This window comes from Mesorhizobium sp. CA16, from assembly GCF_020165175.1.
In the GTDB taxonomy this organism is placed as follows: domain Bacteria; phylum Pseudomonadota; class Alphaproteobacteria; order Rhizobiales; family Rhizobiaceae; genus Mesorhizobium.
The window spans coordinates 1-56289 of the sequence record NZ_JAIUHP010000022.1 but is presented as its reverse complement, the minus strand read 5'-3'; the positions used below and the strand labels follow the sequence as shown (position 1 = coordinate 56289).

56 protein-coding genes (1 of these 56 only partly in view) are annotated in these 56289 nt (G+C 63.2%); 31 read left to right on the top strand and 25 right to left on the bottom strand.

Features of this window, described 5'->3' with window-relative positions; genetic code table 11:
• On the bottom strand, positions 1 to 2 hold a 2-nt sliver of the coding sequence (locus LB525_RS25105; RefSeq protein ID WP_224529617.1) for a DUF1236 domain-containing protein. 298 nt of this gene lie to the left of the window's left edge; a 2-nt sliver of its 300-nt coding sequence is all that appears in the window; the start codon is cut by the window's left edge — 2 of its three bases fall inside, at positions 1 to 2; its stop codon lies off the left edge, out of view.
• A gap of 250 nt (positions 3 to 252) precedes the next feature.
• On the opposite strand from LB525_RS25105, the gene LB525_RS25100 reads away from it, so the two are divergent.
• The gene (locus LB525_RS25100) at positions 253 to 1149 is read left to right on the top strand and encodes a DUF1236 domain-containing protein (protein WP_224548523.1); all 897 of its coding nucleotides are present in this window, start codon (positions 253 to 255) and stop codon (positions 1147 to 1149) included.
• Positions 1150 to 1434: 285 nt separating this feature from the next.
• Positions 1435 to 1782: an exopolysaccharide production repressor protein gene (locus LB525_RS25095; RefSeq protein ID WP_224548521.1), complete on the top strand. Its 348-nt coding sequence runs from the start codon at positions 1435 to 1437 to the stop codon at positions 1780 to 1782.
• A gap of 296 nt (positions 1783 to 2078) precedes the next feature.
• Here the strand turns inward: LB525_RS25095 and LB525_RS25090 are convergent, their stop codons facing one another.
• Entirely contained in the window at positions 2079 to 2486 is a 408-nt protein-coding gene (locus LB525_RS25090; RefSeq protein WP_140845421.1) for a hypothetical protein, read from the bottom strand.
• A 348-nt stretch (positions 2487 to 2834) separates the two neighbouring features.
• Positions 2835 to 3329 (bottom strand): cytochrome b, encoded by a 495-nt coding sequence (locus tag LB525_RS25085; RefSeq protein ID WP_224548519.1) that lies wholly within the window; start codon positions 3327 to 3329, stop codon positions 2835 to 2837.
• A 242-nt stretch (positions 3330 to 3571) separates the two neighbouring features.
• Here LB525_RS25085 and LB525_RS25080 point away from each other — a divergent pair, with 242 nt between their 5' ends.
• Positions 3572 to 4114 (top strand): J domain-containing protein, encoded by a 543-nt coding sequence (locus tag LB525_RS25080; protein WP_224529647.1) that lies wholly within the window; start codon positions 3572 to 3574, stop codon positions 4112 to 4114.
• Positions 4115 to 4749: 635 nt separating this feature from the next.
• Here the strand turns inward: LB525_RS25080 and LB525_RS25075 are convergent.
• From LB525_RS25075 to LB525_RS25050, 6 genes are all read right to left on the bottom strand, one after another.
• Entirely contained in the window at positions 4750 to 5592 is an 843-nt protein-coding gene (locus tag LB525_RS25075; protein WP_224548517.1) for a hypothetical protein, read from the bottom strand.
• 323 nt (positions 5593 to 5915) lie between these two features.
• Positions 5916 to 6167, bottom strand: coding sequence for a hypothetical protein (locus tag LB525_RS25070; protein WP_224548515.1), 252 nt, complete (start codon positions 6165 to 6167; stop codon positions 5916 to 5918).
• A gap of 119 nt (positions 6168 to 6286) precedes the next feature.
• On the bottom strand, positions 6287 to 6586 hold the full coding sequence (locus LB525_RS25065) for a hypothetical protein (protein ID WP_224548513.1): 300 nt from the start codon (positions 6584 to 6586) through the stop codon (positions 6287 to 6289).
• 101 nt (positions 6587 to 6687) lie between these two features.
• Positions 6688 to 7104, bottom strand: a complete 417-nt coding sequence (locus LB525_RS25060; RefSeq protein ID WP_224529651.1) for a TadE/TadG family type IV pilus assembly protein — start codon at positions 7102 to 7104, stop codon at positions 6688 to 6690.
• Positions 7094 to 7543, bottom strand: coding sequence for a TadE/TadG family type IV pilus assembly protein (locus LB525_RS25055; protein WP_224548500.1), 450 nt, complete (start codon positions 7541 to 7543; stop codon positions 7094 to 7096). Before LB525_RS25055 ends, LB525_RS25060 begins: the two co-directional genes overlap by 11 nt.
• Positions 7540 to 8790 carry a pilus assembly protein TadG-related protein gene (locus LB525_RS25050; RefSeq protein ID WP_224548498.1) on the bottom strand — a complete coding sequence of 417 codons (1251 nt, stop codon included), beginning with the start codon at positions 8788 to 8790 and terminating at the stop codon, positions 7540 to 7542. Before LB525_RS25050 ends, LB525_RS25055 begins: the two co-directional genes overlap by 4 nt.
• Positions 8791 to 9070: 280 nt before the next feature.
• Between LB525_RS25050 and LB525_RS25045 the strand changes: the two genes are divergently transcribed.
• Positions 9071 to 10288: a TadE/TadG family type IV pilus assembly protein gene (locus LB525_RS25045; protein ID WP_224548495.1), complete on the top strand. Its 1218-nt coding sequence runs from the start codon at positions 9071 to 9073 to the stop codon at positions 10286 to 10288.
• Between the two features lie 28 nt (positions 10289 to 10316).
• Here the strand turns inward: LB525_RS25045 and LB525_RS25040 are convergent, their stop codons facing one another.
• Positions 10317 to 10547, bottom strand: a complete 231-nt coding sequence (locus LB525_RS25040; protein WP_140845461.1) for a hypothetical protein — start codon at positions 10545 to 10547, stop codon at positions 10317 to 10319.
• Between the two features lie 72 nt (positions 10548 to 10619).
• Complete coding sequence (locus tag LB525_RS25035) at positions 10620 to 10853, bottom strand: polymerase (RefSeq protein WP_095768474.1); 234 nt, start codon at positions 10851 to 10853, stop codon at positions 10620 to 10622.
• Between the two features lie 395 nt (positions 10854 to 11248).
• Between LB525_RS25035 and LB525_RS25030 the strand changes: the two genes are divergently transcribed.
• From LB525_RS25030 to LB525_RS25015, 4 genes are all read left to right on the top strand, one after another.
• Positions 11249 to 11629 (top strand): cupin domain-containing protein, encoded by a 381-nt coding sequence (locus tag LB525_RS25030; protein WP_140845412.1) that lies wholly within the window; start codon positions 11249 to 11251, stop codon positions 11627 to 11629.
• A 270-nt stretch (positions 11630 to 11899) separates the two neighbouring features.
• Positions 11900 to 13159: a DNA polymerase IV gene (dinB, locus tag LB525_RS25025; RefSeq protein ID WP_224548492.1), complete on the top strand. Its 1260-nt coding sequence runs from the start codon at positions 11900 to 11902 to the stop codon at positions 13157 to 13159.
• 224 nt (positions 13160 to 13383) lie between these two features.
• The gene (locus LB525_RS25020) at positions 13384 to 14622 is read left to right on the top strand and encodes a patatin-like phospholipase family protein (RefSeq protein ID WP_224548482.1); all 1239 of its coding nucleotides are present in this window, start codon (positions 13384 to 13386) and stop codon (positions 14620 to 14622) included.
• A gap of 162 nt (positions 14623 to 14784) precedes the next feature.
• On the top strand, positions 14785 to 15489 hold the full coding sequence (locus LB525_RS25015; RefSeq protein ID WP_224548480.1) for an SDR family oxidoreductase: 705 nt from the start codon (positions 14785 to 14787) through the stop codon (positions 15487 to 15489).
• Between the two features lie 38 nt (positions 15490 to 15527).
• Here LB525_RS25015 and LB525_RS25010 read toward each other — a convergent pair whose 3' ends face one another.
• Entirely contained in the window at positions 15528 to 15758 is a 231-nt protein-coding gene (locus LB525_RS25010) for a hypothetical protein (RefSeq protein ID WP_095768274.1), read from the bottom strand.
• 157 nt (positions 15759 to 15915) lie between these two features.
• The gene (locus tag LB525_RS25005) at positions 15916 to 16359 is read right to left on the bottom strand and encodes an SRPBCC family protein (RefSeq protein ID WP_095768273.1); all 444 of its coding nucleotides are present in this window, start codon (positions 16357 to 16359) and stop codon (positions 15916 to 15918) included.
• A gap of 574 nt (positions 16360 to 16933) precedes the next feature.
• Between LB525_RS25005 and LB525_RS25000 the strand changes: the two genes are divergently transcribed.
• The 3 genes from LB525_RS25000 to LB525_RS24990 are packed head-to-tail and all read left to right on the top strand — an operon-like array spanning position 16934 to position 21429.
• The gene (locus LB525_RS25000) at positions 16934 to 18358 is read left to right on the top strand and encodes a family 16 glycosylhydrolase (RefSeq protein WP_095768272.1); all 1425 of its coding nucleotides are present in this window, start codon (positions 16934 to 16936) and stop codon (positions 18356 to 18358) included.
• A 12-nt stretch (positions 18359 to 18370) separates the two neighbouring features.
• Positions 18371 to 20116: a type I secretion system permease/ATPase gene (locus LB525_RS24995; RefSeq protein ID WP_224548478.1), complete on the top strand. Its 1746-nt coding sequence runs from the start codon at positions 18371 to 18373 to the stop codon at positions 20114 to 20116.
• Positions 20113 to 21429, top strand: coding sequence for an HlyD family type I secretion periplasmic adaptor subunit (locus LB525_RS24990; RefSeq protein ID WP_224548476.1), 1317 nt, complete (start codon positions 20113 to 20115; stop codon positions 21427 to 21429). Before LB525_RS24995 ends, LB525_RS24990 begins: the two co-directional genes overlap by 4 nt.
• A gap of 122 nt (positions 21430 to 21551) precedes the next feature.
• On the opposite strand, the gene LB525_RS24985 is transcribed toward LB525_RS24990, so the two are convergent.
• Genes LB525_RS24985 through LB525_RS24970 form a run of 4 tightly spaced genes read right to left on the bottom strand, consistent with a single transcriptional unit; the run spans position 21552 to position 26609 of the window.
• Positions 21552 to 23330, bottom strand: a complete 1779-nt coding sequence (locus LB525_RS24985; RefSeq protein ID WP_224548474.1) for an ABC transporter ATP-binding protein — start codon at positions 23328 to 23330, stop codon at positions 21552 to 21554.
• Positions 23327 to 24346, bottom strand: coding sequence for a glycosyltransferase family 2 protein (locus tag LB525_RS24980; RefSeq protein ID WP_224548471.1), 1020 nt, complete (start codon positions 24344 to 24346; stop codon positions 23327 to 23329). Before LB525_RS24980 ends, LB525_RS24985 begins: the two co-directional genes overlap by 4 nt.
• The gene (locus LB525_RS24975) at positions 24343 to 25452 is read right to left on the bottom strand and encodes a glycosyltransferase family 2 protein (RefSeq protein ID WP_224548469.1); all 1110 of its coding nucleotides are present in this window, start codon (positions 25450 to 25452) and stop codon (positions 24343 to 24345) included. Before LB525_RS24975 ends, LB525_RS24980 begins: the two co-directional genes overlap by 4 nt.
• Before the next feature lie 2 nt (positions 25453 to 25454).
• Positions 25455 to 26609, bottom strand: coding sequence for an acyltransferase family protein (locus LB525_RS24970; RefSeq protein ID WP_224548559.1), 1155 nt, complete (start codon positions 26607 to 26609; stop codon positions 25455 to 25457).
• A 457-nt stretch (positions 26610 to 27066) separates the two neighbouring features.
• On the opposite strand from LB525_RS24970, the gene LB525_RS24965 reads away from it, so the two are divergent.
• The 9 genes from LB525_RS24965 (at position 27067) to LB525_RS24925 (ending at position 35328) form a co-directional block, all read left to right on the top strand.
• Positions 27067 to 27945, top strand: a complete 879-nt coding sequence (locus LB525_RS24965; RefSeq protein WP_224548466.1) for an ABC transporter permease — start codon at positions 27067 to 27069, stop codon at positions 27943 to 27945.
• Positions 27942 to 28784, top strand: a complete 843-nt coding sequence (locus LB525_RS24960; RefSeq protein ID WP_224548464.1) for an ABC transporter permease — start codon at positions 27942 to 27944, stop codon at positions 28782 to 28784. Before LB525_RS24965 ends, LB525_RS24960 begins: the two co-directional genes overlap by 4 nt.
• Positions 28781 to 29923: an ABC transporter substrate-binding protein gene (locus LB525_RS24955; protein WP_224548453.1), complete on the top strand. Its 1143-nt coding sequence runs from the start codon at positions 28781 to 28783 to the stop codon at positions 29921 to 29923. The genes LB525_RS24960 and LB525_RS24955 overlap by 4 nt, the downstream gene beginning before the upstream one ends.
• On the top strand, positions 29916 to 31073 hold the full coding sequence (locus tag LB525_RS24950) for an ABC transporter ATP-binding protein (protein ID WP_224548450.1): 1158 nt from the start codon (positions 29916 to 29918) through the stop codon (positions 31071 to 31073). Before LB525_RS24955 ends, LB525_RS24950 begins: the two co-directional genes overlap by 8 nt.
• Before the next feature lie 168 nt (positions 31074 to 31241).
• Positions 31242 to 31487: a DUF1127 domain-containing protein gene (locus tag LB525_RS24945; protein ID WP_224548448.1), complete on the top strand. Its 246-nt coding sequence runs from the start codon at positions 31242 to 31244 to the stop codon at positions 31485 to 31487.
• Positions 31488 to 31724: 237 nt separating this feature from the next.
• Positions 31725 to 32303: an OsmC family protein gene (locus LB525_RS24940; RefSeq protein WP_224529713.1), complete on the top strand. Its 579-nt coding sequence runs from the start codon at positions 31725 to 31727 to the stop codon at positions 32301 to 32303.
• A gap of 57 nt (positions 32304 to 32360) precedes the next feature.
• Complete coding sequence (locus tag LB525_RS24935) at positions 32361 to 33587, top strand: flavin-containing monooxygenase (RefSeq protein ID WP_224548437.1); 1227 nt, start codon at positions 32361 to 32363, stop codon at positions 33585 to 33587.
• A gap of 11 nt (positions 33588 to 33598) precedes the next feature.
• Positions 33599 to 34876: an NAD(P)/FAD-dependent oxidoreductase gene (locus LB525_RS24930; RefSeq protein ID WP_224548435.1), complete on the top strand. Its 1278-nt coding sequence runs from the start codon at positions 33599 to 33601 to the stop codon at positions 34874 to 34876.
• Entirely contained in the window at positions 34873 to 35328 is a 456-nt protein-coding gene (locus LB525_RS24925) for a MaoC family dehydratase (protein WP_224548433.1), read from the top strand. The genes LB525_RS24930 and LB525_RS24925 overlap by 4 nt, the downstream gene beginning before the upstream one ends.
• Positions 35329 to 35347: 19 nt before the next feature.
• Here LB525_RS24925 and LB525_RS24920 read toward each other — a convergent pair whose 3' ends face one another.
• The 5 genes from LB525_RS24920 to LB525_RS24900 all read right to left on the bottom strand — a co-directional run bounded on the left by LB525_RS24920 (position 35348) and on the right by LB525_RS24900 (position 41142).
• Positions 35348 to 36892 carry an alpha/beta fold hydrolase gene (locus LB525_RS24920; RefSeq protein ID WP_224548431.1) on the bottom strand — a complete coding sequence of 515 codons (1545 nt, stop codon included), beginning with the start codon at positions 36890 to 36892 and terminating at the stop codon, positions 35348 to 35350.
• Positions 36893 to 37076: 184 nt separating this feature from the next.
• Positions 37077 to 38033, bottom strand: a complete 957-nt coding sequence (locus tag LB525_RS24915) for a DMT family transporter (protein WP_224548411.1) — start codon at positions 38031 to 38033, stop codon at positions 37077 to 37079.
• A gap of 104 nt (positions 38034 to 38137) precedes the next feature.
• Entirely contained in the window at positions 38138 to 38419 is a 282-nt protein-coding gene (locus tag LB525_RS24910; RefSeq protein WP_224548409.1) for a hypothetical protein, read from the bottom strand.
• 213 nt (positions 38420 to 38632) lie between these two features.
• The gene (locus LB525_RS24905; protein WP_224548407.1) at positions 38633 to 39805 is read right to left on the bottom strand and encodes an NAD(P)/FAD-dependent oxidoreductase; all 1173 of its coding nucleotides are present in this window, start codon (positions 39803 to 39805) and stop codon (positions 38633 to 38635) included.
• Between the two features lie 17 nt (positions 39806 to 39822).
• Positions 39823 to 41142: an aspartate aminotransferase family protein gene (locus LB525_RS24900; RefSeq protein WP_224548405.1), complete on the bottom strand. Its 1320-nt coding sequence runs from the start codon at positions 41140 to 41142 to the stop codon at positions 39823 to 39825.
• Positions 41143 to 41690: 548 nt separating this feature from the next.
• Between LB525_RS24900 and LB525_RS24895 the strand changes: the two genes are divergently transcribed.
• Both LB525_RS24895 and LB525_RS24890 read left to right on the top strand, forming a co-directional pair.
• Complete coding sequence (locus LB525_RS24895; RefSeq protein WP_224548403.1) at positions 41691 to 42572, top strand: hypothetical protein; 882 nt, start codon at positions 41691 to 41693, stop codon at positions 42570 to 42572.
• Positions 42573 to 42629: 57 nt separating this feature from the next.
• The gene (locus tag LB525_RS24890; protein WP_224548401.1) at positions 42630 to 43400 is read left to right on the top strand and encodes a hypothetical protein; all 771 of its coding nucleotides are present in this window, start codon (positions 42630 to 42632) and stop codon (positions 43398 to 43400) included.
• 32 nt (positions 43401 to 43432) lie between these two features.
• On the opposite strand, the gene LB525_RS24885 is transcribed toward LB525_RS24890, so the two are convergent.
• The gene (locus tag LB525_RS24885; protein ID WP_224548399.1) at positions 43433 to 44413 is read right to left on the bottom strand and encodes a GlxA family transcriptional regulator; all 981 of its coding nucleotides are present in this window, start codon (positions 44411 to 44413) and stop codon (positions 43433 to 43435) included.
• A gap of 303 nt (positions 44414 to 44716) precedes the next feature.
• Between LB525_RS24885 and LB525_RS24880 the strand changes: the two genes are divergently transcribed.
• From LB525_RS24880 to LB525_RS24855, 6 genes are all read left to right on the top strand, one after another.
• Positions 44717 to 45577 (top strand): FAD binding domain-containing protein, encoded by an 861-nt coding sequence (locus LB525_RS24880; RefSeq protein WP_224548397.1) that lies wholly within the window; start codon positions 44717 to 44719, stop codon positions 45575 to 45577.
• Positions 45577 to 46053, top strand: a complete 477-nt coding sequence (locus LB525_RS24875) for a (2Fe-2S)-binding protein (protein ID WP_095768250.1) — start codon at positions 45577 to 45579, stop codon at positions 46051 to 46053. The genes LB525_RS24880 and LB525_RS24875 overlap by 1 nt, the downstream gene beginning before the upstream one ends.
• A 2-nt stretch (positions 46054 to 46055) precedes the next feature.
• Positions 46056 to 48320, top strand: coding sequence for a xanthine dehydrogenase family protein molybdopterin-binding subunit (locus LB525_RS24870; RefSeq protein WP_224548395.1), 2265 nt, complete (start codon positions 46056 to 46058; stop codon positions 48318 to 48320).
• A 173-nt stretch (positions 48321 to 48493) separates the two neighbouring features.
• Complete coding sequence (locus LB525_RS24865) at positions 48494 to 48739, top strand: MoaD/ThiS family protein (RefSeq protein ID WP_140726707.1); 246 nt, start codon at positions 48494 to 48496, stop codon at positions 48737 to 48739.
• Positions 48740 to 49731: 992 nt separating this feature from the next.
• Positions 49732 to 49908 carry a hypothetical protein gene (locus tag LB525_RS24860; protein WP_224548393.1) on the top strand — a complete coding sequence of 59 codons (177 nt, stop codon included), beginning with the start codon at positions 49732 to 49734 and terminating at the stop codon, positions 49906 to 49908.
• A gap of 283 nt (positions 49909 to 50191) precedes the next feature.
• Positions 50192 to 50380 carry a hypothetical protein gene (locus LB525_RS24855; RefSeq protein ID WP_095768245.1) on the top strand — a complete coding sequence of 63 codons (189 nt, stop codon included), beginning with the start codon at positions 50192 to 50194 and terminating at the stop codon, positions 50378 to 50380.
• Positions 50381 to 50652: 272 nt separating this feature from the next.
• Here the strand turns inward: LB525_RS24855 and LB525_RS24850 are convergent, their stop codons facing one another.
• Positions 50653 to 51057, bottom strand: coding sequence for a very short patch repair endonuclease (locus LB525_RS24850; RefSeq protein WP_224548557.1), 405 nt, complete (start codon positions 51055 to 51057; stop codon positions 50653 to 50655).
• A 68-nt stretch (positions 51058 to 51125) separates the two neighbouring features.
• Between LB525_RS24850 and LB525_RS24845 the strand changes: the two genes are divergently transcribed.
• The 3 genes from LB525_RS24845 to LB525_RS24835 are packed head-to-tail and all read left to right on the top strand — an operon-like array spanning position 51126 to position 55383.
• Positions 51126 to 52169 (top strand): DNA cytosine methyltransferase, encoded by a 1044-nt coding sequence (locus LB525_RS24845; RefSeq protein ID WP_224548391.1) that lies wholly within the window; start codon positions 51126 to 51128, stop codon positions 52167 to 52169.
• A gap of 38 nt (positions 52170 to 52207) precedes the next feature.
• Entirely contained in the window at positions 52208 to 54202 is a 1995-nt protein-coding gene (locus LB525_RS24840) for an ATP-binding protein (RefSeq protein WP_224548389.1), read from the top strand.
• Entirely contained in the window at positions 54199 to 55383 is a 1185-nt protein-coding gene (locus tag LB525_RS24835; RefSeq protein WP_224548378.1) for a PP_RS20740 family protein, read from the top strand. Before LB525_RS24840 ends, LB525_RS24835 begins: the two co-directional genes overlap by 4 nt.
• Before the next feature lie 193 nt (positions 55384 to 55576).
• On the opposite strand, the gene LB525_RS24830 is transcribed toward LB525_RS24835, so the two are convergent.
• Positions 55577 to 55999 (bottom strand): DOPA 4,5-dioxygenase family protein, encoded by a 423-nt coding sequence (locus LB525_RS24830; RefSeq protein ID WP_224548375.1) that lies wholly within the window; start codon positions 55997 to 55999, stop codon positions 55577 to 55579.
• Positions 56000 to 56289: the final 290 nt, after the last annotated feature.

The following is a 56289-nucleotide window of genomic DNA, read 5'->3' as shown; positions in this document are numbered from 1 at the left end:
ATTGGTCGTCTCTCCTATGTGGATCTGAATCGAATCGCCTGAATGCTGCGCCTGCGATTTTCCACAGCGGGTCGGCATTGCCGTAACGCCGTTCGCCTACCCTTGTTCCTGCAAAACTGGACCGGCGCCTGCAAAAACAACTGCCGCCGTGTTCCGCGACCATCGCCTCCGACCGTGGCAACAATTTCGGAACAATGCGTTTCGGGCTGGGTTACCCATCCGAAGGGACCGACTTTCCGAGGAGACAATCCAATGAAACATCTGCTGATCACAAGCATGATCGCGCTCGGCGTCGGTTGCGGCGCCGCGATGGCGCAGACCGAGTCCGCGCAGCCGAGCGGCGGCGACAACAATTGCACGGCCGGGACGGCCGATTGCCAAAAGGGCGGCAAAGCGGGCGGCCAGGCCCAGGGTGAGATGAAGTCGCAAACCCAGCAGAACGCCCAGGGCAAGGCCGGCGCAAACACCGAAGAGCAGGCTCAAGGCAAGACCAAGATGAAGACCGAAGAGCAGGCTCAGGGTCAGTCAGGCGCCAACACTGACCAGAACGCCCAGGACAACACACAGCTGAAGAAGAAGAAGCAGCAGGCGCAGGGCAAGACTGGCACCAGCACCGAGCAGAACGCCCAGGGCACCACCAAGATGCAGACTGGGCAGAACGCCCAAGGCAAGACCGGTACCACCACCCAGCAGAATGCCCAGGACAAGACGAAGACCCAGACCGATCAGCAGGCTCAGGGTAAGACTGGTACCACCACCGAGCAGAACGCTCAGGGCACCACCAAGATGCAGACTGAGCAGAACGCTCAGGGCAAGACCGGCACGACCACCCAGCAGAACGCCCAGGGCAACACCAACGTCGAGACCGACCAGAACAAGACGGCGTCGATCAATAACGTGACAGTGGAACAGAGGACGCAGATCACGCAGGTCATTCATGAGAGCCATGTCGAACCGGTTCGCGACGTCAGCTTCGACATCTCCGTCGGCGTCGAGGTGCCGCGCCACAAGGTGCGTCTGCACCGTCTGCCGGCCCGGATCGTCAAGATCGTTCCGGCTTATGAAAACTATGAGTATTTCGTCTTGGCCGATGGACGCATCGTCATCGTCGACCCGGACACCTACAAGATCGTAGTGATCCTGAGCTGATCCGGTCAGCATAGCGGATAAGGGCCCGCCCAGGCGGCGGGCCTTTCTGCGTGGAGAGGCATCTTAAACCCGGCAGGCAGTCGCCCGCATGCGCTGCGGTCCATTAGGCATGACTTGAATGTCGCCGGCTCGGGAACGATCCGGCGCAATTGCCAGTTGTCACAGCGGAAGTCCTGCGTCCGTGGTCCCTGTCGGGGCCGGACGAAAGGGCAATGGGGCCGCCGGCAAACCGTTCAAGCTTGCGGTCCACCCGGAAAAGGTGCATGGGTCAAAATGGGTAGAGATATGGGCGAGATCGCTGATGGCCGAATATGGTCGCGGCGCTCGGTTGGGCAAATGTATTTTCCGCAGTTTCTTGTGGGAATGGTTGGCACGCTTCTAGTGATCCTCGGCTGGACCTTCATGTCCACGGGATCTGTCTGGATGGCGATCGGTTGGACATTCCTGGCGGCCGTGGCTCTGCAGGCCGGCTATTTCGTGGCCGTGCTCTGGCTCGTGCACAGTGAGATCCGCGTAACCGACGAAGGCAAAGCGGACGTAAGCGCGGCACCCGCCAAGATGCCCGGACCGTTCGAGCGCGATGGCATCATCCACGCCCTCATCTTGCGGCTGTTCCCGAAACTGCTTCCCTGATCGCTTTGCGTCAGTTCCGGCCGCGGACCGATCATCTATTGCTTGTCGACAGGCATCCACGCCGCGATAGCCCGGCACGTTGCCTCTTCAATTCGAACGCAAAGGCCATGCTACACCTCGGCGCCAGGGCCCGAGGCGCCATCCGTTGCATCGGAGCCGATAGACCGCCACTAGCTTTGCATCGGCGATGGGCTGCCATCAACAAAATCGATGCGGCGCAACCAAACGCCGGCTGCAGCTCTCCTTGATCGGAGGCTGTAGCCGGCGCGCCTGAAATCCCTGCTCGGTTCGCTCAGCTAGCGCGCGGTGGCCGGTGAGGCCGAGCGCACCGTTTCCGTCGACGAGAAGACGACGAAGCCGAAGACCAGCACCGCGGCGGCCACGATCAGCGAGCCGATTGCCACGACCGGCTCGATCTCCGGGTGGCCTCCCGCCAGCATCCAGTAGAGCGCCGGCAGCATGATCACGATGCCGACCGTATAGAGGCCGTAATGGATCATGGCGATGCGGCGCTCGGCCTTGGCCGGGTTGAGCGCATAGTAGCCGCCGAAAATGGCGCTGGTGACCCAGCCAAGAAGGTTGATGTGAGCATGCGCCGGAAAGGCACCGTGATCGCCCGAAATCGCCATCTGTAGTCCGGCGGCGACGCCCAGGACGAGAAAGACGATGGCCGTCTTGAAGAAGAGTTCCGATACCCGTGGCATTTGTTGTCCTCCCAATGCCTCTGTAAACCCGACTCTGCGCAGTCTACATCGTGCGAGCGATATTAGCCATGACGCACCTAAGTCGGTGCGGCCTTCGGGCGAAAGCCGCGAGGTTTGGCGGCGGTTTTGCAAAAAAATGGCTCGCCTCTTTCGAAGCGAGCCGAAGAGGGAGCCGGGCTTGAGGTCGGCTCCATCCAGGTTGCCACCTGAATTCCAAGCAGAGCTAGCGTAACAAAGCCCGGAATTTATTCCACCGCAACGGGGCAAAGGTTTTTCCGACACGCGGCCGCTAGCCTTTGCCGATCGGCCATCGCACAGAAGACGCCGCCGGCCCGCATATCTCCCCAATCAGCCGGCGGGCGAAAGCATGCGCTTCAGCGTCCCGTCCCTCAGCCAGAACTGATGGTAGAGCGCCGCCACGACGTGGACAGCGATCATCACGATGAATGCCGGCTTGGCAAGCGAATGAATGTCACCCCAAGGGTCGCCCAGATAGAACGCCAGAAGCCCGATTGCCGGCGTCGCCAGCAACAGCACATAGAACAGGCCGTGCGATACATGCGCGGCGACCCGCATCCATCTCGATCCATGACCGGCGGGGGCCGGCGCGCCGGATACCAGCCTGAGGACCAGTCGAACAAGCACAAGCGCAAGAACGGACAGGCCGACCCAGTAATGAGCTGAGCCCAGCGCCTGGTCGGTGGCCGATACCGGCTGGCCGCCTTCGGCGGCGTCCACGACGACCGTCATGCTCTCACCGAAGAAGAGCTGAAATAAAACCAGCGCTGCAATCAGCCAATGCAGCGCGATCTGAAAAATTGAATATCCACGTCTGGTTTCCATCGCGACCGTTCCTGAATACAAGGCGTCCCCCGCCTTAACGTTGTTGAATAGTCGCGAGGACGATGGCCGAATTTGGCTCGAAAGCTCCCGCAATTGTGGCCACAATCTTACATTTTCGTATGGCGAACATTCGCGCCAGCCTTGGTGGTTCGAGACTGGGACCGGCACCTTGCAAGCGCGCAGCATTTGGGCAATGCTTGGGCCTGGGGGAATGGTTTCCGTAATTTCGGAAGCGCGATTACATGTTCATCGACTACTACGAAGTTCTGGAAATAAGCCCGAACGCCAATTCCGAGACCATCGAGCGGATCTTCCGCTACTTTGCCATGCGCTATCACCCCGACAATCGGGAAACCGGCAATGAATCGCGCTTCAGCGAGATCGTTGAAGCCAACAATACACTCCGCGACCCCGTCAAGCGGGCTCAATACGATATCCTTTACCGCGAGCATCTGGGTCTTCGTCATGAACTCACCGAGGGAGCGCGCGACGGCGGCGGCATGGAGCGGGATTCCGTCATCCAGGCCAATCTGCTGTCGCTTCTCTATGTGAGGCGCCGGCGGGACGTCAACAATCCGGGCATCGGCGACGACGAACTCGAGCGCCTGTCCGGTTGCCCCCGCGAGCACCTGGAGTTCCACCTGTGGTACCTCAAGTCGAAGGGCTTCATCGGCAGGACGGAGAACGGCACGTTCGCGATTACCGTGGAAGGCATAGATCACGCCGGGGTCAAGCAGGGCCGGAATCGCCCTGACGCCACCCGCCTGCTCGATCACGCCGAATGAGCCCGGTTTGCGTCGCCCTGATCGTCAAAGGTCCGCCTGCTGGCCTGAACCAGCGGCGGGCACAACGAAGGAACAGCTACATCCCGCAGGAATCGACCGTCCTCTCCCCACCTCCCGTATCTGGGCGGTTCACTGGGGCCGCGGAGCATGCCATGCGCCTTGGAGGGCAGAACAGCATCGGTGACTTAGGCGCTGTGCGCCATCGAATACAAGGCGACTGAGGTCTGGCGCACTGCCGCAATTGGCACGGCTTGCGACGGCAAAGGCAGTCGCGAATGAAGGCACCGCTGGAGCTTGCTCTTGTGTGATGCAGTCCGTTCCTGGCCGGTGCGAGATCAAAGGGATTGCCTACCCGCCGTGCCGGCGATAAACATGTCGTAGCACGATATATTATCCCGCGGCGCGCAGTAGAGCGTCCGCAAGCCGGCGTCTCGGTTTCGACCGCCCGCCACCCGGAAAACAGGTGGCGACCTGGTGCGGGATCAGCACCCGGCAATAGGGCTCCCGCTTTGGCTCGTCTCGACTGAGGCGAGCCATTTTTCTGCCGGAGACGGCGCGCCCGTCGCCCTGTCAACAAAAAACCGCCGGGCGAGGCCCGGCGGCTTTCGCTCGCCCTCCGGTCGGTTCGTCCGGCCTTATGGGGTTGTTGTGGTTGTCGCCGTGGCCGCGGCTTGCGCGTCGATCTTGCCCGCCAAAGTATCCTTGGCCCAGGCGGTGACGTCGGCGTCGACTGGCTTGTTGGCCATGTCGGCAAGGGCAGCGTCCAGCGACGCATCGGTGGGAGGCGGCGCGTTGTCAACCGCGGCCTGCGCATCGGCGATCGCCTGGGCATCAGTGGTGCTGATCGCGGCGTTCTGGGCGTCAATCTGTCCCTGAACGTCGGCGATCTGCGCATCGAGAGCCGCCTGCTGTTCGGGCGTGAAGCCGGTTGTGTCGGTCGCGTTGAGGTCGGCGAGTTGCTGAGTGAGGTCGGCCAGCTTGCTCTGGTCGGCGGCCAGTTGGGCGTTTGCCGCGTCGAGGTTGGCCTGGGCGTTCTTGGCTGCCGCGGCCTGCGTCACGTAAGCCTGGACGCCGGCGAACTTCTTGCTCTTGGAATTCATATAAGCGTTGATGTTGCGCTGCAGCGAGTTCAGCCGGCCGAGCTTGGCGTGAATGTTCTTGTCCTTGGGCGTGGCAGACGTGGTCGTATCGTCAGTCGTCGCGTCATCGGTCGAGTTGTCATCCGACGCGCTGGCATCGGCGCTCTTGTTGTGGCCCGGAGCCGAGGCCGAGTTGCCGTGCGAGGCGCCGCTCTTGCCGCTGCCCCCGCCATTTCCATGACCGCCACCGTTACCGTTGCCGCCGCCGTTTCCGTTGCCGCCGCCATGGCTGCCGCCATTGCCGTGGCCGCCGCCGTTACCGCCGGCGCCGGCAAGCGCGGGGGCGGTCGCAAGCGCGAGAATGGCCAGGGATGCCAGAAGTGTCTTTCGCAATGTCATTGTGCTTCTCCGCAGATGAATCGTCACTATGGCCCAACCGCTAGGCAGCCTCTTATGAGAATTTCCTAATGGCGTCGGATAAACTTTAAGCAACTGCGGTCGCGAAATGAGAGCATAGCCGCGGCCTCTCCGCAATTTTCCCAAAACACCAGGTTAACCCGTTGAAATTTAACGTAAATACAAAGGGCTTAGCATCTGTGGGCCGTTTGGAACAAAGAAGGCCCTTGTCTCGCCAGACCATGGTCCCAAGAGGCAATTGCCGCCGCGACAATCCCCTGCAATCGGATCAACTGCGCCTTTGGAACCCTGCCGAAAGGTCGGGGTTAAACAAGCGAAGGGACGTTGCCTAAAAGGACAGTCACCATGAAACGAATTCTTCTCGTTGCCGCCTTTGTTGCTTTGTCCGGTGGTCTGGCGACGGCGCAGTCGGGCACGACATCGGGCAGCTCATCGACATCGTCATCCACCACAACGACGATGCCCAGCAGCCAGGGCACAGACACGACCACGACGAACTCGACCAATTCGAATTCAGCGAAGGACTGCGCGCCTGGGCAACAGACCGGCAGTGCCAAGCAGGCGGCCCCTGGCCAACAGGATACGAGCGCCAAATCCAACGCTCCCGGCCAGATGAAAACCACAACGGAAGGCTGCTAGCCACCAGGCACAAGCGGGCCTGGCTTTTTGCCGGCCATCAAGCGGAAGGATTTGGATCTTCCGTGCCATCAGTCTCGGTCGGCGTGCCGGTTGCCGTCTCCGGCTCCTGACCTTCGCCCGAACCGGTCGGGGAAAGCACGGTCAGGTCCATTCGGGCGATCCGGGACGCGGATTTTCCTTGGGCATTCGGCTCGCCGATGTCCGTCTCGAAAACCGAGGCTTTCGCGAGGTGGCCGACGCTTTCGGCGCGCTTGCCCGGGAAAGTTTCCGACGCCTGGGGTCTGCTCGCTTGATGCACGGCGCCTGGGCCGTGCTGGCTTCCAACAAGCGAGGTCATGGCTGCGCTCCTGATAGTGGATGCAGCAAATCCCTAGCATTCCTAGCTGGCGCCAGCCTTGCAGCTTTTTAGAGAATCCTAAGGTACATCCGTTCGTCCCTCTAGCTGCTGACCAGGGGCACGGCTACCGAGGTAGTGTAGCTGATCGGGTAATTGCTGAAATAGGGAAAGCTGATGACAAAGGCATAGCTGGCGTTGACGTGTGCCATGCGGAACCCGCCGCTCGCCGGATCGGTGGTGATGGTGACGTTCACATTCCGCAGGCCAAGCGCCTGAAGCTTCTGTGTGGCGATGGCCTGGATGTCGGCCTGCGTCAGCGTGTTGTTGAGCTGCAGGGAGCGCGCCGAGGCTTCGAGCGCGTAGCGCACGCTGGATACGCTGTTCATCGACCAGCCGAAGGCGAAGATGCCGAACAGGAGCATGATGAGAAAAGGCGCGACCAGGGCGAATTCGAGACCGGCGCCGCCCGCCTCATTAGCCGCAAATGCCGAAAGCCGGAGCCTTTGTTTAGCGCACACGGACCACCTGCACATGGCCGATCGCGGTATTGTCTGGGTATGGACCAAAGGTGAAGGGCGGGATCCAGGTGCCGGATGCCTGAATCTGGACGTAGACGGACGGCGCTTTCGGTCCACTGCATAAGGTCGACGCATCGACCACGGTGGTCCCACACTTATAGATGCGACTAATCGTAACCTGCGCGTCGGAAGGCTTGTTCTCCCAGCTCGCCAGCGCGACAGTCTGGGTCGCGCTGTCGTCAGCGGAGCCAGCCATCACGAGGTTGGCCGCCGTTTTCACACCGGCGCGCATCGACAGCGAACCCGCGACATAGGACCAGCCGTCCATGATTCCGAGCAAGGCCGCGCACAAGACAGGCAAGACAAACGCGAGTTCCACCGCGGCGATGCCCGATTCATCGCGAATGGCCGGCATCAGTCGACGGGCAGCGGATTTCACTCTACCACCGCAACCGCCTGAGCGGCCGGGATGTCCTTCATCCCGAGGCTCGAGCAGTCCTGGTTGATGGTCGAGTTGCCCGACCACTGGATGGTATCGGCAACGACCTGGGTGCAGCCATTCACGCCCGAGAAATTGCCAAGATAGTTGACCTGTTGCCTGGGGAAGTAGATCGCGCCGGTCAAAAGCGAAGTCGCGGTGCCGTTGAAGGTGCTCTGCGCGGCGGTCCCCGTCCGGTCGCCATAGAACAGCACGCCGGAATAGGTGCCCGTAGTCGGGGCGGCCAGCGTCACGGTGGCGTTGCCGTTCATGCTGACAGTGTTGCTGCCGGCCATGAAGATCGTAACGTCGCTGCCTTGGATGACGGCACCCGCATTGATCTTCAAGTCGCCCTGGACGACGTAGACACCGGGGGAAAGCGTGATGTTGCCGTTGAGGCTCATGCCGCTGCAGTAGGTCCCGGGCTGGATCGTTTGCGTCGTCTTGTTGCCGTTGATCTTCTGGCATGGGGTCGTGGTCGCGGGAGCCGGCAAGCTGGCGAACGGATCGGCCGCCGGCAGCGCCTGGGTGATCGGGGCCTTGCAGACCATCGGCACCGGATTGCTCAGTACGACGCCTCCCCCCGTGATCAAGCAATCGGCCTGAAGACCCGCCGATCCCTGCACCTTGATGGCGTCGTTGGCGATCGAATTCGCCATGATGACGCAGCCGGCCAGTTTGACGCTGGTGCTGCCGGAGAAAAGTGCTGCCTGGGAGGCCGACGGATTGAGCGCTTCGATGCAAGCTTTGGAGGCGTCGGTGATCAGCGCCACCGCCCTCGCCCGCTCCGGTACTTTTGTCTGAGTGAAGATGGACGTGAAGATCCGGTCAAGATCCTGGTTGAGGATGACCTCGACCGCCTTCTTGGCCGTGTTCGGTCCCGACGCCGGCGGGGTGTTGACGACAATGGTGCCCGCACCAAGGCCATTCGAGGCGGCCGATGACGCGGCGGCGGCGGTGATGGCATCCGTGTTGGATCCGGCGATCTTTTCCAACGCGCCGGCATAGGCGGCCGCGTCGGCGATCGCCTGCAGCTTCAGGCTCGAATAGTACCAGTAGGAGGTCTCGACGCCGAGCCCGGCGCCGCCGACGACGACCGGCAGGGTGAGCGCGAAAATGGTGGCGACATTGCCGCTCTTGCCTTCGCAAAAGCGTCGAGAGCCGCGTCGAGAAAAAAGATTTCTGATGAACCGACCTGAAAAGGCCATGGCCGAGCGCACCCAAGCTATCCCAGCCGTTACGTCATCATTGCCGTATGAACGAATGCCTAATTATTTCGCTCGATTTTTGCCGGTGGGACCCTAGCGCTCCGCTGCCCCCGCCTTGCGCCGCACGCACTAAGACTTAAGGCCTATAAAGGCTCGGACTTAAGGTCTAAGCGTCGGTAGAACCATGCATTTTAGCTCTCTCTGCATTTTATCTATTTTGGAAATCGTCCGTAGAGACGGCGCGCATATCACTCTCGGACATACGATGAGGGCGAACTCCATGTTGGGACGTTTTTTGGCATCGAGGCGCGGCAACTTTGCCATCGCAGCCGCGGTCGCCATGGTGCCGCTTATGCTTGGCGTGGCGGCATCCATCGACCTGATAGGCACGAGCGACGACGCCGCGCAGTTGCAGAACTCGCTGGACGCGGCCGGCTTGGCGATCGGCACGAAATACCTGCCAGGCATGTCGGCGAGCGACGTGCAGCAACTCGGCCAGACCTTCTTCGCCGCCAATATGAGCGCAGCCGACGCGCAGGAACTATCGGGCAGCCTCGCCGCCTTCCAGGCCAGCGCGAGCGGCGGTCCGGGTGCCTATTTCATTTCGCTGTCGTCGAGTATCAGCCGGCCGGCCTTCGTCGCCGGCATGCCGGCCTGGCAGGCGACGCGCACCGCCTCGGTCAAGCTCAAACCCGGCGCGCAAGCCTGCGTGCTCGCGCTCAATCAGCACGCCGACGGCGCGGTCAACCTGCAGGGCTCGACCAATGTGGCGATGAACGGCTGCGTGATCGCGGCCAATTCAGACGCGCCCGACGCCGTCAATCGCGGCGGCTCGGCGATCGTCAGCGCCGGCTGCGTCTCGACGGTCGGCGGCACGCAAGGGCTGACGCCGCCAAACGCCACGCTTTCCTGCGGCGCGCCGCATGAGAACCAGTATGCTTCGTTCGATCCGCTGGCCGACGTCGTTCCTCCCGCCTACACGCTCTGCCTGCCGGTGCCCAATGGCAAAACGGTGACGCTCTCGCCGGGCACCTATTGCGACAAGACCTTGTCGGGAAAGATCACCCTCAATCCCGGCACCTACATCATGCGCAACGTCACCATAAAGCCGGGCGGCAACGGCAGCCTGAGCGGCCAGGGCGTGACGATCTTCCTGATGGAGAACTCACAACTCTATATCAACGCCAACGAGCAGGTGAACCTGTCGCCGCCCACCAGCGGCGCCTACGCCGGAATCACCATCTACCAGGGTCACGGCAACACACAGGCGCTGACGCTGAACGGCGGATCGGGCTCCGTGGTCAGCGGCTTCATCTACGCCCCGGACGCCGTCATCACCTATGCCGGAAATTCGGATATGAACGCCCAGGGCAGTTGCCTGCGGCTGGTCGGCGATACCATCTCGATGACGGGGAACTCGGCCGTGAAATCGGATTGCACGGCCGAACTCGGAGGCCGGACGGCGTATGCGGGCCGGATGATCACCCTGGCGAAATGAGCGCCAACCTCCTCCGCCAGGATCGCGCCTAGCCGACAATATCCGCGCCCGCTCGCTCGTCGAAGAGCACGGCGCAGCCGCGCTTGAGCGCGACCTGCGTCAAGGCGTTGGCCGCGTCCTCATCCGACGAGACGAAATCGCCGGTCAGGACGCGCAACTCCTCGACGGCCCTCGACATCGGCACGATACGGCCGGCCGAACGGTCGCTCACGCAGGCGTCGATGACGCACAGAAGATCGATGAGTTCGAAATTGTCCATGGCGGCCTCCGCCAGCGCCATCCCTTCGCTCCGTCAACGGCCCGGGGCGCGGACTGGTTCCCGCGCCCGGCTTCATCCGCGCGGCCTGGCGGGCGCGAGCTTGAGATCGAAGCGGGCCGGCAGGCATGGCTCGAGGCAGGCTCGGCGCAGCGATCCAGTCGCAATCGTATCGACCGGGAGAAGGATCACCATATGGGCCTGGCGCTCGGGCCAGAGCGGCCTGCCGAAGACGAAGAAGACGCCGCCGACCAGGCCGGCCAGAAGCAGTGCGGCAAACAGATTGGCGATCATCTTACCGGGTTGCACGGCCCGCAACTCCAGGAGCGGTTTCAGGGAAAGGCGTGCCCACCATATCGCAGGAATAGAGGGCACGCCGTGGTCAACCGCCGATGAAGGGACTTTGTCCGGCGGCTTGCTAGCCAATGATTTTGGTGCCGTCGTTGTTTCCTGAAAATAGGCGTGTCGGGCCTCTGCGTTCGTGCGATGGGACTTCGGTCCGAAGATGGCCCGGGACCGTCGCCCGAGGGTCTGGAATATCCGCCTTCCACGACAATGCGCCAAGCGTTCGGCTGAGCTCGCGGTCACCTCAATTAATTAGCAATTCAATTAATTAGCAATCGCTCATAATAAGACTTATGAATACACTCGCGGTCGCCGACGATCGCAACGTCAGGCGCCGCTTCACACATGGGAGGGATACCATGGCCGAAGTTGCAATGAAGGTGACGAAACTCGAATCCAAATCGCACAACAATCCCGACGAGGTCCGCGCGCCCGCCAAGACGCGTGTCGAGATCGTGCGGCTGCCGGGCTATACGCTCGGGCGAATGAACATGCAGCCGGGCTGGAAATGGTCCGAATGTGTGAAGCCGGTGGTCAAGACCGACAGCTGCCAGGTCTCGCATGTCGGCTATGCCGTGTCCGGCTCGATCACCGTACGGATGACCGACGGCACGCAAAAGACCATCGAGGCGGGCACTTCCTACACCATCCCGCCCGGCCACGACGCCTGGGTGGAAGGCAACCAGCCGTTCCAATGCATCGAGGTGCTGAGCGCCGAAGAATACGCCAAGCCGGCATAGCGCAGACAGTCGCAATTTACGTTCAGAAGCGAAGGAGGGATCGCCTCGCGAGGCGATCCCTCCTCATGCTGCGGCGGCGTGTCCCGCGCAAAGGTCATGCGCACAACCGGCGTTCTATCTGTGGCTGCGCCCCCAGTTGTGGAAACCTGCACGGCCAAGCGTGGTGGCTTGACAGAGAGCTTCTTTTGTTCTCTTTATGTTCCGTTAATTCCCCTTACAAAAGACGCAGCTAATGCTGCAATGCCACACAAATGGCCATGGGAGCGCGCGATGGCTGCCACGAACACCGCCGCGGCCGCCGTCCTGCATGCCGACCTCGACGCCTTCTACGCCTCGGTCGAGCAACTGCTAGATCCGTCATTGCGTGGCAAGCCGATCGCCGTCGGCGGAGGCGTGGTGCTGGCGGCCTCCTATGAGGCGAAAATCTTTGGCGTGCGCGGCGGCATGCCGGGCCGCAAAGCGCGCGAGCTCTGCCCTCAGCTCATCTTCGTCGGCGGTCATTTTTCTGAATACCAGCGCCTCGGCGACGCCGCGATCAAGGTGCTCGACGATTTCACGCCGGCGGTCGAGCGCATCTCGATCGACGAGGCTTTTGCCGACGTCGCCGGCTGCACGCATCTGTTCGGATCGCCGCAAGAGATCGCGCGAAAAATCCGCGAGCGGGTGAAGGCCGAGCTCGGTCTGCCGATCTCGATCGGCGTGGCGCGGACGAAGCATCTGGCCAAGATCGCCTCGCAGGTAGCCAAGCCCGACGGGCTGGTGGTGGTCGAGCCCGACAGCGAGCTCGCCTTCCTGCACGACCTGCCTGTCACGCTGATGTGGGGTGTCGGCCCGGCGATCAAGGCCAGGCTGGCCGAGATCGGTGTCGAGACGATCGGGCAATTGGCGCGCACCCATAGCGGGGCGCTGGAGCGGCTGATCGGCCATGCCGCCGGCCAGAAGCTTGCCGCGCTCGCCTGGAACCGCGACCCGCGAAAACTCGAGGCACACCGCCGCGCGCATTCTGCCGGCGCGCAATCGGCGCTCGGCAGGAAGCCGGCAGTGCCGCGCGTCTTCGTGCCGACGCTCCTGCATCTGGCCGACCGCGTGGCCAGCCGGTTGCGCGCCAAGGACCGGCCCGGGCGCACAGTGACGGTGCGGGTTCGCTTCGCTGATCTGCGCGCTGTGAGCCGCTCGATCACGCTCGACCAGCCGATCCAGGCGACCGCGATGCTGGCGGAGATCGCCGAGGAACTGGTGCGCGGCGTGCTTGCCGCCCATCCGGGCGAGAGGGACATCTCGCTGCTCGCCATCTCTGTCTCGCATCTGGAGGAGCATGCCGAGCTGCAGCTCGAACTGCCGCTCGGGCTGGCGGACGAGAAGCTGAGGCCCGGCAGCCGCAAAGGCCTCGCGCGCTTCGGCGCCGACCGGGCGGTGGACAAGATCCGCCAGCGCTTCGGCAAGGAGGCGGTCGGCTACGGCACGGTAGCGCTGGAAGGTCCGCGCTCAGTGCCGGACGGGTTTAGGGAATTGGCCGAAAAGGAGCTGTGAGTGGCTGAGGCATCTCCTCTGGCGCCATTGGAGATTGACGAAAGCCTACGCGCCGTCCGTGCGCTGCGTACCAACCGCTTCGGGTAATCTCCCCGTCCGTCGGCGCGGGCCGATTTCCAATCTGTGAAGTTACGCGTTCCCCCCACTTGCAAGAATGTCGGTGCTGGGCTCGATTGCGCAAAGCCAGGCTTAAGGACGCCGGACGGACAGGCAAGGGGGCCGCGATGGAGCCGATTGCGGCTGGATCACCACCGGACGCGGATGGCAGCGCGCCCGAACGCTATGATCTCGGCCTCTGCCTGTCGGGCGGCGGCTACCGCGCCATGCTGTTTCATGCCGGCGCGCTATGCCGCCTCAACGAGGCCGGGCTGCTCCAGAAACTCGACATGGTAAGCTCGGTCTCGGGCGGCTCGATAGCCGCCGGGCTGCTGGCGGTGCTTTGGCCGCGTTTCGCGTTCGTCAACGGTGTCGCCGCCAATTTCGATATCTATCTGGACAGGATACTGGAGTTCTCGCAAGTCTTCCTCGACGTGCCGTCGATCTTCAAGGGCCTGCTCAACCCGTTTTCCAGCGCGGCGCGCGAAGTCGCCGACTGCTACGAGAGACATTTGTTCGACGGCTCAAGGCCGATGCTGAAGAGCCTGCCGGAAAAACCCTGGTTCGTGTTCTGCTCCAGCAATCTCGGCACCGGCTCGCTGTTCCGGCTGTCGCGGCGCTACATCGCCGACTATCGCATCGGCGTCGCCTACCAGGCCGACCTGCCGGTGGCTCTCGCGATTGCCGCCTCCTCGGCCTTCCCGCCTTTCCTGTCGCCGCTGCGGCTCGAGCTCACGCCCTTCGCGTGGAAGAATGACAAGCTCGACCCGAGCGTCGGCCCGCCGGTGCCGCCTTCGCGCGCCGTGCTCACCGATGGCGGCGTCTACGACAATCACGGCATCGAGCCGGCGCTGAAACGCTGCCGCTGGCTGCTGGTCAGCGACGCCGGCGCGCCCTGGCAGGCTTCGAGCGCCGGCTATCGGAACTGGTTCTCGCAGTTGAAACGCGTGCTCGACACCACCGACAACCAGGTGCGCTCGCTCAGGCGCCGGGATCTGGTGGCGCGCTTCCAGGCGGCCAAGGACGCCGACGATCGTGGCCTGGCCAATGACGCGACCCGGCCCGGCTATGCGGCGACGCGCGGCGTCTTCTGGTCGATCGCCAGCAAGCCCGACACGGCCGAGCCGGCCTTCGTGCAAACCGCCGCCACCGCACCTGCCGATATCGGCACCTCGCTGCATTTTCTGGGCAGCGAAGAGACGGTCGACCTGGTGAACTGGGGCTATTGCGCCGCCGACCAGGCGCTGCGGGGCTGGTACGAGCCGGCAGTGGCTGCGGGCAAGGGCGTGCCGCTGAAAGCGGGCGACGTGAAGCCCGGCCGCTGCGCGCGAGTGTCGAAGACGCTGATGAGCATGTTCAAGGTTTGAGGGTGCTCGAACTGCCAATTTCCCCCTTTTGGGGGAGATTGGCAAGTTCCGCCGCCTTCGCCAATTATCAATCGCCTTGGCGCAATCCAATCCGGTTCATCCCCTGCCCTGCGCATGCTAACAGGGTCGCTTTCAACCCAAACACCCGGGATGGACAGCGACATGGCGACAGACAAAGTAGCTTTGGTGACGGCGGGCGGCAGCGGCATGGGCGCAGCGGCGGCCAGGCGCCTGGCGGCGGACGGATTCAAGGTCGGCGTGCTGTCCTCTTCCGGCAAAGGCGAAGCGCTGGGCAACGAGCTCGGCGGCTTCGGCGTCACCGGCTCCAACCAGTCGAATGAGGATCTGAAGCGCCTTACCGATGGCGCGGTGGAACGCTGGGGCCGCATCGACGTGCTGGTCAACAGCGCCGGCCACGGGCCGCGTGCGCAGATCATCGAGATCAGCGACGAGGACTGGCACAAGGGCATCGACACGTATTTCCTCAACGCCGTGCGCCCGACCCGGCTGGTGACGCCGGTGATGCAGAAGCAGAAGGGTGGCGTTATCATCAATATCTCGACCGCGTGGACGTTCGAGCCGAGCGCGATGTTCCCGACGTCGGCCGTGGCGCGCGCCGGGCTTGCCGCCTACACCAAGATCTTCGCCGACACTTATGCCCCCGACAACATCCGCATGAACAATGTGCTGCCGGGCTGGATCGACAGCTTGCCGGCGACGAACGAGCGCCGCGACAGCGTGCCGATGAAGCGCTACGGCACTTCGGATGAGATCGCCGCGACGATCTCGTTCCTGGCCTCGGACGGAGCCGCCTACATCACCGGACAGAACATCCGCGTCGATGGCGGCATCACAAGAGCAGTGTGAAAGGAGCGGTGTGAGGCAAAGAGGACGCCGCCCCTAGATCATCCGGGCCTGCGGGAATTGAGAACCCACAGAAAGACTATCGAGGCGACCAGGACGATCGAATTGCCGACCACGATGTTCCAAAAACGTGTCGGATCGTCCGCCAGAGCGACCCAATGCAACTTGCCGCGGACTTCGCCTGTCTTGATGCCGCAGGCAATGTTGTAGATCGCGATGGCGGCGAGCGCCGCCATCAGGACAAACAGGTCATTGTTCTTGTTGCGATCCATGGAAGCGGCTTTTAACAGCACTTGGTGAAATTTTGCTTACCTTGGGTAAGGCGGCGGCCGGAAGACCGACCGCCGCCCGCTCTCATCTTGACGCAATTCCAGAAGGTTACGGCGAAGGCGCCGGAACCTACGCACTTTTCCTGGAATAGCTCCGACCTTACTGGTTGATCTCGGGCTCGACGAGCTTGGCCAGGTTGCGCAGCGATTCCTGCCAGCCGAGATAGCAGGCCTCGGCGGGGATGGCGTCCGGGATGCCGGCCTGGGTGATGTTGACCTCGGTGCCTACCGAAACCTTCTTAAGGATCACGGTCACCTCTATCTGGCCCGGCAGGTTGGGATCGTCGAAGCGGTCCGTGTAGCGCAGGCGCTCGCTCGGAACCAGCTCGACAAATTCGCCGCCGAAGGAATGGCTGTCGCCGGTGGTGAAGTTGCGGAAGGACATCTTGTAGGCGCCGCCGACCTTGCCCTCGAACTCGTGAACCGTGCAAGTAAAACCGTTTGGCGGCAGCCATTTCGCCAGTGCATCGGCCTCGACGAACGCGCGGTAAACCTTCTCCGGCTTGGTCGCCAGGACGCGGTGCAGTTGAATGGTGCTCGGCATGTCTCGATATCCTCTCTTCGTTGATCGATGCCCCAAGGACGGGCAGCCCTCAGCCGATCCGACAGAGGCTGTCAAATTTTGTGGCCCGCGGCTACCCTGCCACCCTTGCGGCGGAGGCTGCGGACGTGAGCGCTTCGATCAGGTTGGGCATCGTCGGTGGCGCGGGCTGGCTGGGCGCAATGTGACGCGATGTGCGACGTCGTTGGCCATCGCTGTTCGTTCGGTCGATCGCTTTTGTCGAGCAAACCGAAATCGGATTCCGGCTCGAATATCCAACGTCGAACATATGGCGACTCAGCCCTTGCTCACCGCGCGCAGCCGCGCTGGTCGATGGCGGTCACGCGCGGCATCTTGCCCATATTTCAGCATGAGCCTCGCAATATTGAGTAAAATTGAGTAATTCGGGGTGTAATTATCGCGCATAAATTGTATTAGAAACCCCTTGTTATGTCTATTTCTAATCATTATCGATCAGCGGTAATTTTTTATCTGTACTGTGACGCGAATCCTTGGAACCATAGGCCGGCTTGCAGGTTGGCCTGAAAATCAGCCGCCACCAAGAAAGGAGTGTCCGATGAGTTTCGTCGTCAACGCGGTAGGCGTTCCTCTTTATTATAGCGGCGCTTCCAACCATTGGTTTTCGGCAACGTCCGGACCGACATTCAACGGCAGCAGCGGCAACGACTCAATCTGGGCCTCCAGCGGCGTCAACGTCACCATGTATGGCGGCCAAGGCGACGACATCTATTACCTCTATTCGGCGGGCAACAAGGTGGTCGAGTACGCCGGACAGGGCATCGACACGATCAACACATGGATGAGCTACACGCTGCCGGACAATGTCGAGAACCTCGTCGTCACCAACGCCCACAACTATGCCTTCGGCAATGCGCTGGACAACATCATCACCGCCAAGGCGGGCGGCCAGACGATCGACGGCGGGGCGGGCAACGATGTGCTGATCGATGGCGGCGGCGGCGCGGACGTTTTCATCATCGCGAAGGGCAACGGCAGCGACTCGATCGTCAATTTCGCCTCGAACGATGCTGTGCGGCTCGATGGTTACGGATTCACTTCGTTCGCCGCCGTCCACAACGCCATGATCCAGGCGGGGCCCAATGTGGTGCTGAACCTCGGATCGGGCGAAATTCTCGAATTCAAGAACACCACGATCGACAAATTCCAGCCCAACCAGTTCCAGCTGCCGATCGACAAATCCGGCATGACGCTGTCCTTCAGCGACGAGTTCAACACGCTGAACCTGCACAACAGCCAGGGCGGCACCTGGGATACCAACTTCTGGTGGGGGGCGCCGAACGGCAGCACGCTAACGCGCAATGGCGAGCTGCAGTGGTATATCGACGCCAATTACGCCCCGACCAGCTCGGTGCATCCGTTCAGCGTGCAGGACGGGGTCCTCACCATCACCGCGGCGCAGGCGCCGGCCGACATCAAGCCGCTGATCAACAATTACGAATACACCTCCGGCATCCTGACCACGCATGACTCCTTCTCGCAGACCTATGGCTATTTCGAAATGAGGGCCGACTTGCCGGAACACGCCGGCGCCTGGCCGGCCTTCTGGCTGCTGCCGGAAGACGGCTCCTGGCCGCCGGAGCTGGACGTGATGGAGATGTACGGGCAGAAACCGAATTCGCTGCTGATGACCGCGCACACCAATCAGACGGGCCAGCACACCACGGTCGGATCCACCGTGAACGTCATGGACACCGCCGGCTTCCATACCTATGGCCTCCTTTGGACCCCGGACAAGCTGGTGTGGACCTATGACGGCGTGCAGGTCGCGCAAGCGGCGACTCCGTCGGACATGAACAAGCCGATGTACATGCTGGTCGATCTCGCGATCGGCGGACAAGCCGGCGCGCCGCCCGACCATCTCGCCACGCCGGCCCAGATGAAGATCGACTATATCCACGCCTATACGCTGGATGAGCTGCAGCAGAGCCATTTGAACGTCACGGGCGAACACACAGCCTAGGCGGTCGAGCCAATGTCACAGGAGAGCACTCCGGGTGCGATCAGGCAGGCCGGCGTGCGGCCGATGTTCCTGCGCGCCGTAACCGATGTCGGGCTGTTCTCGCTGCTCATCAACCTTCTGCTCCTGGTCATCCCGCTCTACCTGCTCCAGGTCTATGACCGGGTGCTGCCCTCCTCCAGCGTCGAGACGCTCGTGTATCTGTCGGTCATCGCGGTCGCGGCGCTCGGTTTCCTCGGCTTTCTCGACGCCGTCCGAGCCGTCTACACGCAGCGCGTCGCGGCGACGGTCAATGACAGGCTTGGCGCCAGAGCGTTCGCCGCTTCGCTCGGTTCCGGCAATGCGCCGTCGCCGCTCACCGACCTTGCCTCGGTCTGCGCCTTCATCCGCTCGCGCGGTGTCTCGGTGCTGTTCGACCTGCCCTTTGCGCCGGTCTTCCTCGCCCTGCTCTACCTGATCCATCCGCTGTTGTTCTGGGTCACGCTCGGCGGCGAGGCGCTGCTTGTCGTGCTGGTCTTCGCCAACCAGCTTGCCATCGGCAGGAACGATGCGCTCTCGGCGGAGCGTTCGGCCTTGGCCAGCCGGGCCGAGCAGGTCTTTGCCCGCAACGCCGACACGCTGCGCGCCATGGGCATGGTGGAAAACGCCGCGCGCGCCTGGGGCCGGCATGTGACGGAAGCGCTTGTCCTGCATGACCGCTCGGCCGGCGCCAACGCCGTCTTCAGCGGCGCGTCGAGAGCGCTGCGCATGATGCTGCAGCTGGCGATCCTCGGCACCGGCGCCTGGCTGGTGCTCAAGGGCGAGATGACGGCCGGCATGATCTTCGCTTCCTCGCTCGTGTCGTCGCGCGCGCTGCAGCCGCTCGACCAATTGATCGGCTCCTGGCGGCAGCTCGGTGAGGCCAGGCGTGCCTGGACGCGGCTGGGGACCGCGCTCGCGGCGCAACCGGCAGAGACGCGCAAGCTCGTCTTGCCCGACCCGACCGGTGCGATTTCGGCGCAGGATCTTTTCTTCATTGCGCCAAATGCCGCCTTTGGCGTCGAACCGATTCTCAAGCGATTGAGTTTCGCGATTCAGGCCGGCGAAGCGGTGGCGATCGTCGGCCCGAGCGGTGCCGGAAAGTCGACGCTGGCGCGGCTGCTCGTCGGGGCCGCCCAGCCGAGCGGCGGTACGATCAGGATCGACGGCGCGGAGCTCAGGACATGGGACGAAAACCAGCTCGGCCGGCATATCGGCTATCTGGCGCAGGAGGTCGAGCTTTTCCCCGGCTCGATCGCCGACAACATCGCCCGCTTCGATGCGCAGGCGGACGACGCCGCGATCGTGGAAGCGGCAAAGCGCGCCGAGGCGCATGAGCTGATCCTTTCGCTGCGTGACGGCTATCAGACGATGATCGCCGGGACGCTGTCGGGCGGCGAACGGCAGCGGATCGGACTGGCGCGCGCTTTCTACGGCAATCCGCGCATCCTGGTGCTGGATGAGCCGAGCACGCATCTCGACGGCGCCGGAGAGACGGCACTGGAAGCGGTGCTCGCGGCGGCCCGCGCTGCGGGCGTCACCACGATCGTGATCACGCATCGCCCTTCGATCGCCACCGCTTGCGACCGTGTGATGGTCTTGCGCGGCGGCGCGATCGAGGCGTTCGGACCGAGCGCCGAGGTGCTGCGCCAGCCGGGCAAGCAGCGGAACACGGTGGTCACAGGATCGTTCGCGCCGACCATCCGCGCCTCGCACGGCATCGCCACGGGTCCTGGACGATGACGCAGAGCCTCATCCTCGAAAGCCGCCCGCGCACCGACTTCCGGCGCACGGCCTTCGCCGGCTATGCGGCGATCGCGCTGATGGTCGGCGGCTTCGGTTATTGGGCGGCGAGTGCGCCGCTGGCAGGCGCGGTGATCACGCAAGGCACGATCGCGGCGACCAGCGGCAACATCCTCATCCAGCATCGCGAGGGCGGTATCATCAGGCAGTTGCTGGTGCATGAAGGCGACCGCGTGCGGGAGGGCCAGGACCTCATCCTGCTCGACCGGACCGCCGCGGAAGCCGATCTCAACCGGCTGACAAGACAATGGATCGCGCTCAAGGCAAGCGCGGCGCGGCTGGAGGCCGAGCGCGACGGCCTAGCCACGCTGGCGCCGATCGCCGACCCCGCGCCGGCGCCGTTCCAGCAGGATTTCGAAAACCTCATCCGCGAGCAGCAGAAGGAATTCGACGCCAAGCTTGCGCGATTCCGGTCGGAGCAGTCGATCCTGGCGCAGCGCGTCGCCATGCATCGCGAGTCGGTCAAAGGGCTGAACGCGCAGAAGGCCGCAATCGAGCAGCAGGCCGAGGTGGTGAAGAAGGAGCTCGGCATCAAGACCGACCTTCTGAACCGGGGCCTTACCGACCGCAGGGAATATTCGCAGCTTTTGCGCTCGGAGGCCGACCTCGTCGGCCAAGCCGGCGCGCTCGAGGCGGACCTCGCCTCGGCCAGCACGCAGATCGTGGAAGCGGAGGCGCAGACCGAGCGCGCCACGACGCAGCGCGTCGAGGAAGCGCTGACGAAGCTCGACGATGTGCGCATCAACCTCGCCGACATCGAGGAGCGGATGCGCGCCGCGCAGGCGGTGCTGAAGCGCACGACGATCACTGCGCCGGCGGCGGGCATCGTCGTCTCCTCGACCTACAATTCGCAAGGTAGCGTGGTCGCGCCCGGCGAAAAGATCATGGAGATCCTGCCCACGACCTCGGGCCTGGTGGTCGACGCCAGGCTGCGGCCGAAGGACATCGACCAGGTGCATGTCGGCCAGCAGGCAAAGCTCCGGCTGTCGGCGCTCAACGCGCGCCTGACGCCGGAAGTCCCGGCCACGGTGAGCGAGATCTCTGCCGACCGGTTGATCGACGAGGCCACCCACGAACCCTATTTCCGTGCCAGGCTGAAAATCGCTGATGCCCTGCCCCCCGGCGTGAAGGCGGACCAGCTCTATCCCGGCACCCCGGTCGACACCTTCATCAGCACCGGCAACCGGACCTTCTTCGAATATCTGGTACGCCCGATGATGGACTCGTTCGCACGGGCGTTCAGGGAAAGGTAGGGCAGCCCTTCCGGCCGCCTCGGAACGCCCTTTGCGCCAGAACCGTCCTCGCTTCGGCATATAGGAGGAGGAGGAGGAGGAAGTGATGACGAAGAAGATGCGGGCGAGCCCTGCTCGGCTCCTCACTCCGGCCGATACAACTCATCCATACTAAGCTTCGCCATCTCAGTGAACGGCGCCTGTTTCTTCACTCTACCATGCTCCAGGATCACCAGGTCGTCGCAGAACGAGATGGTGCTGCGGTGGTGGCTGATGACGATCGTGGTGCGGCGGCCGGCGCGCGACTTCAGCGTCTCGACGATCGCCGCTTCCGAAAGCCCATCCACCGCGTTGGTGGCCTCGTCGAGGATCAATATGTCGGGGTCGCGTACAAGAGCGCGGGCGAGCGCGATGCGCTGCCTTTGCCCGGCCGAAAGGTTCACCCCGCGATAGCCGACCACCGTCTGGTAGCCTTGCGGTAGCGTTTCGATGAAGCCGTGCGCCTCGGCAAGCTCGGCGGCGCGGCGGGCCTCCTCGAACGTCGCCGTGTCCTTGCCATAGGTGATGTTGTCGAGGATCGTACCGTCGACCAGCTCCAGCTCCTGGCTGGCCAGAGCGATGTGGCGGCGCCAGTCGGCCGGGTCGATCTCGCCGAGCGGCGCGCCGTCGACGAGGATCTTGCCTGCATCCGGCTCGACGAAGCGACAGAGCAGGTTGACGATCGTCGTTTTGCCGGCGCCGGAGCGGCCGATCAACGCCGTCGAGTGCCCGCTCACGATGTCGAAGCTCGCCGCGTGCAGCACCGCCGCGCGCTGCTCCTCATTGGCATAGCTGAAGCTCACGCCCTCGAAGGCGATTTTTTTCGTTAAGGCGGCGAACTGCCGGCTGCCCTCGGGCGGCGCGGGCTTGCCATCGGGATCGAGCAGCCAGGTCACCTCTTCCAGCGAGCCGGAAAGACCCTGCAACTGGCTCCAGGTCATCTGCAAGGCTCTGATATGCGGCTGCAGGCGGTAGAGCAGGATGAGGAAGGCGGCGACCAGCGGGAAACTCAAGCCCGCAAGCCAGGCGCCGATCACCACCGCCAGGAACAGCATGGCGTGCAGAACTTCGGTCAGCGGCCCCAGCGCGCCCTGGCGGTTTGAGAGCAGGAAGGCCGCGCGCCGCACGCCGTCGGATGCCTTTTCGAACGCCGCCTTCTCACGCGCCTCCTGGCCGAAGATGCGGATCAGCCGGCCAGCATGGACGAGATGCAGCATTTGCGAGGCCAAGGCGCTGTTGCGCGCCGAAACATTGCGGCTGGGTGCCCTGAGATGCGCCGACAGCGCCATATGCGCCGCTTGCACCAGCGCCAGCCCCAGCATCACCAGGAGCGTCATCGGCCACGAGAGCAGCAACAGAAAGGCGAGCAGGATGAGCGCCGCCGAGGCGCTGACGATCGCGCTGAGCATACCCTGGATGGCATCCGATGCCCGCCAGGATTCGCTGGAGATGATGTTGAGCAAGCGGCCCGGGCTTTGCCTGAGAAAGAAGGGATAGCCGACATTGAGCAGCCGCTCGGCCAGGGCGCCGCGTATCGCTTGGCTCGCCTTGCCGTAGATATGAGCGGTCAGCACCGAATTGGCGAAGGCGAGGAGGTTCTTGAGCAGGATCGAGCCGAGGATCGCGGCCGAAATCGCAATCAGCCGCTCACGCTCGCCTAGCCCGGCGCCGACCTTCTGCAGGAGGGCGGAGAGGCCGGCCATGCCGGTCGTCTCGCCATGGCCCATGATGATGCCAAGCAGCGGGATGATCAGGCCGATGCCGAGCCCTTCGAGCGCGGCACTTGCAAGTCCGAGCACGACGACGACGGGCATCAGGCCGAGCTGACGCCGTCCGAGCGCGCGCTGCAATATCGACAAGATAGGGGCTTTGGGTTCGATCATCGCGCGCCGGCCTCGGCCCTGGCCTCGGTGGTTTCCTGGGCGGGCCTCTCCTGCCGGTCAGGCCGCCCGGCCAGCACCAGGGCCATGAACTTCGCCGCGCCCGCCAGGTTCATCAGCACGATCGGCCAGTGCGACAGGCTGAGCTCCTGGTCGAAGCGCGGACCGCCGAAGAGCTCGCGCGTGGCCGCCCGCGTTGCCCAGTAAAAGTGACGAAGCAGCCACGGGGCGCGGCGCATATGTTTCAGGCAGAGCGCACCGTTGCCGAAATGATAGTCGCGGTGCAGCCGTTCGATCGCCCCGCGGTCGCGCCTTCCATGATGGTGGAAGATCGTCATATCCGGCACATACTCCACCGCCATACCGGCCAGCATGGCGCGCACCAGGTAATCCGTATCCTCGGCCGAGCGCAGCGCTCCGCCGGCGCCGAAGCGTTCGTCGAAGGGACCGATCAAGGCGGCAACATCGCGATGCATGGTCATGTTGCAGCCGAGCACGAAGCCGCCCGGATGGACGGCGCGCGTCAGCCGCTTGCGCTTTTCGCAGCGATTGATGGTGAAGGGCAGGTCCCCGGCGTCGCCGATCTCGACGCGGCCGCCGCGGATCAGCCATTTCTCGCCACTCGCATAATGCCGCTCGAGATCGACGAGATAGTCGCGGTCGAGCCGGCAATCGTCGTCGACGAAGACCAGCACACGCCCGCGCGCCCGCGCCATCCCGGCATTGCGCGCCGCCGCCAGTCCGGGCCGTGGCTCACAGATAGCCGTCAGCGCTATATCGGACGCCGTGGCGATCCGCGAGAGATAGTCGGCCGTACCGTCGCGCGAGCCATTGTCGACCACCACCAGCTCGGCGGCGAAGGCAGGATGCGTCCGGCAGGCGGCGCGGATCGAATCGATGCAGGACTTCAGCACCGCCGCGCGATCGCGCGTGCAGACGATGAAAGAGACCTCAGGCCGCTGGCTCGGGCCGGGAGGCGAGCGTAGATGCTGCAGCAGCGGATGGCGATCGGCGTTCATGCCGCCCCCATCCGATAAGGCGCAAGCACGGACGCCGCCGGCGCGGATTTGAAGCGATAGGAGACCCAGTCCGCGCGTTTGCCAGCCCATATCGAAGCCTGGCTCAGCCAGGGCGCCCAGGCGCCGGCGCGCAGCGCGTATTTCTCGCGGCGGCGGATGACGTCCCACTTCGCCGTCAGCGTCAGCAACTCATGCGCCAACGCCGGCCGCTGCTGGTCGTTGACGAGCTGGTAGAGGAAATAGAACAGGTTCAGCGCGCCGGCCTCGAAGCTCGGCCGCGATGCGGCCGGCAACTCGGCGACCCGCTCCTCCAGGCTGCGGATGAACGCGGCCGCGCGGCGCACAGTATCGAACGAAACACTGTCGCCAATGGCGCGCAGATCCTGCGTTTCGTCCGCCAGCCCCTCGCGCTCGAGATTTTCGCCGACAATCCGGAGGTGCGTGCGCCGCATCTCGCTTGTATGCAAGCTGGTCACGCTGCCGGGATGCAGGCGGTAGACGAGCAGGCTTTCCGACATCAGCGCCGCCGGATAGCGGTCGGCCAGCCGCCGGAAGAGATCGAAATCCTCGGCATGCCGGTAGCGGCCATCGTAATACAGGTCTGCCTCGCCGATGACCCGGCGGTTGTAGACCACCGTCGGGTGCATGAAGATCGTGAAGAACTTCGACAGCACCGGGAGGAGACCGAGGCGGAACACCGGATCCACCCTGCCCCGTGCGACGCGGCCGTGCAGCAGCGTGTCGACAAGCGAGCCGCAGAAGCCGAGTTCGGGCCGCGCGGCAAACAGCGCCGCCTGGCGCGACAGGCGCCAGGGATAGGCAAAGTCGTCGGCATCCATCCGCGCCACCAACTCGCCCCGGGCTATTGACAGCCCCTCGTTGAGGCTGGCGACGAGGCCGCGATTCTCGCGCGAGATTATGGATACGCGGCCGTCCGCCTTGCGGAAGCGCTCCAGGATTTCCAGCGACCTGTCGGTCGATCCGTCATTGATGGCGATGATTTCGAGCCGGTCGTAGTCCTGCCGCAGGATCGATTGGATTGCAGCGCCGAGATAGAGCTCGGCATTGTAGATCGGCAGCACGACGGAGATGAGCGGGCGTATCATTGTCAGCTCCGGTCCGTCGGCTGCAGATCGAGCGCCGCTTCTGCGCCGGGATATGTGGCGCCGAACCGCCGGGTCTCGCTCGGCGCACGAGCGCGTGGCCGCGCGACATAGGGGAAATAGCGCTTGAAGCTGTTGAGCGGCTTTTCGAACAGCACCCAGGACAGCGAGGCGACAATCAGCGTGGCGGCGCCCGCGACCAGGAAGCGGCCCGGCCCCTCCTCCGAGACGTTGAGCGGGATCCACGGCTGCGCCTTTACGGTGTAAGCGAGGAGGATCGCGTGATAGAGATAGACGCCGTAGCTGATGCGGCCGAGGAAAAGCAGCGGAGGCAGTTCGGCCAGCCAGCCGAGCGTGCCGGGAAGGCCGTTCGAGCACATCGAGACGATCGCCACCAACGGCACCAGCGGCAGCACCTGCACCAGGAGCCAGCGCGGCCATTCCCAGGTCGAGTTCGCCGGCCCCGGATCGGACAAGACGACGAGTAGGAAGAGCGCCACGAATGCCGGCCAGCCGAACCGCATCCAACGCGGCACGCCGGCGCCCCTGGCGCGACGTACGGCAAGCAGCGCGCCGCAGGCAAGGGCATCCATCGAGGCCGGCGGCAACAGGTCTCGGGCCAGCGCCGGGTTGGCGGCGATCGGCCAGTAGAAGCGGTAGGCGAGCGAGAAGCAGATGAGGCCAATGGTGATCGCCTCGATGCGCCTGCGGGGCGCCAGGAGCACGATCAGCGGCCAGGCGATGTAGAACTGCTCCTCTATGCTGAGGCTCCAGAAATGGCAAAGCAGCCAGGGCGTCCAGTCGTTGCGATGCGCGTACCAGAAGTTCGACAGATAGAGCGCGTGCCAGACGAGCGACGATCCAGCCTGTTCAAGATCGGTAAACCAGACGAAGGCCAGTACCGCGAAATAGGGCGGGAATATTCGGATCGCGCGCCTGGCATAGAAGGAGCGCAGCGCCGATCCAGCCGCGAATTGGTCGGCGTCGCGCGCCTCCAACAAAAGCCTGGTGATCAGGAAGCCGGAAAGCACGAAGAACAACCGCACTCCGAGATGACCAAGGAAGGACGTGCCGCCGGGCGCGAAGAAATGCGAATAAAGCACAAGCGTGACGGCAGCAGCCCGGAGCGCGTCAAGCTGGAGGTCGCGACCGCCGGGCATCATTCGCAGCCGCTGGTGCTGACGACATGGCCCGGGCCGGCGGCCGCAACATCCGTGCCGGTCAACGGAAAACGCAAGCGTGCCGACTCCTAAACCGTATATTCGCCTACGCTAAAGGACTGCGGCACAAAATGGTGCGGTGCAACACAGAATAGTTATCAGCCTGAATGAAAACGTGACCGTTCGTTCCAGGAAATGACACGTCTATGCCGCTATTCTGCCTTTTTTGGCGAAGCGGCAGGCTCCAACCAATGCGGATGCATCAAGCTCTTCGAAGCTGCTGGAGAACCGCTCAGACAACGCCACAATGTAGCCCGGCGACATACCAAAAGGGGTTACCCTCCTCGCTTCCATCTCTCTGGCTCAATCACCGCCTGTAGACATCGCGGCGGCAATGAAACAATCTTCACTGCGGGAACATAAGCGCTTCGAAGAAAGCGCGGACCTTCGGGTGCGCATGAAAAATCGATGGACCTTGTACGATCCACGCCTGGCCTGGATGCTGGTTGCACCGGTGCTTCTGCTGCTGATCTTCTTCCTGGTGCTGCCGATCGCGGTGATGGCGGCCTATACGTTCTTCACCTTCGTCACTGCCGGCGTCGAAACCAGCGCGCTGACCACCGCCAACTGGCAGGAATTCTTCAGCGACAGTTATTATTCCGGCTTCCTGCTGAAGACGTTGAGGGTCGGCGCGATCACCGCGCTGCTGTGCGGCGTACTCGGCTACTTTCCGGCCTATTTCATCTGGGCGACGAGCTTCAGGCACAAATGGCTGCTCTTGCTCCTGCTCATCGTGCCGTTCTGGATCAGCTTCACCATCCGCACCTTTTCCTGGATCAACATCCTTGGCGAACAGGGCGTCATCAACGTCGCGCTGCTCAAGATAGGCATCATCAATGCGCCGCTGCCGATGCTCTACAACGAAGGCGCGGTAATCCTGGGGCTGCTGCATTTCCTCCTGCCCTACATGATCCTCAACGTCTATGTCAGCCTCGAGGGCATTGACCGCACGCTGATCTCGGCGGCCCGCTCGATGGGCTGCACCAGCGCGCAGGCGTTCCGCGAGGTGACGTTGCCCCTCTCCCTGCCGGGTCTCGCGGCGGGCCTGCTGCTCTGCTTCGTGCTGGCGGCCGGCAGCTATGTGACGCCGCAGCTCTTGGGTTCGGGCCGCGACGCGCTGTTCGGCAATTTGATCTATGACACCATCATGAGCGAATTGAACTGGCCGATGGGCGCAACGCTGTCGATCGTGCTGTTCCTCGTGCTCGGCTTCTTCGCCGCGATCTACACCCGCTACATGGGCATGTCGCAGATCGTGAAGGGGTTGGGCGGATGAAAGCTGCGCGACCGAACAAGGAAGGCAAATGGGCCTGGCGGCTGACCGGCTTCGTCACGCTCTGCGTCTACATCTTCATGTTCGCGCCGATCGTGGCGACCGTCATCCTGTCGTTCAACGCCTCGATGTTCGGCGGCTTCCCGATGACCGGCTTTTCGCTGCAATGGTACGCCAAGCTGATGAACAATGACGCGGTGCTGACGGCCTTCCGCACCTCGCTGTGGATCGCGCTGGTCACCGCAGCCGTCACCACGGCAATAGGCGTCGTCACGGCCTTCGCGCTGGCGCGCTTCGACTTCCGCGGCAAGCAGGCGCTGAGCACGCTTGTGATCCTGCCGGCGCTGGTGCCGGAAACCATTCTCGGCGTCGGCCTTCTGGTGCTGATCAAGGCGATCGACCAGCCGCGCACCATGCTGCTCCTGGTGCTCGGCCACATCCTGCTTGCGGTACCTTATGTGGTGCTGATCGCGCAGGCGCGCATGGTGGGCATAAGGCGCGTCTATGAGGAGGCGGCGCTTTCGCTCGGCGCCTCGCGCTTCTCGTCCTTCCGCGAGATCACGCTGCCGCTGCTCATCCCGGCGGTCGTCGGCGGCGCGCTGCTCGCCTTCACCATTTCGTTCGACAACACGTCGGCCAGCCTGTTCTGGCGGCCGGCTGGAGTGGAGACCATGCCGACGCAAATCCTCTCGATGCTGAAAATCTCGATTAGCCCGGAGATCAACGCGCTCGGCACGGTGATGATTGTGGTGACCGTCGGCATCCCGCTGATCGGCGGCCTGCTGATGCAAAGCCTGACAAAACTGAGAAGACGCGGCGAACCCAAGGAGGAAGCACGATGAAACTGACCACCACCAAGCGGCTGGAGCGGCTGCACGACCGCTATGTCAACGGCGATCTCAGCCGACGGACGTTCCTGAGTCTGACCGCGGCTGCTGCGGCCTCGGCCGGCCTCTCCATGCCATGGATGAGCCGGGCGCTTGCCGCGGTCGAGCAGGTGCGCTTCGACGGCTGGGGCGGAACGGTGCAGGACGCGATCGACAAATATGCCTTCCAGCCCTACACGGCCAAGACCAAGATCAAGGTGGTCCAGGGCACGTTCGGCGACGAGAACGAGATCATCACCAAGATCAAGACGGCCAAGCCCGGCGACTTCCAGATCGTCCATTCGTCCGGCGTCAATTATTACATCAAATATATCAATGCCGGGATGAACTCGGAGATCAACGAGGCCAACATTCCCAACATGGCGAATGTGCTGCAGCCGATGATCGAGCCGTTCCGCAAGCTTACGCCGAAGCTATCGGCCGTGCCTTACGATTACGGCACCACCGGCATCGCCTACAACACCAAGGTGATCTCGCCGGAGGAAGCCAAGGAAAAGGGCGCCGGACTTCTGCTCGATAAGAAATATGCCGGCAAGGTCGGCGGCTATTCCGACATGACCACGCGCGTCTGGTACGCGGCTCTCGCCACCGGACAAGACCCCAACAACCTCAAGGACATGGACGCGATCTGGGCCAAGGTGCGCGAGACGCGCGACCTCGCCAAGAAATTCTGGAGCTCCGGCGCGGAGCTGATGGACCTGCTCTCCAAGGGCGAGATCGTGGTGACCGACGCCTGGTCGGGCCGCGTCGCGGCGCTGCAGGATCAGGGTCATCCGATCGGCTATCTCGATCCGGCCGGCTCCTACGCCTGGATGGAGGACATGCTGATCCTGAAAGGCTCGCCGATGGCCGAATGCGAGGAGCTGATCAACTTCATGCTCGATCCGGCGACCTCGATCGCGGTGGCCGAAGGCCAGAGCTATCCGCCGTCGCTCGACCCGAACAAGGTCAAGCTGACCGACAAGATCGCGAAGCTGCCGGCTTTCGATCCGACCGGCACGATGAAGGCGTTGACCTTCGCCGATCCGGTCTATTGGGCGAACAACGAGGACGCCTGGACCAAGCAGTGGAACAGGATCTCGAAAGGTGCCTGACAGCCAGGGCACGACACTTAATCCCCGGCCGGCCTCGGCCGGGGCGGAGGGCGCGAGCGCGGCCGCCGGGGCGAACAACCCGGCGGTCGAGTTCCGCAACATCGAGATAGCCTACGGCAAGTTCGTCGCGGTGCGCGATTTCTCGCTGTCGATCGGCAAGGGCAGCTTCGTCACGCTGCTCGGCCCTTCGGGCTGCGGCAAGACGACGATCCTGCGCTCCATCGCCGGGCTGGTCGATATTTCTGCCGGCCAGATCATGATCGGCGGCCGGCGGGTCGACGACGTGCCGATCTACAAGCGCAATATCGGGCTGGTGTTCCAGAGCTATGCGCTGTTTCCGCACAAGAGCGTGTTCGACAATGTCGCCTTCGGGCTGAAATACCGCAACGTCGCCAAGCCCGAGATCAAGCGCAAGGTCGGCCTGGCGCTCGACATGGTGCGGCTGCCGGGCAGCGAGAAGAAACTGCCCTCGCAATTGTCGGGCGGCCAGCAGCAGCGCATTGCGCTGGCGCGCGCCATCGTCTTCGAGCCGCAGGTGCTTCTGCTCGACGAGCCGCTCTCGGCCCTCGACGCCAACATGCGCGAGGAGATGCGCGTCGAGATCAAGAAGATCCAGAAGGAAACAGGCATCACCGCCATCTTCGTCACACACGACCAGGAAGAAGCGCTGTCGATGTCGGACCGCATCGTGGTGATGAATGCCGGCTCGGCCGAGCAGATCGGCACGCCGGAAGAGGTCTACGAGCGGCCGGCCACCGCCTTCGTCGCCGACTTCCTCGGCAAGGCCAACATGCTGTCAGGCACGGTGAGCAGGTCCGACGGGCCGACCATTGTCACGCTCGCCGGCGGCCAGACGGTCAATGTGCTTTCACCCAAGGCGCTGCCGCAGGGAAGCGCAGTCACCGTCGTGGTGCGGCCCCAGAAACTGTCGGTCGGTCGAGCGAGCGCCAATCGGTTGCCCGGCCGGATCGTGTCGGCCTCCTATCTCGGCGGCAGCGCTATCTACGAGGTCGACATAGGCGGCAAGGCGAACATCCGCGCCAACGCCCCGATCGACGGCCGGGTGCTGCGCGAAGGCGAAGCGATCGAGCTCGGCTTCGACGCCGACGACTGCGTCTTGCTGGACGAGACCGGGCTGCGGATTTCCTGAAGGCCGCGGCCGCCCTCGACCCGGACGCCGGCGGTTGGGCGCGTCAGCGGCAAACCTCCATTTCCACGGTAATTTCGACGCCCGCTCCAACGCTGGTTCCCCCGATCGTCAGCGACACTCCTCCCATCGACGACGCGAAGGATCGCGCGCAAAACGATGGAGACGACGATGACGACCATGGAACACACCGCTTATGAAACCGGCCGCGCGGGCCTCAGCCTTACTGGCTTTGCCGGCCGTTCACTCAGGCTTTTCTACCGTGCAATGAGGATGCGCAGCGACCGCGCCGCCATGCAGGCCATGCCCGACTATCTGCTCAAGGACATGGGTATCGCCCGTTCTGAAATCGATCATTACACCTCGATGCGCTACGCCTCCGACACCAACGGGATGGACATCCGCAGCGCCCGCTGACCGCCGATGGCGATCGTCGCCACGCCGTCGACAGGCCCCGGGCTTCCCCACGCCCGGGGCTGTTGCGTTCCGGCGCATTCGGGTCAAGACACTTCGTTTCAAACGATACGCCCGACGCAATTTCCACGGTAGGCGTATGAAAAATTCCACGGCCGCATCCACTCTCGTTCAAACGCTCCATCGGCAAACAGAGGCCGTCACGGCAACCAAGCCGCAAACGAACCTTTGGAGATGAAGATGCAACCCAACACCAAACCTGCACGGCTTCCGCTCAATGGCGTCGACACGCCGAACCTTTTGGCGACGATCAATTTCGTCGCCGGGCAGCCGGAGCTGGCCAAGTTCCAGTTCCGTGCTCACAACGAGTGGATCGAGGGCACGCACAGCAAGACCGTCATGAACGGCTTCTTCGGCGCCGGACAGGAGCAGAAGCACGAGAAGCCGCATTATGCCGATGCCGATCATCCGGCGATCTTGTGCGGCGCCGACAATGCGCCGACCCCGGTCGAGTGGCTGCTGCACGGGCTGGCGGGCTGCCTGATGGCGGGCGTCGCCAACATCGCCGCCGCGCGCGGCATCAAGCTCACCAAGGTGAAATGCTCGGTCGACGGCGACATCGACCTGCGCGGCATTCTCGGCATCTCCGACGAGGTCCGCAACGGTTTCCAGAACATCCAGGTGTCGTTCGAGATCGAAGGCGATGCGCCGGCCGAGAAGCTCCAGCAGCTGGTCGAGCAGTCGCGCGCCCGTTCGGCCGTGTTCGACGTGCTGACCAAAGGCGTGCCGGTCACCGTCGGCATCAAGACCATCCAGTAAGCAGGCCGGCGGTCCGGAACCGATCCGGGCCGCCGCCTCCCGAGACGGAAATGAACCATGAGACGCTCGGACGTCGTCATCATCGGCGCGGGCCAGGCCGGGCTTGCGCTCAGCCATTGCCTCGGCCAGGCCGGCATCGACCATGCCGTGCTGGAGCGCGGCCGCATCGGCGAGCGCTGGCGTTCGCAGAGCTGGCGCTCGCTCAGGCTGCTCACGCCGAACTGGCTGAACGCCTTGCCCGGCTCGCCCTATGAGAGCGGCGATCCGGACGGCTTCATGACCAAGGAGGCTTTCGTGGAAAGCCTGGAACGCTACGCCTGGGAATGGCATGCACCCGTCGAGAGCAATGTCGAGGTCATCGCTGCCAGGCGGACCGTCGAAGGCTTTGCCTTGCGCACCAGCGCCGGCGAGCTGTTGGCGCGAGCGGTCGTCGTCGCGACGGGACATTGCGACCGGGCGGTCATCCCTTTTTCGGCTGAGATGCTTCGCGGACCGCTCAGCATCCACGCTTCGCAATATCGCTCGCCTGGCGAGCTGCCGGGCGGCGGTGTGCTGGTTGTCGGCGCCTCGTCCTCCGGCGTGCAGATCGCCGACGAGCTCGTCCGCGCCGGGCGGCGCGTGGTGCTTTCGGTCGGCAAGCATACACGCCTGCCCAGAACATGGCGCGGCCAGGATATCTTCTTCTGGCTTTGCGAAATGGGCTTGATGGCACAGCGCCAGGAAGACCTCGCCGATCCGGAAGGCGCCCGGCGCCAACCATCGCTGCAGCTCGCCGGCCGACCGGACAGGGCAGATGTCGACCTCGCCACGCTGCAGGCGCTCGGCGTGGAACTCACCGGGCGGGTGCATGGCGTCGGCGACCGCGAGATCGGCTTCGCCGGCGATCTTGGCCGGCACATCGCGGCAGCCGAAGCGAAGCAGGCGCGCCTACTCGACCAGATCGATCGCTTCGCGGGTATGACGACACCGTACCGGCCCGAGCCGGTGGCGACGCCGGCGACGTGCGCGGCGCGGCTTTCGCTGACGGACGGATCGATCCGCAGCATCGTCTGGGCAACCGGCTATGCGCGCTCGTTCGGCTGGCTGGAGCCGCTGGCGCTCGGCGCCGATGGCGAGCTGGCGCATCAGGGCGGCGTCACCAGCGTGCCGGGTCTCTACGCGCTCGGCTTCCGCTTTCTGCGCAAACGCGATTCCAACTTCATCGGCGGCGTCGGCGCGGATGCCGAGGCGATCGCCGCTGAAATCTCCCGTTATCTCGATTGCAACGCCCGCAAGGCGGCCTGAGGACATTGAACATGGCAAACAACCTCATCTCCCTGATGGCCGCTCCGAAGCATGGCCATTACGACGCTATCGTCGTCGGCGCGCGCTGCGCGGGCGCGGCGACGGCGATGCTGCTTGCGCGCGCCGGCCTCAAGGTGCTTGCGATCGACCGCAAGCCTTATGGATCCGACATGCTGTCGACGCATGCGCTGATGCGACCGGCCGTGTTGCAGCTTTGGCGCTGGGGTCTGCTCAAGCCGCTGCTCAAGGCCGGCACGCCGCTCATCGAGACGACGACCTTCCATTATGGCGACGAGGAGATCACCATCCCCCTTGCCGCTAGCTCGGACCTCCCCGGCCTCATCGCGCCGCGGCGCACCGTGCTCGACCGCATCCTGGTCGATGCGGCGCGCAAGGCCGGCGCGGAGATCCTGCACGAGGTCGCGGTCGGCGGTCTTTTTGCCGACACGCGTGGCCGCGTGCGCGGCATCGAGATCCGCGCCGCCGGCCGTACTGCCGTGCGGGTCAGCGCCGATATCGTCGTCGGCGCCGATGGCATCGGCTCGCTGGTGGCAAAATGCGTCGACGCCCAGCCCTTGCGGCGCGGCGCGGTGTCGGCTGCCCATGTCTATGGCTATGCGCCAGTCGAGCCGGGCGCCGGCTATCACTGGTACTTCCGCGACGGGATCGCCGGCTCGTTAATCCCGACCAATGACAGCCTCGCCTGCATCGTCGCTTCGGTGCCGACAGGCCTGTTCGACCAGCGCTTCCGCCTCGGCCACGCCCGCGCCCGGATGGATGTGCTCGAGACGCTTTCCCCGACACTGGCAGCACAGGCGGCCCGGGCACCCAAGGATGCGCGCCTGCAGGCGTTCCGCGGCGTGCCGGGCTATATCCGCCAGCCGCACGGCCCGGGCTGGGCGCTGGTGGGCGACGCCGGCTTCTTCCGCGATCCGATCACCTCGCACGGCATTTCCGACGCGCTGCGCGACGCCGAGAGCCTCGCGCGGGCAATCCTCAGTGGGTCCGAGGCAGCATTCGCGGTCTGGCAGCAGCAGCGCGACATGATCGCCAACCAGATCCTCGACACCACGGACGCCATCGCCGGCTTCGATTGGACGCTTGACGATCTCGGCGAGCGGCATCGCCGATTCAGCGCCGTCCTGAAGGCCGAGGTGCAGGCGCTGGCCGGGCAACCCATGCCGGCCCGCCGCGCTACCGCATCGAAGCCCTCGACCTATCGAGCGCCGGCCAACCAGGACGGGCCGCCGGCCGATTTTTCCCGCAACCGAACTGGAGCAAGACCATGACTGTGCATGTGATGAAGGACGGGTGGATCGGTGTCATCAAGGGCCGGCCAAGGGTGGGCGCCTTTGCCGAACGCTCGCGGCGCACGCAGCCGCAGGATATCGACGCCTTTGCCGAGATGACCGGCGATCGTAATCCGCTGCATTACGACAAGGCGCTGGCCGAGGCTTCGGTCTTCGGCAAGCTCATCGTGCAGGGCGGCGTCACGTCCGGCATCCTGAACGCGGTGGTCGCGGAAGACCTCCCCGGCCCCGGCTCGGTGTTCCTCGAAGTCTCGTGGAAATTCGTCAAGGCGGTCGGCGTCGGCGAAATGATCACCGGCCGCGTCGAGGTCAAGGACGTGCGCGCCGACAAGCCGATCACGAAGCTGGAGACATCGGTGCGCAACGAAGCGGGCGAGCTTTGCCTCACCGGCACGGCGACGGTGTTCACCGTGCCGCTCATCGGCGGCTGAGGGCTTCGCGAGTGCCCGGTTACCCGCCCGCCGTCTCGGCGATGAAGGCGCGGACGTGGTCTATGAACTCCTCGAAGGCGGGCTCGCCTTCGAGGAGGATGTGGTTCTGGCTATCGAGCTCGATGAAGCGCGCGCCGGGAATGCCGGCGGCCATGGTGCGGCCCGACTCCACCGGCGCCACGTTGTCGTCGCGCGCATGCAACACCAAGGTCGGCACGCGCACCTTGTCCAGCAAGTCGCTGACATCGATCACCGAAAAGGCGTTCTGAAGACGCCAGGCATCGTCGGGCGAGACGGTGCGCAGCATCAAATCGTCCATCCAGGCGAAATGCTCGTGCGTGGCGCCGGGGATGAACATGGAACAGAAGGCCTGGCGAAACATCGGGTTCGACTTGCCCCAGCTCTCGCGCATCAGCGTCGCCACGGCCTCGCGCGTCGCGATCTCGCCGGCATCGCCGCGCGCCCGCCAGCCTTTGACGTAGCCGCCGTAGAGGATCATGCCCGACACTCTCTCGGGGTGGCGGATGGCATAGGCGATCGAAACCGCGCAGCTCTGCGACAGGCCGAGCAAGGTAAAGCGGTCGAGCCCGGTTGCCTCGACCACGCATTCGAGGTCCGACACCATGGTTTCGAACGAGATGTCGACGACGTGCCTTTGCGACAGGCCATTGCAGCGCTCGTCATAGCGCACCAGCCGGTTGTGACGTGACAATTCCCGCATCCAATGCCGCCAGATCGGGCTGTCCCAGTCGAAGGTGAGATGCGACATCCAGTGCGCGGCGCGCAAGATCGCCGGCCCGCTGCCGGTGCTGGCATGGGCGAGCCTGGTGCCGTCGAGAGCCCGACAGAACTGCACGGCGCGGCCGGAATCCTGCGGCGACGCGGCAGGCTTCGACGGCGGCGCGAGGGGAGCGGACTGCGGCGCGCGTCCCGTGGCTTGAGCGGCGGCCGACCGAACCTTGTCCTCCAGCGCCTCGATCTCGGCGGCGATGCTGGCGTCGTCGGGCGTCAGGCGGCGCAGACGCTGGGCGAACGGCAGCGCACGTCGCGGCTCATTCCCCAGGCGCTCGACCAGCTCGCGCAGCATGCCAAGCTCGACGATCTCGACCTCGCTGGCGATGGCCTGCCGCCAGGCTTCATAGTCGAAGCAGCGTTCGAGCGAGAGATCGGCGAGAAAGCCGCCTCGGATCGAGGCCAGGACCGCTTCGAGCTCCTCGGTCGAGCGTGATGAAAGATCGGTCTTCACCAGCGGCGCCAGCCGCGCATAGTCCGTCTCGATATTAAGCGCGACAGCATTGCGATCGGTGGCAAGAACGGATTCGTCGGCGCCCAGCACCTGGCGGATCTTGGACAGGCTCCAGCGCAAGGCGCCGCGCGGATCGTCCGGGATGTCCCAGAATATCTCGCACAGCCGCTCGCGCTGGTGCTGCCTGGCGGTGACGGCGAGGTAGGCGAGCAGCGCCCGCGTCTTGCGAGATGGCGGCAGGTGAAGCGGCTCGCCGTCGCGCCTGACCTGAAAATCGCCAAGCACGCGCAGTTCCAGCATGTGCTGACCGCCGTTCATGCGTCCACACGCTTGTCGATCGCCATGATCCCCTTCGGCCTTGGCCGACGCTGCGAAGGGGCAGCCAATAGCAAAATTGGCTAATTTAGGAAAGCTTGGTCCGGACGGCTCACCGCCCGAGGAACCAGATCGACCTGGCGGCTCGGGCAGCCGCATATGTCCATCAAGGCACGTGGCCGCTCGTTCACGCCTTTGCCGGAACCGGCCTCGACTTGATCGCCGTCGCCAGCACGACCCCGACCACGATGAAGGCCGCGCCGAGCAGATCGTAATCGTGCAGGCTCTCGCCGAGCAGCAGGTAGGCGAGCACGGCGACGAACAGGGTCTGCAGATAGAGCAACATGCTTGCCCGGCTAGCGCCGAGGGTCTCCACGCTTTGGTTATAGAGATAGTACATCAGCGCGCCGCCGGGACCCGCCAGATAGGCAAGCGCGAGAAGGCCGTCGGCATTCAAGGCGGAGCGCTCGTCGTTGAAGATTTCCCAAAGGTGGAACGGCAGCGCCACCAGCGCGCCGGCGCCAAGCAGAAGGACCACCAGCGGCAGGAGCTCGAGGCCGAATTTCGAGCGGCGCAGCAGCACCGTATAGAGCGCCCAGCAGAAGGCGCTGCCGACGATCCACAATTCGCCGATGTTGAAGCGCAGTTGCACCAGCGCGTCCAGCTTGCCATGCGCGACGATCACCAGCATGCCGGCAAGTGCTGCAACCGCGCCGAGCGACTTCCAGAGCCCGAGCGGCTCGCCCAGCACGAGACGCGCCAGCACCATGGTCATGATCGGCGACATCGCCATGATGATGCCGGCCGTGGTGGCGTCGGTGTCGTTCAGTCCATGGTAGATCATCCCTTGGCAGAGCGTCAGGCCGATGGCGCCGACGGCGACGATCTCCAGCGGCCGCGATTTGAGCAGCGCCAACATCGCGCCGTGATGGCGGTGCACGATCGGCAAAAGAATGAGGCAGGCGAGCGCCAGCCGCCAGAAGCACAGTCCCCAAGGCGGCATTTCCGGTGCCACCCACTTTGCCGCGATATAGACGCCGGCCGAAAGCAGCCAGCACAACACGGCGGCGGGATAACCAGCCAGCGACGGTATCGCTCGGGCGACCGGCGCTTCCGCCGGATGCGCTATCGGTATCGCCTGCATCGCATGTCCCCCACTCCATGAAGGTCAGTCCAGTCGCAGCCGACAGTCTACCTCATGACGGGAGTGTTACATAGTCGGCCCGGCAAAAGCGTACGCGGCAGGGATCAATGCGACGTGTCGCCGGCCATATGCAGAAGATCCCAGGCCGAGCCGACGCGCCCATGGAACTGCGATGCGAAGCGTTTGGCTTCGATGTCCTCGAGGCCGTCCTCGACAAGGGCCTCGATGCTTCGCCGCAGCAAGGCGAGCTGCATCTGCCGCGCATGTCTTGCGTCGGTTTCGCGCATGATGGCCGTGACGTGATAGGCCACGACCGGCTGGCCAAGACAGGACAGGAGCGCGCTCGACCCCGCCGTCGCTGCAGTGACCGCTTCCTCGACATTCATTCCGGCGCTCCTCATCAAAAGATGCTGGGCGCCTCCCCGGCAGAATGGCGACGGTATCAGTCGCTTCTTTTCTCATTTCGGCCGGTTGTGAACTCTTCGCTCGCGGCCGAAATCAGTATCCTCCAGAACCCTATTAAAGGCGACCGGATAGTTAATCGATGGTTAACGGGAACACTCGCATCTTACGCGTCAGGGGCCAGCTTGATGCATCGGTCAGTGACCGAGGACGTTGCGCTCGGCCGACGGCGCCAGGCTCTGCGAACCGGGCACCGAAACCGGCGCACCCTGAAGCACCCAGTCGGCCGCGATCTGGCCGATCACAGGGGCGAGCTGGATGCCATAGCCGCCGGCGCCGGCAGCGGTGATCAGCGTCGGCTCCGAGGCATCGAATGGTCCGACGAAGGGGCGATGGTCGGCGGTGACGGGATAAAGGCCCGCCCACCCCCGGCCGAGTCGCGCGCCCGGCAGGTCGGGCACGCGTTCCAAAAGCAGCTCGGCCAGATCGACCTTCGACTGCTCCTCGCACTGATCGTTGTAATTGTCGGGGTCCTCCGGCGCGATCGAGTTCACTTTGTGGATTTCGGCGATCAGCTCGCTTGGTTTTTCGTGGCGGAAGTTGAGCCCGCTGCCTTCGCCGTTCACGAGGTCCATCACCATCGGCATCGTGTAGCCGAGCGGCTCGTCAAGATGGATGACGACGGCCTCGTGGCGCTCGGGCCAGATGTGGAGCCGCTGGCCGAAAAGCGCGGCTACCTGCGGCGCCCAGGCGCCACCCGCATTGACCACGACATCGCAATCGATCAGTCGTCGCTCGCGATCGATCGGGCCACCATTGGTTTCCAGCGTGTAGCCGCCCGGGCGCCGTTGCACCCCGACCAGCTTGCGGTACTGACGGATTTCGCCGCCCTTGGCGCGGATGATGCCCGCAAGGAAATTGCACATCTCATGCGGATCGAGAAAACCGTTGTCGGGCCCGAACAATCCGCCTTCGAGCCCGTCAGGATTGATGTGCGGAACGATTTCCGTGAGTCCGTTGGCATGGATCAGGCGCGAACTAAGACCCGCCTCGGCCTGGATCTCGACCGATCTCGCGAAGAGCTCCATCTGGCTGGTCGTACGCGCCAGCCGCAGATAGCCGATATGGTTGAAGCGAAGCCCTTCGCCCTCCCATTGGCGGAACCGGCGCAGCGAATGGACGCGCAGCATGATCTCGAACGGGTCGGTGAATTGCGATCCGACGACGCCGACGGACCGGCCGCTCGACCCCGAGGCAATCGAGTGCGCTTCGAGCACGGTCACGCGCGCGCCCTGCTCGACGAGGTTGAGCGCCGTGCACATGCCCAGCGTGCCGGCTCCGATCACCACGACATGAGGAGAAGCTGTCATCTGTGGTCCGCCTGCTTTCACGACAACGCGGCGACGTCGCCCAAGGTCTCGTCGATCGCTTGAAGAATGGCGCTGGCATCTTCCTCGGTCATCGGCGTCGACAGCGCGAACAGGCCGTAGCTGGCGGACAGAACGCCGCGGCCAAGCAAACCCTTGTGGAAGGTGTCGAACTTCCTGTGCTCGACCGGCCCTGGGTAGATCGAGCGGTAATCCGTGACGGGGTGCGACGTGAAATGAACCTTGAACAGCGAGCCGAGGCCGACGCATTGGCCGGCGAGCCCATGCTTTTCGAATGAGGCCGTGACGCCGTCGCGCAGGAACGCGCCCAGACGATCGAGATGAGCAAAGCTCTCTATCGTCAGCGCCCGCATCGAGGCAAGGCCGGCGCGCATGGTGACCGGATTGGCGGTGAAGGTGCCGCCGTGCGGAAGCGCCGGCTTGCCCCCGGTCGGGTCGAACACCGCCATGACATCGGCGCACCCGCCCACGGCGCCCACCGGGAAACCGCCGCCGATGATTTTTCCGAGCGCCGTCAGGTCCGGCTCGATGCCCCACAAGCCTTGCGCGCCGGACCATCCAAGCCGAAACGAGATGACCTCGTCGAAGATCACCAGCGCGCCCGCCGCATGGGCGGTCTCGACCATGGCCTGAAGATAGTCACGACGCGCCGGTATGAGGCCGGCACGGTTGGGCATCGGGTCGATCAGCACCGCCGCGATGTTGTCGCCCTCGGTGGCGAAGACGGCGCGCAGTGCCTCGCTGTCGTTGAAGGGCACGGCGATCACGTCCTCCAGCACGCCGCGCGGCGTGCCCCTGGCATAGGGCGTGGATCTCGGCAGATCGCCCCAATTGGCGGGCGATGAGTCCAGGCTGACTTCGGCGAAATCGTAGGATCCGTGATAGGCGCCTTCGATCTTGACGATCTTCGGCCGCGCGGTGAAGGCGCGCGCGGCCTTGATCGCCATCATCACGCCCTCGGTGCCGGAGTTGGTGAAGCGGATCTGGTCGACGGAGGGCAGCCGCTCGACCAGCAGCTCGGCAAGCTCGATCTCGCTCAGCGTCGGGGCGCCGAAAGCGGTGCCGAAGGGCAGCTGCTCGACGACGGCCGCGGTGACATCGGGATGCGCATAGCCATGGATCATCGCGGTGAAATTGTTGATGCAGTCGTAATAGGCATTGCCGTCGACGTCCCAGACCCTGCACCCCTCGCCGCGCGCGGCGTAGATCGGAAACGGATCGACGAAGACCGTGGTGCGCGTATTGCCGCCCGGCATCACCTTCCTGGCGCGCTCGAACAGGGTTTTCGATCCAGGCATGGCGTCGGGATAATGCGGCATGGCGTTCCGAAGGCGAATTCGACTGTTGAAACAGCGGCGCGCCGCTCGTCACGAAGCTACGGCTCGTTTGCGCGCCGGCGCAATCGGCCAGACCGGTCATGCGACCCGACCAGGGTCATCGCGGACCCTCATCATTTTGCGCAGCAGCAACCGCGCGCTTAGACTGCCCGACATTGATCAGCTCGCCATCGAGAAGTTCTGCTTCGAGACGATCAATCATGACATCTAGTCCATTTGGATGATGCATCCTGCCCCTAAAAGCGTACCTGGTATAAGCAGCCCGTCAACTGCGCAAAATACAAGTTGTCCAAGCTGTAGATGGAGTTCAACACGGAGCGGACCGCCAAGACCGAAAATCTTAATTTTGCGCACAGCCGCTATGACGTGTTTCTTGAGCAACGCGAAGAATACCGGCAGACAGAGGACCGTGGCCAGTGACGTCCATACATGGATCTTACGAGGAGTTCGAAGACGACCCGCGCCCGGCGTGGGTTCGCTTCAGCATGCGCCACTGGAGGTGGAGCGCCATTCCCGGATGCATCCTCCTCTTGGCGGCGGTATCTCCCCCAGACAACAGCGCCGAAATCCAGCAACAGATCGCGGCAGCGCGAGGCGAACTGGCGTCGACAAAAGCGCAACTGGGCCTGAGTCAGGATGCCGAGCGCACAGCAAGCGCCCAGGCAAGGCTGTTGGCCAGCACCTCCGCAGAGCAGACAAAGGCCCTGAGAGAGGCGAACCAAAGCAACGGAACCCTCAAACTCGATCTGGAAGCGGCGCAGCGCGTCATCAAAGACTTGAAGGCACAATTGATTTCTGCAAACGAAGCACGCAACGCTGTGGAAGCGTCCCTGGCCGAGGCAAATCAATCGGTTGCCGAAGAGCGCCATAAGGTCGAACAATTCGAGCACGAACTCGCCATGGCTCGCCAGGCCGGCGAGGCCGATCAGAAACGCGCAAATCTGGCTGCGGCCGAGCGGGCCACCGCCCTAAAGGACCTCCAGCTGGCGGTTACTGCCGCAAAGCATGTCAACCAGGCATTAGATCTGGAACACACGCGCGCGGTTTCGGCCGCAAGCGATGCCGATGACGCCCGTCGGGAAAGAGACGCTGCGAAGCAGGCATCTGCCGACTTGAACGCAGCGCTTGAGCAGGAGCGTCAAAAGCTGACCGACATGTCCGTCGCTCTCACCGCTGCGCGAAAGGCGATCGACCTGGTCAAGGCGCAAAGTGCGCGCCGCACAGCGCAGATGGAGCGCGCGCCCGGGTTGCGTTCCGCCGCGGTTCCACTTGCCAGCCAGAATGGCCAAGCTGTCCGCCGAACAGGCTTGCAGGATAAGAACAGAGCGAAGATCCCAAGATCACCGAAACGGGTTCTGGTGGCGACGACGATCACTCTCCCCGACGCGTTGCTTCCGACCCCACCTCGATGATGATGGTCAGCAGTACATTTGGATTGGCACGAACGCATGCCCAGGAGGGGTCCTGAAATGGGCAAATACGTGGCGGTCGCTTTGATGATCGCAGCCGCTACCGGACCGGCGGCCGCCCTTGATGTCGGCGGTGGCGGCAAGGTCGGCGGCATTGGCGTCGGCGCTGGACTGGGCGCCGGATCACAAGGTGTCTCCGCTGGCTTGGGGGCAAATGTCGGCGGCTTGGGCGGCGCAAGCGTTGGCGCGTCGGTGAGCTCAGGCGGCGTCAGCCTTGGCGCGTCGGCAGGCGCAGGAGGGGCGAGCCTTGGCGCGTCCGCGAATGCTGGTACCGGGTCGATTGGCGCCAGCGTTTCGACGGGTGACGCTGCAGGCAGCGCAAGCGCCGGCGTGTCGACGGATGCCGGCACCGCAACGTCAGGCACCGGGGACACCGCGCCCCCCGACAATCCCACCGTTTTCTCCGCCAGAAGCGCGACAACCGCGATCAGCCTGCCATCCATCCTCAAACCCTCCAGCACCGGTGGCGGGGAGTTCGGGCGGTTTGGAGCGGGCTATCCTTTTGCGCCCCTTGTATCGTTGAAAGCGAAGCCAGGCACGCCGCCCAAAGTCGTGAGCGCTTGCCGCGCGGCGATCATGTCGGTCACGACGCCGCTTGGTGCTGTGCGCGTATACGCGGTCAGCGCCGGTCCGATGCGCCAACGCAAAGCCGGTCTGGCGGCGCCGATCGAGGTGCGAATAAATTATGCGCTTTCAGGCGGCATCCAAGTGCGACAAGCGAAGGTCCTGTGTCGCCTTAGTGCGACGGGGAAGGTCATCGCTGTGACATAGAAACCAGCTTGCCGAGGTCGTTCACAGGGACGCTACTTGGCAACGTCATTCGCCAAAACCCGATTCGGGTGCCTGAGATGGGTCGGCGTGATGCCGGCCTGTTGGCGAAAGACACGGCTGAAATGGCCGGCATTGGCAAAGCCGCAGCGATAGGCGATCTCGCCGATCGCGAGGTCGCTGCCTTCCAGCAGCGATCTGGCATAGTGAACCCTGAGCGCCAGATAGGCGGCCATCGGGCCGATGCCGAGCTCGGCGCCGAACAGGCGCTCGAGCTGGCGGCGCGAGCAGTTCTGCCTGGCGGCGATCTCGGCGACCGGGATCGGCTCCTGCAGATTGCTTTCCATCAGGAGCAGCGCCCGCTTCACCGCGCGGCTCGCGGCCGCTGGAAAAAGGTCGCCGACCGGCTGCACGTCGCGGCTGGAGCGGATACGGTCGAGCACGAGAATCTTGGCCGCCTTTTCCGCCGCCTTCCGGCCGATGAATTGCGAGACGAAATAGCCGGCGAGATCGGCCGCGCCCGTGCCGCCGGCGCAAGTGGCGCGGCCGCGGTCGACGGAATAGAGGCTGTCAGCATGCGCGTTCACATCGGGGAACTCGGCGCGAAAATCCTTGATGTGGAACCAGCTGACCGCGGCGCTGTAGCCGTCGAGCAGGCCGTAGCGCGCCAGCACGAAGCTGCCGGTGCAGAGCGCGGTGAGCGGCACGCCCTTCTGCGCAGCGCGCAGCAGGAACGCCTCCTTTTCCGAACTCAGCTTGCGGCTGGTGTCGAGCAGGCCGCCGACCACCACGACATTGTCGAAATCCTCCGGATTGCCCATCGCTCTCGTTGGCAGCAATTCGACGCCGCAGCTGGCGCGGATCGGCAGGCCGCGCTCGCCGACGATCTCCCAGTCGAACTCGATCCTGCGGCTGCGGTCGCCCTCGTCGCCGGCGAGTCTCAGCGTGTCGATGAACAGCGACAGCGGCGACAAGGTGAAATCGCGCACCAAAAGAAATGCGAATTTCTTGGCCATGCTTTTGCGAGCCGACGCCCCCTGCCTTGTCTCAAAGCCATCTTCGACCATTCCGCACGGTCGGCGCTGCTTCGCCAACGCCGCCACGCAGGCAATAGGCGACGCGCATGGCGTTAATCGCATGAATGGCTCCGTCTGGGCGATTGCCGCATCCGGCTCTGTCGCGCTGCCTCCCCCTTGGCCTGCCCTCTGGGCGCATCTGGAATAGGGCTCTGGCCCAACCCGGACATGCACGAACGGGATGGCCATTATAACCAGACGCTTTATAACGGGCGATCCGATTATGACCACCAAGGGGAGACGATGCGTTACATACGTCCGCTTTCAATCGAAGATGCCGTTGGCGAGCTCGCCAAGGCAGTAGGCCCGGCCGCGATCCTGGCCGGGGGCAGCGACCTTTTGGTGAGGATGAAGGGCGGCTTCATCGAGCCCGAGCTGATCGTCGACATCAAGGCGATCGGCGGCCTGGCCGACATTGCCGAAACGGCCGACGGTTTTCGGATCGGCGCCGCGGTGCCCTGCGCGGTGCTGGGCGAGAACAAGGCGCTCAAGCAGGCATGGCCGGGCGTGGTCGAGGCGGCCAACCTGATCGGCTCCAAGCAGGTGCAGGGCCGCTGCACCATCACCGGCAATCTGTGCAACGCCTCGCCCGCCGCCGACAGCGTGCCGGCGCTGGTCGCGGCAGCGGCACAAGCAGTCGTCGCCGGGCCTTCGGGCAAGCGCACGATTGCCGTGGAAACCGTGCCGACCGGACCCGGCCGCACATCTTTGGCCAAGGGCGAGATGATCGAGGCGATCCTGCTCGACAAGCGGCCTGAGCATGCGGGCGACGCCTATCTGCGCTTCATTCCGCGCACCGAGATGGACATCGCGGTGGTCAGCGCCGGCGTGAACCTGACGCTCGACGAGAAGGGCGCGATCAAGACCGCCCGCGTGGCGCTCGGCGCCGCCGCACCCACGGTGCTTCTGGTCGAGGAAGCCGGGCAAGTGCTGGTCGGCTCGAAGCTCGACGAAGAAACGCTGGAGCGGCTGGCCAAGATCTGCTCCGGCGCCTGCCGCCCGATCGACGACAAGCGCGGCACCATCGAATTCAGACGGAAAGTCGCGGGCGTGCTGGCGCAGAGAGCCGCAACGACCGCCTACAAGCGTGCGGGAGGCAAATAATGGCCGGTATAGCTGTATCAACCACGATCAACGGCGACGCCGTCGAATATCTGTGCCAGCCCGACGAGACGCTGCTGGACGTGCTGCGCGACCGGCTGGGGCTCACCGGCGCCAAGGAAGGCTGCGGCACCGGCGACTGTGGCGCCTGCAGCGTCATCGTCGACGGCAGGCTGGTCTGCTCCTGCCTGGTGCTGGGCGCGGAAGCCGAGGGCCGCAAGGTCGAGACCATCGAAGGCATGGCGCATGGCGACCAGCTGCATCCGCTGCAGCAGAAGTTTTTGGAGCACGCGGCCTTGCAATGCGGCATCTGCACGCCGGGCTTCCTGATCGCGGCCAAGGACCTGCTGGAGAAGAACCCCTCGCCCACCGAGGAGGAAATCCGCTTCGGCCTCGCCGGCAATCTCTGCCGCTGCACCGGCTATGACAAGATCGTGCGCGCCGTCCAGGATGCGGCAAACGTGATGAAGGGAGCCTGATCATGAACTTCGATCCGCGCTACTCCGGACGCAATTTCTCCTCGGTCGGCACCCGGCCGGTCCGCCCCGACGGCGTCGACAAGGTGACGGGACGCGCCCGCTATGGCGCCGACTTCAACATGGCTGGCCAGCTGGTTGGCCGCGTGCTGCGCAGCCCACACGCGCATGCGGTGATCAAAAGCATCGATACTTCGAAGGCGGAAAAGCTCGCCGGCGTGAAGGCGGTGATCACGGCCAAGGACCTGCCCGACCTCACCGATGGCGATGCCGCCATGTACGACATCCTCGACAACTGCATGGCGCGCAAGAAGGCCCTCTATGACGGCCATGCGGTGGCCGCGGTGGCGGCGATCGACGCCCGCACCGCCCGCCAGGCGCTGAAGCTGATCGAGGTCGACTATGAAGTGCTGCCGCATGTCACCGATGTCGACGAGGCCGCGCAGCACCATGCGCCGCTGATCAACGATCAGGTCTATACCGAGGGCCTGGAGGAAAAGCCGGCCAAGCCCTCCAACGTCACCAAGCGCACCCAGTTCGGCCATGGCGATGTCCACAAGGGTTTCGCCGAGGCCGATTTCATCGTCGAGCGCTCGTTCAAGACCGAGCAGACGCATCAGGGCTATATCGAGCCGCATGCCTGCGTGGCGAGCGTCAACCCGGACGGCACGGCGGATCTGTGGGTCTGCACGCAGGGCCATTTCGTCTATCGCCAGCATTGCGCCCAGCTGCTTGGGCTCGAAGCCTCGAAGCTGCGCGTCACCTCGTCGGAGATCGGCGGCGGGTTCGGCGGCAAGACCCATGTCTGGGCCGAGCCGGTGGCGCTGGCGCTGTCGCGCAAGGCCGGCCGTCCCGTAAAACTGGTGATGACCCGCGACGAGGTTTTTCGCGCCTCGGGCCCGACCAGCGCCACCTCGATCGACGTCAAGATCGGCGCCAGGAAGGACGGCACGATCACCGCGGCGGAAGCGACGCTGCGCTATAGCTGCGGCCCCTATGCCGGCTCCTGGGCCGAGATCGGCGCCATGACGGCCTTCGCCTGCTACAAGCTCGAGAACGTCAAGACCGTCGGCTACGAAGTGCTGGTCAATCGGCCCAAGACCGCGGCCTATCGCGCGCCCTCCGCGCCGATGGCCGCCTTTGCCGTGGAAAGCGCGGTGGACGAGCTCGCCAAGGAGCTCGGCATGGATGCGGTGGACTTCCGCATCAAGAACGCCGCGCAGGAAGGCACGCGCTCGTCCTACGGCCCGGTCTACGGACCGATCGGCATCGGGCCGACGCTGGAAGCGGTGAAGAGCCATCCGCATATGAAGGCGCCGCTGAAAGCCAACCAGGGGCGCGGCATGGCTTGCGGCTTCTGGTTCAACTTCGGCGGCCAGACCTGCACGGATCTGAACATCGGCATGGACGGCACGGTGTCGCTGGCCGTCGGCACCGTCGATGTCGGCGGGTCCCGCGCCTCGCTGTCGCTGGTGGCGGCGGAGGAGCTCGGCATCGACTACTCCAATGTCAAGGCGATTGTCGCCGACACGTCCTCGCTGGGCTACAACGACATGACCGACGGCAGCCGCGGCACCTTCTCCTCGTCGATGGCGACGATCTCGGCCGCCCGCAACGCGATCAAGATTCTCAAGGATCGCGCCGCGCAGATGTGGGACATCCCGGTGGAGGACGTGACCTGGGAAAAGGGCCACGCCATCGCCAAGGGCGAGAAATACGGCAACCTCTCGCCGCTGTCGCTGAAGGACATCGCGGCCAAGTCGGGCACCACCGGCGGGCCGATCGCCGGCCATAGCGAGCTCGTCGCCGACGGCGCGGGCGTCTCCTTTGCCACCCATATCTGCGACGTCGAGGTCGATCCCGAGACGGGCTCGACCAGGGTGATCCGCTACACGGTGGTGCAGGACGCCGGCAAGGCGGTGCACCCGACCTATGTCGAGGGCCAGTACCAGGGCGGTGCCGCGCAGGGCATCGGCTGGGCGCTCAACGAGGAGTATATCTACGGCAAGGACGGGCGGCTGCAGAATGCCGGCTTCCTCGACTACCGCATCCCGGTCTGCTCCGACCTGCCGATGATCGACACGCAAATCCTGGAAATTCCCAACCCCAACCACCCCTATGGCGTGCGCGGCGTGGGCGAGACCTCGATCGTGCCGCCGCTGGCGGCGATCGCCAACGCGGTGTCGAACGCGGTCGGCGTGCGCATGACCCACATCCCGATGTCGCCGCCGCGCATTCTCGCGGCGCTCGACGCGGAACGGGAAGGCTGAGAGGTATCCAAGTTAGGGCAAGGTGTGATGAGATTCAGGTCAGGCCGAGCCGAGAATGATGGCTTCCGAGAACCGGAGCGGAGCGTACTTGACGTACGTGAGCACCGGAAGCGCAGGAAGCCTTCATTCGCAGGCCGGCCTCACCTGAAATATCGACACACCTTGAGGCGCTAATGGTCGCCGTCACCCTCTGGGGCTCGCTCAGCGCCGTCGCCGGCGGCAAGGCCAAGCACGAGATCGAGGCCAAGGACATCAGGGAGCTGTTCCGCAAGCTGGCGGAACAGTATCCCGGGATCGAGCCGTGGATCGATCGGGGAATCGCCGTGGCGATCGACGGCACGATCTATCGGGATACGTGGAGCAAGGAATTGCCGGAGGGGGCGGAGATTTTCCTGCTGCCGCGGCTGGCTGGGGGGTGATTGAACCGGCGGCTGGCCGTCACACGCCCACCATTGGCTGTCGAGCCGCTCACGCAGTTCCCGCTGCCGTTTGATTTCGGGCGGCGACGAATGTATCGACAGAACCGCTGCAGCACGCAGGCGTCCCAGACATAGGCGAAGATATCCGCAGCCACCTCCATCCGCGGGTTTCCTTGGCTGGCGCCATGATATTGGCACTGTCGAATTTGAAACCGGCATGTCTGGCGACCGTGCCGGCCGCTTGGGGTTGCCCTTACCGTCTAAGCCCGAAAAAGCTCAAGATGGCGAGAATGACGACCACGAGGCCGATGAGATAGATAATGCTGTGCATGGCAGGTCCTCCTATGGAGGATTAATAATTAGCGTTCGCTAATGTTCCTTAGAGCGGCTGTTCCAAGCGTCCTTCGTTCGGCAGGCGCCCTGTCTCCAGTCCATTGCCCCCGCCGGTCAGGCTTGCGGACACCACCTGCTTTCGAGCCGGGCCGCTCATGATTATCGGGCTGGTTATCGGTTTGGCCGGTCTTCCCGCACGACGTTGTAGAGAAGAAGCCCCGCGGTCAAAGACACGACCGCACCCAGCATGTCGGGTCCGGTCAGCCCCGAATAGTACACAAAAGCGAATGCCAACTCGGCCATGGTTCCACCTGGGTGTGCGATCCTTGCTGAGAGAACCCTTAGGGCGCGCTAATGTTCCTATGGTTCGGAATGGATCTGAGAAGTTCAGACCCGCCCGCCCATGATAGGCGCCGAAGAACGTTGGGTTCCACAGATGGGCCCTCTCTCCGACTGAGGTCCCATTCGCCAGCGCATTGGTCCATCGCGCGAAACATAATCCCTGCGATCTCATTAGGGCTGCGCTGACGAGCAATCAGTCCCTTCATCGTCAGTTGGCTGGATCGCCCGCCACCTGCTCCCAGGTGGTGGGCATCCGTAGAAAGAACAGGGGCTGGGGACAGAGGTGGACAATGTCGATTTCCGAGGAGCTGCGGGACGTGAGTCTTCGCTATGAATGCCCGAATTGCCGCCGGCCGATCATCAGGAACGGTTCATGGTTCAAGTCGGTGAGCACCTTCCGGTGCGATGCCTGCAAGACCAAGCTCAGGCTTGGCTATTCGGCCAAGCTGGCGCTTTTCGAACGCCACGGCAAGGCGGCGTTTTCGGGGGTGTGACCTATGCGGATGAGTGCCCGCGAACCCTTTGGCGAGCAGCAGCTTCCTTTCCGAGAGCGGTGGGAGATGCCCCCGACGGCCGTAAACGACAACAGCGCGCTCCAACACGGCGATCTTTCCATCCTCGTCCCGGCCGATGACGGCTTTGCAAGGATCGCCGCGAAAGCGGAGCGGATGGGCATCGCGGCGGCCGTGGCGATCGGCCTTTTCATCGGGCCGGTCGTGTTCACGTGCCTGATGCTGAGCGTGTGGAACGCGGCGTTGGAGAATAACGGAGGCAAGCATGATCGAGACGTCCAGGATCCTGGAAACCAAGGTGGCGGGCCTGCAAGACAGGCTGCGGGAAGCCAAGCTCAGCATGGATGACATGCTGGCCTTTCAAAAGGTCGCGGACGTGCTGGACAACGGCCATGGCGGCATCGACGTCGACGACCTGATCGCGCTTTCATTTGTGGTGCCGGAGGAAGGTTGAGGACCGGAAGGGTCGGCCCTAGCTTGCCGACATCACCCGCTGGAACGCGCTGGGCGCCTCGCCGGGGCAAGGCAAGGCACGATATCGAGGCCAGGGCATCAGGGTGCTGCTCCGCAGGCTGGCGGAACAGTATCCTGAGACCGAGCCTTGGATCGACGGCGGGATCGCGGTGGCGATTGATAGAACGATCTAAAGGGATACGTCACAACGCAACCTGCTGCAGGGGGCGGATTTTTGCCTCGTCGGCGAGTGACGGGTGCAGGGCTAGTAAACTACCTGCCCCGAGCTGCTCGCCACTTAGCCTCGATGTCTGCTGCAACACGGTCGAGATCTTCGGCGATTTCGTGAGCCCAGTATCGCAGGACTCTCCAGCCCTGTGCACGAAGTGCGGCATTGACTGCCGTATCCCTGTCCTGGTTCCGCTTCAGCTTCATTGACCAGTAATCTAAATTCGACTTAGGCATAGTTCCATGCTGGGGGCAGCCGTGCCAGAAGCAACCATCGACGAACACTGCAAGACGGGCACGAGTGAAGACAATATCCGGGTTGCCATGCAATTTCAGCCCGGTTCTAAAGCGGAGCCCTTTGGCGAAAAGTTTCCGGCGTAGCGTCAGTTCAGGCTTGGTGTTTTTGGAGCCGATGCGCGACATGCACCGGCTGCGCTGCGCAGGCGTCATTAAATCAGCCATTACCCATGTCGTCTTCTGGTAAGTCCTGAGAAATGAAATTATAATACGATCCGTTGGTGACCGGGAATCAGGAGCAAGGAGCCTGTTTTTTGCTGCTGAGTTTATTTTCCGGTGCGGGGGGGCTAGACCTTGGCTTTGAACGCGCAAAATTCAGGGTTGGCCTAGCCTTTGACAAGAAGGCCGATAGCATCCAATCTTATAACCATAACCGGCCAGGAGATGTCCACGGCCATTGCGAAGATGTGAATAACATTACACTCGAAATGCTCGACAGATTGTGGGGGGAGGAGTTCAAACCGGAAGGGCTTATTGGAGGGCCGCCCTGTCAGAGTTTTAGCCAAGCGAATCGTACAATCACAGAAACCGATCCGAGGCATCAGCTCCCGCTGGTGTATGCGCGCCTGCTAAAGACGCTTAATGACCGAAATCCCGTGAAGTTCTTCGTCATGGAAAACGTCAAGGGGTTACGAAGCGGACTACATTCACATCGGCTGAGTCTTTTCAAGAAAACGCTTTCCGACGCCGGCTTCCATGTTTCTGAGCAGTTGCTCAACGCGGCCGATTACGGAACACCCCAAAACCGGGAGCGCCTGTTTATTGTCGGCCTCAACCGGAATGTTTTCGGGAAGATTGAATGGCGGCCGCCTCCGAAAGCCGCCGACGGTGAGCGAAATCTCTCTGTCGAAAAAGTACTGAGGGGGCTGCCTGAGCCGGTGTATTTCTCGAGGTCGGCAGATCCAAAGAATTTCCCCCATCACCGCAATCACTGGTGTATGACGCCGAAGTCTGCTCGCTTTATGAATGGTCTGCAGGCAGGCAACAGCCGTCATCGCAGCTTCAAGACGCTTGCATGGGACAGGCCAAGCATCACGGTGGCCTATGGTCATCGGGAAGTTCATATTCATCCCGACTGCCATAGGCGCCTCAGTGTCTACGAAGCAATGCTGCTCCAAGGGTTTCCGCACGAATACGAACTTCTCGGTTCGCTCTCATCGCAGATCGATCAGGTCAGCGAGGCTGTACCGCCGCCGATGGCGGAAGCTGTGGGACGTTCTGTGGCCACGTTGCTCAGTCAGCTAAAGCAAAACGACGCGGCTTAAGGAGGACGTCATGCTCAACTATTCAGCCAGGTGAAGTAATGGTTGGAGAACCCATCGGTAAAGCTGAGCAGAACGCGATTCTCGAAGACGAACGTCGCTTCACGCAAGATATGCGAGCATCGCGCGAGAGCGGCAAGCCGGCGGAAGCGATCCTCCGGACTGATGACCGTGTGTTGGCACGGATCACGGACGGCATTTACCGACAACCCTCATCCGCGCTCAGAGAGCTAATCTCAAACGGCTACGATGCCGACGCAACCGAAATGTACATAGACACCGATGCGCCGAGATATTCCCGCATCGAGGTCCGCGATAATGGCCGTGGAATGGATGAGGTCGCATTGTCGCGGCTAATTCATCACATTGGCGGGAGTTCAAAACGGACAAGCCTAGGAAAAGAGATTGGCACTACATCCGAGACTGACCCCAATCTCTCCGCAGGTGGTCGGCGCCTAATTGGCAAGATAGGTATTGGTCTGTTCTCAGTGAGCCAGCTCACCTCACATTTCCAGATCATCACCAAGATCAAAGGGAACGACTATCGCCTTTTTGCCGACGTAATTCTCAAGACGTACATGGAAGATGGCAGCGAAAAAGCGGACGGAACATTCGAGACCGGCCGCGTACGTGTGATTAGCGTACCGGCAGATGATCATAGCTCCCAAGGTACGCAGATTATCCTACGTCGGCTTCATCCGCGGGCTCGAGATATTTTGCGAAGCAGAGAGCGCTGGGATCGATGGTTCGAGCAAGCTGAACTTCCCGAGGATGAACGCGATCCCGCTGTTTCTGCACCGATTTTCCATAGCGGCGTTCTTGCAAAAGAGCCTGACCCAGAAGACGGTGAGTTGGTGTTTCGGAAGCAACCAGAGCTGCCGTGGAAAAAATCCGATCCGCCTTTAGCGAAATTTGAAAAATTGCGTGCTGCGCTCGCAGACCAAGTAGGCACGACCCAGGACCGGCCAGACTTAGCAACAACTCTGGATACCTATCTCTCGACGCTATGGACTTTGAGCCTTTCAGCGCCCATTGAATATCTGCGGAAACATCCATTCGATTTGACAACAGAAGATGACTCGGCCGCCTATCTGCTGACGAATATGCGGGGTCGAGCCCGCGCCCTGGAGCTCAAGCCCGGCGAGCGGATTCGCGACGCTGCGGAACTGACAAATAGCGCTCAGGCTCCGGCGGGTGGCTTCAAAGTTTTTGTTGATGAAGTCGAGCTTCGGCGACCGATTACATTCGAATGGTGGCCTTCAGAGCGCCAGGCGATCAAAAATCCGTTGATGTTTGTCGGACGCTATTCGCCCGATCTGTCGAAGATCCCTTCCGCTGTTAGAGGAGGCGATCTCGCCTTTGAAGCCTACCTATTTTGGAATTCAAAAATCGTTCCGAAAGAAAATAATGGCGTCCTTGTTCGAATAAATGGAGCCAGCGGAGCGTTGTTCGACGATACATTCATGAAGTATCAAATATCAGAGCAGACTCGACTGCGGCAAGTTACAGCCGAGATTTTCGTTACTAAAGGTTTGGATGCAGCGCTTAACATTGATCGCGAGTCTTTTAATTTTGCACATCCTCATTATGCTCTACTTAGCAATTGGCTACATCGATCACTGCGGCAACTCGCTAACACTCAGAAGGCTCTCAGCGAGGCAATCCGGAACGAGCAAGCGCAAGAGAGGCAAGAGCAGGACAAGGATCGGCTAAATCGATTCGTCGAGAGATCCTGGCATTCCGCCCGAAAGGAACCTGCCGAGCGACCGCCATCGGTTGAGGTAGTGACAAATCCTGCTGCTGCTGCTGAGCGGCGCCGACAAGGCATCATAGCGTTCGACCGCAGCAAACTGACTTCTGCTAGGCCGCCAAATGGCAAGAATGCACCGCGGGACGCCGCGGACCGCGAAATGAAACTTAAAGCGGTGGCGACAATTCTCGACGGCTTCGGACTCTTCGAAGACATGTCCTACGAGGAGCAGCACCGGCTCTTGAATGCGATCTTGGCGGTATTTTTCGACGATGCTCAGATATGATGGCAACACCTGACGACGAAGAAACCGCCGAAGGGCTGCTGGAGGTCTATCAGCCTGAGCCGGTACATGCACTTGCACCAACTAAGGTTTTCGCTGCTTGGCATCATCCGCGCAAGCAGTTTGTTAGAATACGACAGTGGTGCTCGGAGGTGAGGAAACTTATTCCACAGCTCGGCCTCGCGGGCGGCGATCCTTTCCGATATCTAACGCTTCCAGGGAACGAACTGCTGGACATCCGCGCCTTACATGGAGTTTGCCAGCCACTTGGAGTGAAGCTGCGCTACTTAGGCTTCAATAGTGTCGGGCCCAATACTCCTGACCAGGCCGAGCTTGCGTTGTCGCAAAGCGAAGTCAGAACTCTATCTTCCATCGATGAGTTTTCTAGCGTCATAGAGGATCGGTTGGAAGCGGTCGCTAACGACCGCAGCCCAGCATCTGCACGTGCTCGGCAAGCTGGGCCTTTTCACGCAATCAACCTGGACCTCTGCGACTCAATTGCATTCCGCGAGGTTGGACACGCGAAGGGAAGCCCACTTGAAGCTCTGGGGAAGCTGCTAAGCTTGCAGCTTAATTCCTCGACCCCGTGGCTGCTGTTCATAACGACAAAGGCCCAGCCGGCGCTGCTCGGTGACTTCGCCCGCGACGGTTTTACGCTGGCAATTGACGCCAATGTTGATGCGAGTGCCGAATTCCGCGCTCGGCTTGCCGAGTTGGTCGCCGTGGATCTTGACCAGTTGAAGGCCGATTTAGCAGCTATCTGGGGAAAGCAGGATGCGCAATTCCTTCGGCTGTTTTGCTTAGGTCTGGGCAAATGGTTGCTTGGGATTCTCAGTCACGCGGCACCGCCGCGCCAATTGAAGCTGCTGAGCAGTTGCTACTATCAGTCAGGTCCTGATGGGCCGGATATGCTTTCACTTGCTTTCCGATGCGAAGCTCCGGTGCACGCCGTCAAAGATGTATATGCCATTTTGCCAGCGCCTGATCACCCTCCTCAGTTTTCAGAGATTGAATGTGCATTGGATCTGAGTGCGGGCGTTGGCAAGATGTTCGATCTTGACGATCTGCTCGCAGGCGACAAGCATTTGCAGAGCAAGCTGATCGCTCAAGCCGGGCAACTTTTATCACAAGCCCGGTATTCCGAAGCAGAGTACGCAGAATGGGCTGAGGCGAAATTCGTATAGGTTGACCTGAACCGGACCATAATGGCCGTTCCCGCCACGCCGCTGCCCGGGCGTACGCCCCAATCACAGACAGCCCATGCAGCAGCATTCGCCACTCTCGTCAGCGCGGCACGATCTCTTCGTCGAGCGCCCGATGGGTAAGGGACGCCGTCCTTCAGCCTAACAGGGCCGCAATCCCAAAGGTTCCCTACCCTCACACCCCCAGCGTCGGCTCAGTATTCACCTCCAGCGCCTCTTCCGCCTCGTCCTCCTCGCCGAGCACCTCGCCCTTCACCGGCAGCGCGTGGCCGATCCAGATCGGGTCGACCAGGTGGTCGCGTTTGGGGTTGGTGGTGTTGGGGTGGATGAGGATGCTCAAGCCGCCGTGGTTCAGCATCAGCCAGGGAACCAGCGTGGCGAAGATCTCGGTGGCGAAGGAGACTTGGTACATGGCCTGCTCGTGCGGGCCGACCGGCTCGTCGCGCCAGTTGCCGAGCCGCACGCGAAAACGCTCGCCGATGCGCTGGCGCAGCCATTCGGCCTGCCGGCGCTGCGCCTCATCTCCGTAATAGATGTGAGCGTGATAGCTGGCGATTTCCGAAAGCGGTCTCGGATTAAGCGGCGTGGCTTCGTTCATCGCGATGCTCCCCTCCCCGATGGTTCAAGTCCGTCGTGCGGAACTCTAGGCGGTTCTTCGGTTCATGGAAACGGCGAGCCGCTCTACAGACTGTTCAGCGTGAGCTTGTCGGGCGCGTAATCGCAGACGCCGGCGCCGCTCCGTCTCGGCGCTGCACGCCGAGCCACCTCTCCCCACTTCGTTCACGGCATGCATATTTCCAAGCGGCTGGCCTTGGCGATAGCGTGCATGGCAGCTTGGCGCATGCATTGGCTAATGTAGCGCTGGTCGACCCCCACTCCGTCTCGGCT

Bases quoted from the DNA above. Each gene is read 5' to 3' on its own strand.
- LB525_RS25095 (WP_224548521.1), top strand. From the start codon at position 1,435: ATGGGCGAGATCGCTGATGGCCGAATATGGTCGCGGCGCTCGGTTGGG.
- LB525_RS24935 (WP_224548437.1), top strand. From the start codon at position 32,361: ATGAGACGCTCGGACGTCGTCATCATCGGCGCGGGCCAGGCCGGGCTT.
- LB525_RS25000 (WP_095768272.1), top strand. From the start codon at position 16,934: ATGAGTTTCGTCGTCAACGCGGTAGGCGTTCCTCTTTATTATAGCGGC.
- LB525_RS24890 (WP_224548401.1), top strand. From the start codon at position 42,630: ATGGGCAAATACGTGGCGGTCGCTTTGATGATCGCAGCCGCTACCGGA.
- LB525_RS25045 (WP_224548495.1), top strand. From the start codon at position 9,071: ATGTTGGGACGTTTTTTGGCATCGAGGCGCGGCAACTTTGCCATCGCA.
- LB525_RS24900 (WP_224548405.1), bottom strand. From the start codon at position 41,142: ATGCCGCATTATCCCGACGCCATGCCTGGATCGAAAACCCTGTTCGAG.
- LB525_RS24835 (WP_224548378.1), top strand. From the start codon at position 54,199: ATGATGGCAACACCTGACGACGAAGAAACCGCCGAAGGGCTGCTGGAG.
- LB525_RS24970 (WP_224548559.1), bottom strand. From the start codon at position 26,609: ATGCCCGGCGGTCGCGACCTCCAGCTTGACGCGCTCCGGGCTGCTGCC.
- LB525_RS24985 (WP_224548474.1), bottom strand. From the start codon at position 23,330: ATGATCGAACCCAAAGCCCCTATCTTGTCGATATTGCAGCGCGCGCTC.
- LB525_RS24905 (WP_224548407.1), bottom strand. From the start codon at position 39,805: ATGACAGCTTCTCCTCATGTCGTGGTGATCGGAGCCGGCACGCTGGGC.
- LB525_RS25085 (WP_224548519.1), bottom strand. From the start codon at position 3,329: ATGGAAACCAGACGTGGATATTCAATTTTTCAGATCGCGCTGCATTGG.
- LB525_RS25040 (WP_140845461.1), bottom strand. From the start codon at position 10,547: ATGGACAATTTCGAACTCATCGATCTTCTGTGCGTCATCGACGCCTGC.
- LB525_RS25030 (WP_140845412.1), top strand. From the start codon at position 11,249: ATGGCCGAAGTTGCAATGAAGGTGACGAAACTCGAATCCAAATCGCAC.
- LB525_RS25015 (WP_224548480.1), top strand. From the start codon at position 14,785: ATGGCGACAGACAAAGTAGCTTTGGTGACGGCGGGCGGCAGCGGCATG.
- LB525_RS24925 (WP_224548433.1), top strand. From the start codon at position 34,873: ATGACTGTGCATGTGATGAAGGACGGGTGGATCGGTGTCATCAAGGGC.
- LB525_RS24990 (WP_224548476.1), top strand. From the start codon at position 20,113: ATGACGCAGAGCCTCATCCTCGAAAGCCGCCCGCGCACCGACTTCCGG.
- dinB (WP_224548492.1), top strand. From the start codon at position 11,900: ATGGCTGCCACGAACACCGCCGCGGCCGCCGTCCTGCATGCCGACCTC.
- LB525_RS24960 (WP_224548464.1), top strand. From the start codon at position 27,942: ATGAAAGCTGCGCGACCGAACAAGGAAGGCAAATGGGCCTGGCGGCTG.
- LB525_RS24930 (WP_224548435.1), top strand. From the start codon at position 33,599: ATGGCAAACAACCTCATCTCCCTGATGGCCGCTCCGAAGCATGGCCAT.
- LB525_RS25090 (WP_140845421.1), bottom strand. From the start codon at position 2,486: ATGCCACGGGTATCGGAACTCTTCTTCAAGACGGCCATCGTCTTTCTC.
- LB525_RS24945 (WP_224548448.1), top strand. From the start codon at position 31,242: ATGACGACCATGGAACACACCGCTTATGAAACCGGCCGCGCGGGCCTC.
- LB525_RS24940 (WP_224529713.1), top strand. From the start codon at position 31,725: ATGCAACCCAACACCAAACCTGCACGGCTTCCGCTCAATGGCGTCGAC.
- LB525_RS24875 (WP_095768250.1), top strand. From the start codon at position 45,577: ATGGCCGGTATAGCTGTATCAACCACGATCAACGGCGACGCCGTCGAA.
- LB525_RS24870 (WP_224548395.1), top strand. From the start codon at position 46,056: ATGAACTTCGATCCGCGCTACTCCGGACGCAATTTCTCCTCGGTCGGC.
- LB525_RS24850 (WP_224548557.1), bottom strand. From the start codon at position 51,057: ATGACGCCTGCGCAGCGCAGCCGGTGCATGTCGCGCATCGGCTCCAAA.
- LB525_RS24920 (WP_224548431.1), bottom strand. From the start codon at position 36,892: ATGAACGGCGGTCAGCACATGCTGGAACTGCGCGTGCTTGGCGATTTT.
- LB525_RS24965 (WP_224548466.1), top strand. From the start codon at position 27,067: ATGAAAAATCGATGGACCTTGTACGATCCACGCCTGGCCTGGATGCTG.
- LB525_RS24880 (WP_224548397.1), top strand. From the start codon at position 44,717: ATGCGTTACATACGTCCGCTTTCAATCGAAGATGCCGTTGGCGAGCTC.
- LB525_RS25050 (WP_224548498.1), bottom strand. From the start codon at position 8,790: ATGGCCTTTTCAGGTCGGTTCATCAGAAATCTTTTTTCTCGACGCGGC.
- LB525_RS25100 (WP_224548523.1), top strand. From the start codon at position 253: ATGAAACATCTGCTGATCACAAGCATGATCGCGCTCGGCGTCGGTTGC.
- LB525_RS24915 (WP_224548411.1), bottom strand. From the start codon at position 38,033: ATGCAGGCGATACCGATAGCGCATCCGGCGGAAGCGCCGGTCGCCCGA.
- LB525_RS24830 (WP_224548375.1), bottom strand. From the start codon at position 55,999: ATGAACGAAGCCACGCCGCTTAATCCGAGACCGCTTTCGGAAATCGCC.
- LB525_RS25020 (WP_224548482.1), top strand. From the start codon at position 13,384: ATGGAGCCGATTGCGGCTGGATCACCACCGGACGCGGATGGCAGCGCG.
- LB525_RS25080 (WP_224529647.1), top strand. From the start codon at position 3,572: ATGTTCATCGACTACTACGAAGTTCTGGAAATAAGCCCGAACGCCAAT.
- LB525_RS24885 (WP_224548399.1), bottom strand. From the start codon at position 44,413: ATGGCCAAGAAATTCGCATTTCTTTTGGTGCGCGATTTCACCTTGTCG.
- LB525_RS24865 (WP_140726707.1), top strand. From the start codon at position 48,494: ATGGTCGCCGTCACCCTCTGGGGCTCGCTCAGCGCCGTCGCCGGCGGC.
- LB525_RS24855 (WP_095768245.1), top strand. From the start codon at position 50,192: ATGATCGAGACGTCCAGGATCCTGGAAACCAAGGTGGCGGGCCTGCAA.
- LB525_RS24995 (WP_224548478.1), top strand. From the start codon at position 18,371: ATGTCACAGGAGAGCACTCCGGGTGCGATCAGGCAGGCCGGCGTGCGG.
- LB525_RS24980 (WP_224548471.1), bottom strand. From the start codon at position 24,346: ATGAACGCCGATCGCCATCCGCTGCTGCAGCATCTACGCTCGCCTCCC.
- LB525_RS24840 (WP_224548389.1), top strand. From the start codon at position 52,208: ATGGTTGGAGAACCCATCGGTAAAGCTGAGCAGAACGCGATTCTCGAA.
- LB525_RS24910 (WP_224548409.1), bottom strand. From the start codon at position 38,419: ATGAATGTCGAGGAAGCGGTCACTGCAGCGACGGCGGGGTCGAGCGCG.
- LB525_RS25005 (WP_095768273.1), bottom strand. From the start codon at position 16,359: ATGCCGAGCACCATTCAACTGCACCGCGTCCTGGCGACCAAGCCGGAG.
- LB525_RS25075 (WP_224548517.1), bottom strand. From the start codon at position 5,592: ATGACATTGCGAAAGACACTTCTGGCATCCCTGGCCATTCTCGCGCTT.
- LB525_RS24955 (WP_224548453.1), top strand. From the start codon at position 28,781: ATGAAACTGACCACCACCAAGCGGCTGGAGCGGCTGCACGACCGCTAT.
- LB525_RS25065 (WP_224548513.1), bottom strand. From the start codon at position 6,586: ATGACCTCGCTTGTTGGAAGCCAGCACGGCCCAGGCGCCGTGCATCAA.
- LB525_RS25010 (WP_095768274.1), bottom strand. From the start codon at position 15,758: ATGGATCGCAACAAGAACAATGACCTGTTTGTCCTGATGGCGGCGCTC.
- LB525_RS24975 (WP_224548469.1), bottom strand. From the start codon at position 25,452: ATGATACGCCCGCTCATCTCCGTCGTGCTGCCGATCTACAATGCCGAG.